Source organism: Pedobacter petrophilus (assembly GCF_009674725.1).
In the GTDB taxonomy this organism is placed as follows: domain Bacteria; phylum Bacteroidota; class Bacteroidia; order Sphingobacteriales; family Sphingobacteriaceae; genus Pedobacter; species Pedobacter petrophilus.
In genome coordinates, this window is record NZ_WKKH01000020.1 from 1 (window position 1) to 57,671 (window position 57,671).

At 39.8% G+C, this 57,671-nt stretch carries 59 protein-coding genes (1 of these 59 running past the window's edge); 39 read left to right on the forward strand and 20 right to left on the reverse strand.

What is annotated here, in order from left to right; translation table 11 throughout:
• Positions 1-945: 945 nt before the first annotated feature.
• The gene (locus tag GJU39_RS13435; RefSeq protein WP_154281313.1) at positions 946-1,473 is read left to right on the forward strand and encodes a bifunctional (p)ppGpp synthetase/guanosine-3',5'-bis(diphosphate) 3'-pyrophosphohydrolase; all 528 of its coding nucleotides are present in this window, start codon (positions 946-948) and stop codon (positions 1,471-1,473) included.
• A 91-nt stretch (positions 1,474-1,564) separates the two neighbouring features.
• On the opposite strand, the gene GJU39_RS13440 is transcribed toward GJU39_RS13435, so the two are convergent.
• The gene (locus GJU39_RS13440) at positions 1,565-1,771 is read right to left on the reverse strand and encodes a hypothetical protein (RefSeq protein WP_154281314.1); all 207 of its coding nucleotides are present in this window, start codon (positions 1,769-1,771) and stop codon (positions 1,565-1,567) included.
• A 287-nt stretch (positions 1,772-2,058) separates the two neighbouring features.
• Here GJU39_RS13440 and GJU39_RS13445 point away from each other — a divergent pair, with 287 nt between their 5' ends.
• Entirely contained in the window at positions 2,059-2,721 is a 663-nt protein-coding gene (locus GJU39_RS13445) for a hypothetical protein (protein WP_209437649.1), read from the forward strand.
• Between the two features lie 4 nt (positions 2,722-2,725).
• Here the strand turns inward: GJU39_RS13445 and GJU39_RS13450 are convergent, their stop codons facing one another.
• Positions 2,726-3,445, reverse strand: a complete 720-nt coding sequence (locus tag GJU39_RS13450; RefSeq protein WP_154281317.1) for a DUF481 domain-containing protein — start codon at positions 3,443-3,445, stop codon at positions 2,726-2,728.
• A gap of 142 nt (positions 3,446-3,587) precedes the next feature.
• On the opposite strand from GJU39_RS13450, the gene GJU39_RS13455 reads away from it, so the two are divergent.
• From GJU39_RS13455 to GJU39_RS13465, 3 genes are all read left to right on the forward strand, one after another.
• The gene (locus GJU39_RS13455) at positions 3,588-4,430 is read left to right on the forward strand and encodes an SDR family oxidoreductase (RefSeq protein WP_154281319.1); all 843 of its coding nucleotides are present in this window, start codon (positions 3,588-3,590) and stop codon (positions 4,428-4,430) included.
• Positions 4,431-4,531: 101 nt separating this feature from the next.
• On the forward strand, positions 4,532-5,371 hold the full coding sequence (locus tag GJU39_RS13460; RefSeq protein ID WP_342448208.1) for an ion transporter: 840 nt from the start codon (positions 4,532-4,534) through the stop codon (positions 5,369-5,371).
• A gap of 123 nt (positions 5,372-5,494) precedes the next feature.
• Positions 5,495-6,175, forward strand: a complete 681-nt coding sequence (locus GJU39_RS13465; RefSeq protein ID WP_154281321.1) for a DUF4142 domain-containing protein — start codon at positions 5,495-5,497, stop codon at positions 6,173-6,175.
• A gap of 139 nt (positions 6,176-6,314) precedes the next feature.
• On the opposite strand, the gene GJU39_RS13470 is transcribed toward GJU39_RS13465, so the two are convergent.
• Positions 6,315-6,539 carry a hypothetical protein gene (locus tag GJU39_RS13470; RefSeq protein ID WP_154281323.1) on the reverse strand — a complete coding sequence of 75 codons (225 nt, stop codon included), beginning with the start codon at positions 6,537-6,539 and terminating at the stop codon, positions 6,315-6,317.
• Between the two features lie 194 nt (positions 6,540-6,733).
• On the opposite strand from GJU39_RS13470, the gene GJU39_RS13475 reads away from it, so the two are divergent.
• Positions 6,734-7,240, forward strand: a complete 507-nt coding sequence (locus GJU39_RS13475; protein WP_154281325.1) for a hypothetical protein — start codon at positions 6,734-6,736, stop codon at positions 7,238-7,240.
• Here the strand turns inward: GJU39_RS13475 and GJU39_RS13480 are convergent.
• Together GJU39_RS13480 and GJU39_RS13485 are read right to left on the reverse strand one after the other, a co-directional pair.
• Positions 7,237-9,360, reverse strand: a complete 2,124-nt coding sequence (locus GJU39_RS13480) for an HRDC domain-containing protein (RefSeq protein WP_154281327.1) — start codon at positions 9,358-9,360, stop codon at positions 7,237-7,239. The genes GJU39_RS13475 and GJU39_RS13480 overlap by 4 nt on opposite strands.
• Positions 9,361-9,472: 112 nt before the next feature.
• On the reverse strand, positions 9,473-9,610 hold the full coding sequence (locus tag GJU39_RS13485; protein WP_154281328.1) for a hypothetical protein: 138 nt from the start codon (positions 9,608-9,610) through the stop codon (positions 9,473-9,475).
• A gap of 190 nt (positions 9,611-9,800) precedes the next feature.
• Between GJU39_RS13485 and GJU39_RS13490 the strand changes: the two genes are divergently transcribed.
• The 6 genes from GJU39_RS13490 (at position 9,801) to glgX (ending at position 16,164) form a co-directional block, all read left to right on the forward strand.
• Positions 9,801-10,154, forward strand: a complete 354-nt coding sequence (locus tag GJU39_RS13490; RefSeq protein ID WP_245227876.1) for a hypothetical protein — start codon at positions 9,801-9,803, stop codon at positions 10,152-10,154.
• A gap of 12 nt (positions 10,155-10,166) precedes the next feature.
• Entirely contained in the window at positions 10,167-10,913 is a 747-nt protein-coding gene (locus GJU39_RS13495; protein ID WP_154281330.1) for a competence protein CoiA, read from the forward strand.
• A gap of 121 nt (positions 10,914-11,034) precedes the next feature.
• Positions 11,035-11,874: an aldo/keto reductase gene (locus GJU39_RS13500; protein ID WP_154281332.1), complete on the forward strand. Its 840-nt coding sequence runs from the start codon at positions 11,035-11,037 to the stop codon at positions 11,872-11,874.
• Positions 11,875-12,164: 290 nt separating this feature from the next.
• The gene (locus GJU39_RS13505) at positions 12,165-12,617 is read left to right on the forward strand and encodes a VOC family protein (RefSeq protein ID WP_245227884.1); all 453 of its coding nucleotides are present in this window, start codon (positions 12,165-12,167) and stop codon (positions 12,615-12,617) included.
• Between the two features lie 59 nt (positions 12,618-12,676).
• Positions 12,677-13,825, forward strand: coding sequence for a serine hydrolase domain-containing protein (locus GJU39_RS13510; RefSeq protein ID WP_154281333.1), 1,149 nt, complete (start codon positions 12,677-12,679; stop codon positions 13,823-13,825).
• Positions 13,826-14,034: 209 nt separating this feature from the next.
• Positions 14,035-16,164 (forward strand): glycogen debranching protein GlgX, encoded by a 2,130-nt coding sequence (gene glgX / locus GJU39_RS13515; protein WP_154281335.1) that lies wholly within the window; start codon positions 14,035-14,037, stop codon positions 16,162-16,164.
• 39 nt (positions 16,165-16,203) lie between these two features.
• Here the strand turns inward: glgX and GJU39_RS13520 are convergent, their stop codons facing one another.
• Together GJU39_RS13520 and GJU39_RS13525 are read right to left on the reverse strand one after the other, a co-directional pair.
• Complete coding sequence (locus GJU39_RS13520) at positions 16,204-16,380, reverse strand: hypothetical protein (protein ID WP_154281337.1); 177 nt, start codon at positions 16,378-16,380, stop codon at positions 16,204-16,206.
• A gap of 30 nt (positions 16,381-16,410) precedes the next feature.
• Positions 16,411-16,632 carry a DUF3606 domain-containing protein gene (locus tag GJU39_RS13525; RefSeq protein ID WP_154281338.1) on the reverse strand — a complete coding sequence of 74 codons (222 nt, stop codon included), beginning with the start codon at positions 16,630-16,632 and terminating at the stop codon, positions 16,411-16,413.
• A gap of 1,115 nt (positions 16,633-17,747) precedes the next feature.
• On the opposite strand from GJU39_RS13525, the gene ligD reads away from it, so the two are divergent.
• From ligD to GJU39_RS13555, 6 genes are all read left to right on the forward strand, one after another.
• A complete protein-coding gene (gene ligD, locus GJU39_RS13530) occupies positions 17,748-20,447 on the forward strand; it encodes a DNA ligase D (RefSeq protein WP_154281339.1) in 2,700 nt (899 codons plus the stop codon).
• 45 nt (positions 20,448-20,492) lie between these two features.
• On the forward strand, positions 20,493-20,789 hold the full coding sequence (locus GJU39_RS13535; protein WP_154281340.1) for a Dabb family protein: 297 nt from the start codon (positions 20,493-20,495) through the stop codon (positions 20,787-20,789).
• Positions 20,790-20,954: 165 nt separating this feature from the next.
• Positions 20,955-21,275 carry a hypothetical protein gene (locus GJU39_RS13540; protein WP_154281342.1) on the forward strand — a complete coding sequence of 107 codons (321 nt, stop codon included), beginning with the start codon at positions 20,955-20,957 and terminating at the stop codon, positions 21,273-21,275.
• 412 nt (positions 21,276-21,687) lie between these two features.
• Positions 21,688-22,848 carry a DUF3095 domain-containing protein gene (locus GJU39_RS13545; RefSeq protein ID WP_154281344.1) on the forward strand — a complete coding sequence of 387 codons (1,161 nt, stop codon included), beginning with the start codon at positions 21,688-21,690 and terminating at the stop codon, positions 22,846-22,848.
• Positions 22,849-22,926: 78 nt separating this feature from the next.
• Positions 22,927-24,300 (forward strand): NAD-dependent succinate-semialdehyde dehydrogenase, encoded by a 1,374-nt coding sequence (locus GJU39_RS13550; protein ID WP_154281346.1) that lies wholly within the window; start codon positions 22,927-22,929, stop codon positions 24,298-24,300.
• 9 nt (positions 24,301-24,309) lie between these two features.
• Positions 24,310-25,239 (forward strand): NADP-dependent oxidoreductase, encoded by a 930-nt coding sequence (locus GJU39_RS13555; protein ID WP_154281347.1) that lies wholly within the window; start codon positions 24,310-24,312, stop codon positions 25,237-25,239.
• 59 nt (positions 25,240-25,298) lie between these two features.
• Here GJU39_RS13555 and GJU39_RS13560 read toward each other — a convergent pair whose 3' ends face one another.
• From GJU39_RS13560 to GJU39_RS13580, 5 genes are all read right to left on the reverse strand, one after another.
• Entirely contained in the window at positions 25,299-26,306 is a 1,008-nt protein-coding gene (locus GJU39_RS13560) for a cation diffusion facilitator family transporter (RefSeq protein WP_245227887.1), read from the reverse strand.
• 48 nt (positions 26,307-26,354) lie between these two features.
• On the reverse strand, positions 26,355-27,344 hold the full coding sequence (gene mgrA, locus GJU39_RS13565; RefSeq protein ID WP_154281349.1) for an L-glyceraldehyde 3-phosphate reductase: 990 nt from the start codon (positions 27,342-27,344) through the stop codon (positions 26,355-26,357).
• A gap of 97 nt (positions 27,345-27,441) precedes the next feature.
• Complete coding sequence (locus tag GJU39_RS13570; RefSeq protein WP_154281410.1) at positions 27,442-28,104, reverse strand: HAD family hydrolase; 663 nt, start codon at positions 28,102-28,104, stop codon at positions 27,442-27,444.
• Positions 28,105-28,205: 101 nt separating this feature from the next.
• On the reverse strand, positions 28,206-28,847 hold the full coding sequence (locus tag GJU39_RS13575) for a phosphatase PAP2 family protein (RefSeq protein ID WP_154281350.1): 642 nt from the start codon (positions 28,845-28,847) through the stop codon (positions 28,206-28,208).
• A 187-nt stretch (positions 28,848-29,034) separates the two neighbouring features.
• Positions 29,035-29,385 carry a hypothetical protein gene (locus GJU39_RS13580; RefSeq protein ID WP_154281352.1) on the reverse strand — a complete coding sequence of 117 codons (351 nt, stop codon included), beginning with the start codon at positions 29,383-29,385 and terminating at the stop codon, positions 29,035-29,037.
• A gap of 228 nt (positions 29,386-29,613) precedes the next feature.
• Here GJU39_RS13580 and GJU39_RS13585 point away from each other — a divergent pair, with 228 nt between their 5' ends.
• Positions 29,614-30,351, forward strand: coding sequence for a dienelactone hydrolase family protein (locus GJU39_RS13585; RefSeq protein WP_154281354.1), 738 nt, complete (start codon positions 29,614-29,616; stop codon positions 30,349-30,351).
• Between the two features lie 257 nt (positions 30,352-30,608).
• On the opposite strand, the gene GJU39_RS13590 is transcribed toward GJU39_RS13585, so the two are convergent.
• The gene (locus tag GJU39_RS13590; RefSeq protein ID WP_154281355.1) at positions 30,609-31,469 is read right to left on the reverse strand and encodes a helix-turn-helix domain-containing protein; all 861 of its coding nucleotides are present in this window, start codon (positions 31,467-31,469) and stop codon (positions 30,609-30,611) included.
• Positions 31,470-31,677: 208 nt separating this feature from the next.
• Between GJU39_RS13590 and hxlB the strand changes: the two genes are divergently transcribed.
• Positions 31,678-32,277: a 6-phospho-3-hexuloisomerase gene (gene hxlB / locus GJU39_RS13595; protein ID WP_245227890.1), complete on the forward strand. Its 600-nt coding sequence runs from the start codon at positions 31,678-31,680 to the stop codon at positions 32,275-32,277.
• A gap of 35 nt (positions 32,278-32,312) precedes the next feature.
• Positions 32,313-32,948 (forward strand): 3-hexulose-6-phosphate synthase, encoded by a 636-nt coding sequence (hxlA, locus tag GJU39_RS13600; RefSeq protein ID WP_154281359.1) that lies wholly within the window; start codon positions 32,313-32,315, stop codon positions 32,946-32,948.
• 106 nt (positions 32,949-33,054) lie between these two features.
• On the opposite strand, the gene GJU39_RS13605 is transcribed toward hxlA, so the two are convergent.
• From GJU39_RS13605 to GJU39_RS13620, 4 genes are all read right to left on the reverse strand, one after another.
• Positions 33,055-34,140, reverse strand: a complete 1,086-nt coding sequence (locus tag GJU39_RS13605) for a fatty acid desaturase family protein (RefSeq protein ID WP_154281361.1) — start codon at positions 34,138-34,140, stop codon at positions 33,055-33,057.
• Between the two features lie 314 nt (positions 34,141-34,454).
• A complete protein-coding gene (locus GJU39_RS13610) occupies positions 34,455-35,426 on the reverse strand; it encodes a Gfo/Idh/MocA family protein (protein WP_154281363.1) in 972 nt (323 codons plus the stop codon).
• A gap of 99 nt (positions 35,427-35,525) precedes the next feature.
• Positions 35,526-36,422 carry a helix-turn-helix domain-containing protein gene (locus GJU39_RS13615; RefSeq protein ID WP_154281365.1) on the reverse strand — a complete coding sequence of 299 codons (897 nt, stop codon included), beginning with the start codon at positions 36,420-36,422 and terminating at the stop codon, positions 35,526-35,528.
• Between the two features lie 70 nt (positions 36,423-36,492).
• Positions 36,493-37,497 carry an aldo/keto reductase gene (locus GJU39_RS13620; RefSeq protein WP_154281366.1) on the reverse strand — a complete coding sequence of 335 codons (1,005 nt, stop codon included), beginning with the start codon at positions 37,495-37,497 and terminating at the stop codon, positions 36,493-36,495.
• Positions 37,498-37,614: 117 nt separating this feature from the next.
• On the opposite strand from GJU39_RS13620, the gene GJU39_RS13625 reads away from it, so the two are divergent.
• From GJU39_RS13625 to GJU39_RS13680, 12 genes are all read left to right on the forward strand, one after another.
• Positions 37,615-37,755 carry a hypothetical protein gene (locus GJU39_RS13625; RefSeq protein ID WP_154281367.1) on the forward strand — a complete coding sequence of 47 codons (141 nt, stop codon included), beginning with the start codon at positions 37,615-37,617 and terminating at the stop codon, positions 37,753-37,755.
• Positions 37,756-38,297: 542 nt separating this feature from the next.
• Positions 38,298-40,181 carry a type VI secretion system Vgr family protein gene (locus tag GJU39_RS13630; protein WP_154281368.1) on the forward strand — a complete coding sequence of 628 codons (1,884 nt, stop codon included), beginning with the start codon at positions 38,298-38,300 and terminating at the stop codon, positions 40,179-40,181.
• Positions 40,182-40,184: 3 nt separating this feature from the next.
• The gene (locus GJU39_RS13635) at positions 40,185-41,045 is read left to right on the forward strand and encodes a hypothetical protein (protein WP_154281369.1); all 861 of its coding nucleotides are present in this window, start codon (positions 40,185-40,187) and stop codon (positions 41,043-41,045) included.
• Between the two features lie 2 nt (positions 41,046-41,047).
• The gene (locus GJU39_RS13640; RefSeq protein ID WP_154281370.1) at positions 41,048-42,556 is read left to right on the forward strand and encodes a DUF4280 domain-containing protein; all 1,509 of its coding nucleotides are present in this window, start codon (positions 41,048-41,050) and stop codon (positions 42,554-42,556) included.
• A gap of 2 nt (positions 42,557-42,558) precedes the next feature.
• On the forward strand, positions 42,559-43,254 hold the full coding sequence (locus tag GJU39_RS13645) for a HEAT repeat domain-containing protein (RefSeq protein WP_154281371.1): 696 nt from the start codon (positions 42,559-42,561) through the stop codon (positions 43,252-43,254).
• Positions 43,255-43,689 carry a hypothetical protein gene (locus tag GJU39_RS13650; protein WP_154281372.1) on the forward strand — a complete coding sequence of 145 codons (435 nt, stop codon included), beginning with the start codon at positions 43,255-43,257 and terminating at the stop codon, positions 43,687-43,689.
• A gap of 163 nt (positions 43,690-43,852) precedes the next feature.
• Entirely contained in the window at positions 43,853-44,209 is a 357-nt protein-coding gene (locus GJU39_RS13655; protein ID WP_154281373.1) for a hypothetical protein, read from the forward strand.
• Positions 44,210-44,231: 22 nt separating this feature from the next.
• Positions 44,232-44,975, forward strand: coding sequence for a PoNe immunity protein domain-containing protein (locus GJU39_RS13660; protein ID WP_167515690.1), 744 nt, complete (start codon positions 44,232-44,234; stop codon positions 44,973-44,975).
• On the forward strand, positions 44,954-45,382 hold the full coding sequence (locus tag GJU39_RS13665; protein WP_154281375.1) for a hypothetical protein: 429 nt from the start codon (positions 44,954-44,956) through the stop codon (positions 45,380-45,382). Before GJU39_RS13660 ends, GJU39_RS13665 begins: the two co-directional genes overlap by 22 nt.
• Positions 45,383-45,533: 151 nt before the next feature.
• Complete coding sequence (locus GJU39_RS13670) at positions 45,534-46,046, forward strand: hypothetical protein (RefSeq protein ID WP_154281376.1); 513 nt, start codon at positions 45,534-45,536, stop codon at positions 46,044-46,046.
• Between the two features lie 39 nt (positions 46,047-46,085).
• Positions 46,086-46,250 carry an Imm70 family immunity protein gene (locus GJU39_RS24300; protein ID WP_154281377.1) on the forward strand — a complete coding sequence of 55 codons (165 nt, stop codon included), beginning with the start codon at positions 46,086-46,088 and terminating at the stop codon, positions 46,248-46,250.
• Position 46,251: 1 nt separating this feature from the next.
• Positions 46,252-46,944 carry a PoNe immunity protein domain-containing protein gene (locus GJU39_RS13680; RefSeq protein WP_167515691.1) on the forward strand — a complete coding sequence of 231 codons (693 nt, stop codon included), beginning with the start codon at positions 46,252-46,254 and terminating at the stop codon, positions 46,942-46,944.
• Between the two features lie 343 nt (positions 46,945-47,287).
• Here GJU39_RS13680 and GJU39_RS13685 read toward each other — a convergent pair whose 3' ends face one another.
• Entirely contained in the window at positions 47,288-48,058 is a 771-nt protein-coding gene (locus GJU39_RS13685; RefSeq protein WP_154281379.1) for an SDR family oxidoreductase, read from the reverse strand.
• Between the two features lie 25 nt (positions 48,059-48,083).
• Positions 48,084-48,839, reverse strand: coding sequence for an SDR family NAD(P)-dependent oxidoreductase (locus GJU39_RS13690; RefSeq protein ID WP_154281380.1), 756 nt, complete (start codon positions 48,837-48,839; stop codon positions 48,084-48,086).
• A gap of 103 nt (positions 48,840-48,942) precedes the next feature.
• On the opposite strand from GJU39_RS13690, the gene GJU39_RS13695 reads away from it, so the two are divergent.
• Entirely contained in the window at positions 48,943-49,299 is a 357-nt protein-coding gene (locus tag GJU39_RS13695; RefSeq protein WP_154281381.1) for a winged helix-turn-helix transcriptional regulator, read from the forward strand.
• A 167-nt stretch (positions 49,300-49,466) separates the two neighbouring features.
• Positions 49,467-50,000 (forward strand): alpha-ketoglutarate-dependent dioxygenase AlkB family protein, encoded by a 534-nt coding sequence (locus GJU39_RS13700; RefSeq protein WP_154281382.1) that lies wholly within the window; start codon positions 49,467-49,469, stop codon positions 49,998-50,000.
• A 39-nt stretch (positions 50,001-50,039) separates the two neighbouring features.
• On the opposite strand, the gene GJU39_RS13705 is transcribed toward GJU39_RS13700, so the two are convergent.
• Positions 50,040-51,035, reverse strand: a complete 996-nt coding sequence (locus tag GJU39_RS13705; protein WP_154281383.1) for an alpha/beta fold hydrolase — start codon at positions 51,033-51,035, stop codon at positions 50,040-50,042.
• Between the two features lie 1,030 nt (positions 51,036-52,065).
• Here GJU39_RS13705 and GJU39_RS13710 point away from each other — a divergent pair.
• The 4 genes in view from GJU39_RS13710 to GJU39_RS13725 are tightly spaced (at most 31 nt apart) and all read left to right on the forward strand, a layout consistent with a single transcriptional unit that may run on beyond the window.
• Complete coding sequence (locus GJU39_RS13710) at positions 52,066-52,407, forward strand: hypothetical protein (RefSeq protein WP_154281384.1); 342 nt, start codon at positions 52,066-52,068, stop codon at positions 52,405-52,407.
• A gap of 17 nt (positions 52,408-52,424) precedes the next feature.
• On the forward strand, positions 52,425-52,829 hold the full coding sequence (locus GJU39_RS13715; protein ID WP_154281386.1) for a hypothetical protein: 405 nt from the start codon (positions 52,425-52,427) through the stop codon (positions 52,827-52,829).
• A 30-nt stretch (positions 52,830-52,859) separates the two neighbouring features.
• Entirely contained in the window at positions 52,860-56,582 is a 3,723-nt protein-coding gene (locus GJU39_RS13720) for a hypothetical protein (RefSeq protein WP_154281387.1), read from the forward strand.
• Positions 56,583-56,613: 31 nt separating this feature from the next.
• Positions 56,614-57,671, forward strand: the 5' portion of a protein-coding gene (locus GJU39_RS13725; RefSeq protein WP_154281389.1) for an endonuclease/exonuclease/phosphatase family protein. 280 nt of this gene lie beyond the right edge of the window; 1,058 of the gene's 1,338 nt are visible here — the first part of the coding sequence; its start codon is at positions 56,614-56,616; its stop codon lies beyond the right edge, outside the window.

Consider the following 57,671-nt stretch of genomic DNA (forward strand, 5'->3'; position numbering starts at 1 on the left):
AATTAGGTGTTGAAATTTAGACTGGTTGGTGAGACACCAAAAAGTAGGTTAAGCCGTAAACTGACGCTGATTGATATTCTAAATCACAGTTTGTTTTATAACTTCTATCTATCTGTTGGTGCTCACCAGCCGAAAACGCATGTGTATAAATTTCAACAATATTAAGAAATTAGGTGTTGAAATTTAGACTGGTTGGTGAGACACCAAAAAGTAGGTTAAGCCGTAAACTGACGCTGATTGATATCCTAAATCACAATTTATTTTGTGTTTTAAATTATTGTTGACACCTTGCTGCAGAACATTAATTAATAAAATCTTTTCACCAAATCAGAGATCAAATAATAAATAACTTTTAACAATATTTCCGGGTGAGCGGCTTAGACCCATATCTTTCAATCTCTGAAAAGAGTTATAACTTCTATCTATCTGTTGGTGCTCACCAGCCGAAAACGCATGTGTATAAATTTCAACAATATTAAGAAATTAGGTGTTGAAATTTAGACTGGTTGGTGAGACACCAAAAAGTAGGTTAAGCCGTAAACTGACGCTGATTGATATCCTAAATCACAGTTTGTTTTGTGTTTTAAATTATTGTTGACACCTTGCTGCAGAACATTAATTAATAAAATCTTTTCACTAAATCAGAGATCAAATTATAAAATAATTTTTAACAATATTTCCGGGTGAGCGGCTTAGACCCATATCTTTCAATCTCTGAAAAGAGTTAATTGTTGTTCTGCAGCACCCGGGAACTTTAATTGCTTTTGCCGAGCGGCCATTGGTACCGATCCCTATCCGCTATACCATAAACCTGCTCGCTAAAGCATAAAAATGAAAAAAAACAATTTATACTATTGATACAAAAAGCTAAAAAATCATTTTACGCGTTTCAGGTATGAGGCGTAAATTGCTTTAGAGCGGTTAAATAATTAATAAATTATCAGAATGAATTATAACGAACAATTAAAGGAAGTTAGATCTTTTGCCATAAAAGCACACGACGGTCAGAAATATGGTGCTTTCCCTTATGAAGTACATTTAATGAGTGTATTGAGTACGCTCTTAAAATTTAATATTTTCCCTACAAATGAAGAACACTATAAAATTTTAGCAGGCGCCTGGTTACATGATGTTCTGGAAGATACTGATATCAGTAAAAATGAATTTATTAACCACTTTGGCGAAGCTATTTTCGATATTGTTTGGTCTGTTACTGATGGCGAAGGGGAGGATAGAAAAGCCAGAAAAAACATTATGTATAGCCGTTTAATTCATAATCAGCAAGCAATAATTGTGAAACTGGCAGATAGAATTGCAAATGTAGAAGCGAGTATCATCCTCGGAAATGAAGCTAAATTAGCCATGTACCAATCAGAAATGGAACAACTCTCTGCAGTTTTAGCCAATAAAATTACCACGAAAGTAGGTAATATGCTGTTCGGTTACCTGAAATTATTAACAGATTACTATTAGCCGCTATGCTAATCATTTTTATTCAATCGTCTGGATGGATCAAACTGTAATCCAGCAACCAATCATCCAGACGATTAAATTTTCCGGTTATTTAAGCTTGCTTAACTTTCTTTGCCCGTCCGCCTTCGGCTTTTTCTGGTTGTTGTATAGATAAGATTAAATCGATGCTTTCGGAATTAACTTCGTATTCAGCTGCAATTTTTTCCCATCTTACTAATTCTGACTGCAGATTTTCAATCTCTTTACTTAAAGATTCTATCTTGGTTTGTATCGATTTTCTCACGTTTAAATTTGCCATAACACAAAATTATCATTTGAATATTAAATGAATAGTGCTTTTATCAACAGCGCTTAAATAAATCTGATTAGCTATTGATTATCAACGGATTAGAAATGTAAAGAATTTTCAACATTTTAAATTTTACAGGTGTGGGTATCTTTATGCCCTGTTACACAGTTAATAACCGCTTTTATAGGGTAAAATCGACTTTGAAATGTTCAATGCATAGCTGTAAAATGCTAAATTTGGGCTGTGCTTTTGGTATTAAACATCAACAGCATCAAAGGGAACCGAACTACTTTAATTTGCAACTTTCTATTTTATCTTTTCAGCAAGCGGAACACACGCCTGCGCTCGATCTCCGTTATTTGGTAACCGAAGCGGCGCATTATGTTATGGCGCTGAATTTTCAGGAAGAGTTTGATCTTTTATATATAGATCTTAACCCTAACGCTGAAGATAAAAAAGGTATCGCGGGTTTAAAATTTAATAGGGATGCCAAAAAGACCATGCTGCCCAAAATCTATGATCATTTGGCTTTAATTGATATTTCTTCTGTTTGTGCTGCCAGTATTTACAAGCATGGGAAAGAAATTATCGGCATGGAAAAGTCGAACTTTCCGGCCGATGCCGCCATGATGGTAACAGAAGGTTGTGGCGAAGATTATGAACGCTTTAGTAAACATTTACTTCCGGTTTCCAGGTATTTTTTACTCCGCCCGCTCCATACCCAATGGAACACCATCTTAAAAGCGTTTGATTTTTTCCTGATGGATGGGGTTTGGGATGCCGTAATTTTTATTGCGGAATTAATCTCCGAAAACAAAAATATGGGCATAATTAGCCATGCCCATATGTTAGAAAGCCTCAGCGAAAGCACCTGCTACCCGGCATTTTGTACCGCTAGGGAAGGTTTCCTGCTGGCGCGATATCCATTAACAAAGAAAAGCCTCGAAATGAATAATTAATTCACTAAAAATACTGATCGATGCTCAATCCATAAGTCAGATTCAGATTCTCGCGCCCGGTGATGTTTAACCGGTTATAGTTCAAAGCTGTTGTAAGGCTAATCCATTTTCTTAATTTTAAACCAACAGATGTAGTCGATCTGATGATGTGATCACCTTTTCTATCAAATGAATTTTGGAGAAAATGGCTGCCATCAATAACGATGATTTCTTTAATCTGGAAATGGTACTGCAGCCGTAAAGAATTGCGGTAGGTGTTATAGCTTTCGCCAACGATGAGGCTACTTTGATCAAATAAAACACCATCACTCAAATTCACGTAAGCATTCGGCCGATCCAGAATACTATATGCAATACCGCCGCCCGCAAGGAGTTGGTTCTTTAATTTTAATGAATAACTCGTATTGTAATTTAATAACCCCCAGTAGTAAAAATGAGGGAACGTTTTATACAGGTTAAAATTTAGGGTGCTGGAAAAATCGTTATTGCTCAGGCTGTTGTTTTGTTTGCCATAAAGCCAGCTGGAAGAAGAATTTAGCACGAAAGCTTTCTTTTTCATTCCTAAATTCAAAGCGTTATTTAACAAATATGCTTTGTCTTCATTGGTTCGGTTAATGGAGCCGGTAGAAGAAAGTACGATATGATATTGTGTAGAATCGCTGTATTGTGCTTTCAATTCGATGTGGAAAAGCATACCTAAGATCAGGAGTAAAGTTAGCCGCATTTAAGGGTAACAGCATTGCGCATGCGATGTTTGGCCTTTTTTGAAAATGATTACCCATAACCAGCAGAATAATTAAAGCCAAAACCATGCTTTAGGTTTCTCTGTTATTCAATCATCAGGATTAAAATAAAAAAACGACAATATGGAAACACCAGAAAAACAAGATAGGCAGCCAGGAATAGAGGCAGAGATGAATCCGGCTCCGGAGGTGATCAGAGATAGCTATAAAGGTTCGGAAAAGTTGCAGGATAAAGTAGCGCTGGTAACCGGTGGTGATAGTGGAATTGGCCGTGCTGTTGCGGTACACTTTGCCCGTGAAGGTGCAGATATTGCCATTGTTTATTTAGATGAGGATATCGACGCTGAAAAAACAAAAGAACTGGTTGAACAGGAAGGACGTAAATGTTTGTTGATTAAGGGCGATGTAAAAAAGTCTGAGTTTTGCAAAGAATCCGTTCAAAAAACTGTTGAGGAGTTTGGCAAGATCAATATTTTAGTTAACAATGCCGGGATGCAGGTTCCGCAAAAAGACCTTAAAAACATAGATGAGCAACAGCTTGAAGATACCTTTAGAACCAATATCTTTGGCTATTTCTATTTCGCACACGAAGTGCTGGAACATTTTAAAGCAGGAGATTGCATCATCAATACCACTTCGGTTACGGCATACCGTTCTTCGCCAAATTTGATTGATTATTCTTCAACAAAAGGGGCAATCACCTCATTCACCCGTTCACTGGCCACCAACTTAGCCAAAACTGGAATCCGCGTTAATGCCGTTGCACCAGGCCCGGTTTGGACACCTTTAATTGTTTCCACTTTTGATGAGGAAAAAATTAAATCTTTCGGTTCGGAAACCGCTATGGAAAGGGCAGGGCAGCCCTCAGAAATTGGACCTGCCTATGTTTTTCTAGCTTGTCAGGATGCCTCATTCATTACCGGCCAGGTAATTCACGTTAACGGTGGCGAAGTAGTAAACGGTTAGGTTTATCCAAAAAAAATAAGTAATATTATAATTAAGGGGAAAATCTGCAAGGTTATTCCCCTTTTTAAATCCTATTAAAAAACATAAATTTTTAACAATAAGTGAGCGACAAGGATATCAAGTCAGATTCAAATACCGACTGGCAGTTTAAACTCCACGGAATCATTTACGAATCCAATACACCTGCAGGCAAGGCTTTTGACATTGGTTTGCTCATCGCCATCTTTACCAGTATTATCGTAGTAATGCTGGATAGCGTGGTGAGTATCCACGCAAAGTATGGCCAAATGTTCAGCACACTGGAATGGGTTTTTACCGCGCTGTTTACTGTTGAATATATTTTGCGATTGGTAAGTATTAGAAAGCCTTTTCGGTTTGTATGGAGCCCGCTGGGAATTATCGACCTGATTTCGCTGCTTCCATCTTACCTGAGCATATTTTTTATTGGTGCACAATCATTACTGGTATTTAGGGCGTTGAGATTGCTGCGGGTTTTCAGGATATTTAAACTCGGCCAATTCCTAACCGAAATTAATTTTTTAACCCATGCACTTAAAAACAGTTTACGGAAAATAAGTATTTTCTTGCTTACCGTACTTACCATTACAGTCATTCTCGGTTCGATTATGTACCTGGTGGAAAAGAAAGAAAATGGTTTCTCTAACATTCCGGAGAGTATTTATTGGGCCATTGTAACCATTACCACTGTTGGTTATGGCGATATTTCTCCAATTACCCCAATGGGAAAATTTGTAGCTTCGGTAGTAATGCTTATTGGTTATGCCATTATTGCGGTACCTACCGGGATTATTACCCATGATATTGCGCTTGCAGCAAGGCAAAAAAAGGAATTGCCGGAATCTTGTCCGAGTTGTAGCCGGGAAGGCCATGATAGCGACGCACTATTCTGCAAGTTCTGCGGCTCCTCTTTATATCGGTAGTGCCAAGAGAAATTATTTCAGTTTAAGGTTTTATTAACGCTGTGCGCATGGATGGATTGATAAATATTGCTGAAACTTTTTTCACCTAAATAGGGTTGTCATTTAAGATTAAAGAAAGCAATTATGAAAAATATCATCTCTACTTTAGCAAAAACTGCTGTCGTTTTCCTTTCCATTTCAAGCTTCGATCAGGTGGCATTGGCCAGCAATCGTTTGCCGGTTAACTTATACAACATAAAGGCCGAGATTTCTCCGGAGGTCTTTATTCGCCAGGCAACCCTGATGGGGATGAAAGAATTACAGTTGAGCGGTGTAGCCAATGAACAATCTACAGATGCAAAGATCAAGGCTTATGCGAAGATGATGATTACCGATCATTCTAAAGCAAATGAAGAGCTGAAAATTCTGGCGAAAGCAAAGGGCGTAAGTTTGCCAATGGGTAAGCTGGAAGTGGGCACGCTTCGATCAGACGGACGGGTAGATTCTGCGCCAGAGAACATGAAAGATACCACCAGAAATGACAATCAGCCAGAAGCAGCAGGAAATGTGAAAACAAATGCTCCATTAACCAGTGGTGAGCTTACAGAAGCTGATATTTTAAAGTCGGTTGACGAGCTTAAAAAGTTAAAAGGAGCTTCATTGGATCAGTCTTATGTGAGCACCATGATCGCAGATCATCAAAAAGCAGTTGCTTTGTTCGAAGAAGGTACCAAATCTACTGACGCAGCAACAAGAAAATTTGCCTCCAAACAACTGCCGAAATTAAAAGCCCATTTAAAACATGTGATGGCGTTGAGCAAATAAATCATAGCCACTTATTTAATGCCTTTAACCATCGGTTGATGGGGTTGGTATTTAATAGCTATAGTTATAAAAATTAACCTTTACGCGAAGATTTAACAGATAAAAAAAAGAGCGAACCGTAATGGTCGCTCTTTTTTGTTTATGCTTCATCTTCCGTTTCTTCATCCTCATCCCCGATCCAGTCATCCAGTTTTGTTCCCGCACCATCAGCATAGGGAATTTCCTCTTCAGTATATTCTGAATCATCCTGCTCTTCTTTAGGAAGATGGCCTTCGCCTGCGTTACCGCCTGCTCTGTGCATTTGGAACTGATCTGAATCTTCAGCTTTTTTATCGTCTTTCGGTGTTTCTTCCTGCTCTATCATAACTTTTTTTTATTTAAAGAACATCCTGATCTTTGCATAAGTTTTCAATTTTCAAAAAAATGAAAGTCATTGGAAAATCTTTTTATACTAAAATCAATCCATTTGGTTCAATATTACGTTGTTATTTTACAGATAAAACTTTCTTGTTAGATATATTTTTGCTTTATTGCCAGATATTACCAACGTTCCAGTAAATGAAAAATCTCTCCATCAGTTTAACTCCAGCTAAATGTGAGCTTTTGGATAATATCCTGAACGAATTTGATGAGGAAGTTTACATCAAATCAGATCGTGTGCTAAAAATATTCAGGGGTAATGGCAGCCTGGCTTCTGATTACTTAGATTTTCTGGTACAGATGAATTTAGTTATCCTGGTTGGTCAGGTAGATGGTATTGCCCTGCCTGCAATGGTTGGAAAACAAGCTGGTGTTGATATGTTTATCAGCGAAGGAGGATTTAAACGCCGGTATGCACTTAAGAAATTAGAAGAAGATACCGGCAAAAGTATTTTCGATCTGCAAAATGAAAATCTGGACCTCAAGGAGAAAACGCAAAAGCAGGATCAGTTACTTAAAAGTTTAGAGGATAGCATTACACAGCAAGGCAAAAATATCTTACACACCTGGTTAATGAGAGTATTGTACTTTTTTGCTGGTATTTTAATGACTTACGCCTACTTCAAATTGTTTGGTACAGCTTAAAAAAGCGTACTTGCGCCCAGAAAATCATTAACAATCCTTAAAATTTCTCTTCCTAAATCTTTAGCATTTCCTATCCCTACACCCTTTATTGCCGCCAGTTGGTCAGCAGATTTTGGTGGTTTGGCTGCAACATTTAACAGTGCAAGATCTGATAAAACGGTGTGCTCCGGAACGTTGCGATCTTCGCTTACCTTCTTTCGCCAGGCCACCAGACTTTGATATAATTTTTGATTGATAATCTCCTTCGGAAGCACCGCTTTCGCTATGCTTGTTTTTTTAGGACGCTGATCGAACTGATTGGTAGCGGCCAGGTAAGTCTTTGTATATTCTTCAAGAGAAAACGGACTCCACGTAAATTTAAAAAGAGAAAATTTAACATTTAATGCATTGGCACAATTGCTCAGCGTAGCCAAAACCCTCTCAGATTGTTCATCGAGATAAATATTCAGTCCAGCAAATTTGCCAATCTCATTAATTACCGTCTCCAGTTTTGGAACAAAATATTTTGAAGCCTTGGCCAGTCGTTCTAAAAATATTTCATCATGATCCAGATTTGTATTTTTATTTATTTTAGCAAGTTCCTGGTCTTTAAACTTTTTGGCAACCCGAATAATGTCTTTTTCTAAAAGTTCCGTAACAGCCGTTTGCAAGTTATTTAAGGCCGCGTTTTCATCATTTGCCCTAAATTTCGAAACCTTTAAAATTTTCCAATATGCTTCGATCGCACTGAAATCAAATAAGTCATCGGCGAGGTTCCACGCATACTGTTTTTGGAAAGATGCTAAATCATCATTAGCTGGTTTTTTGCTTACTGCTGCTGCCGTAAAAGCAATAATCCGCTTATCCGTCATAATGTTTTCCATTTTAACGGGAGATTTTAAAAGCAATCCCTCCAAACTTTTACACCGGCTCAACGCCACGTAAGCCTGGCCATGCGTAAAAGAAGAACTAATGTCTACAATCGCTTTTTCGAAAGTTAAACCCTGACTTTTATGAATCGTAATTGCCCAGGCAAGTTTAAAAGGATATTGAGCGAAGGTGCCGGTATTGGTTTCATTAATTTTATTCTCCTCCTGGTCTAACGCGTATTTAACGTTTTGCCACTCTTCCCGTTCTACCTCAAAAGCCTCACTGTCATCTAAAAACTGCACCCGAACGCTATCATTTTCAATCCCCACTACTTTTGCAGCTTTTCCATTGTAATAAAGTTTTTTCCCTGATGAATCATTTTTGATAAACATCACCTGGGCACCAACTTTTAAGTGGAGCACATCGTCAACCGGATAAGCATCTTTAGGGAAATCGCCGGTGATTTTTGCATGGAAAGCATGGGTTTTTCCGGCCAGTTTTTCCAGGCATTCGGTATTGATCTGGCCAACCAGATGATTATGCGTAGTTAAAGTAATGTAATCTTCTTTCCAGGCATCAGCAAGTGTAGGGTCGTAGTGTTCGTTTAACTGATCGAGAAGGGCAGGAGTGAGTGTATTTTCCCTGATCCTGTTTAAGATATCTAAAAATAACGGATCAGACTGGCGATAAACCTTTTCGAGTTCGAAGGTTACGAGCGAAATCTTTTTCAGAATTAAGCTATCAAAGAAATAAGGGCTGAGGTAATAATCTTTAAGGATATGCCAGGCATCATGCGCAATTGGCGAGAGCTGGTAAAGATCCCCGATCATCAACACCTGTACACCACCAAAGGGCAAGTTTGAGGCTTTCACGTTTCTGAGTGTCTGATCAATAAAATCGAGCATATCTGCCCTTACCATACTAATTTCATCGATAATGAGCAGCTCCAGACATTTCAGTAATTTGATTTTATCCTCAGAATATTTTAAATCCTTTGCCGGTTCGCCAGCCTGCTGCACTGGAATAATCGGCCCGAACGGCATTTGAAAAAACGAATGAATGGTTACCCCGCCGGCATTTATGGCCGCTACTGCAGTAGGTGCAACTACCGCGAAGTTCTTGGCAGTTGTTTCTTTAATTTTACGAAGTAGCGTTGTTTTTCCCGTACCTGCCTTACCCGTTAGAAAAATGGGCTGATTGGTAAATTTGATAAAATCGAGGATGAGCTGGTGGTCTTGATTCGAATTTTCTGAATGATTATTGGTATGCATCTTTACTTACTGATCTCCTTAAAAAAGCCTTCGCTTAGCTTTTGCAAAGATGCATAGAATTGAGCTGATCCAGATGCTGTTTAACGGAGATGTTATTCACAATTGGAAGATTTTAGGGTGCAGATGGAATGGTGAGTTGAATGATTTCTGGATTAGCAGATTTATCAGCCGGTTCCCATCGGGTAATAAAATATGGTACTGACCTGTTAGTCCAGGCAGGGTGTTTTTCCTCATCGGTTCCTGATTTCAATTTAAAAAGGAGCTTTCAGATTTAAAAATCAATTGTTGCCTAAAAAAATCATCCTGTATCTGATTGACTTACAGGATGATTTTTCAAAATGACATTCAGCTAAAAAAAATAACAGATAATATTTTTGTTTGCTAATTATTTTAGTATAAATTTGTTTGTCTCTCATGGAGATTATATTGATTAGTTAGCGATGAAAGCAGATTTTTGCTTTCGAAGAATAGGGAATAATATGACTGTTACGGTTTTAGCGATATTAGAAACAGATTTTCGACCAGATCTTTCACTGGGTAAGATTATGAATGAGCGACTTCGGATAGCTGCAGACGATTTACGCGATATTCATTTACAGGCGTTGGAAACTGTTGGTCAACGTAATGATGATTTAGTGGTCTACATTAGCTATAACCCAAAATATAAAATCAGGTGGCGCATTGTAAATGATGTGCCAGAAGAAATTGAACATTTTGTTGGTCGCGTGTGTGGAGATTTAGGTTATATCCAATGGAAAACCGCTGTAATGAATATTTTTAAAGGAAACGAATAGTAATTCTTTCGAATGCAGTATGCATTATTAAATGGGGATAAAACAGCGGCATTGAAAGGTGCTCATGGCATCTGCATCGGTTGCGGAAAAAAAGTAATTGCCAAATGCGGTGCTGTAAAAATCCATCATTGGGCGCATAGCATTGCTGCCAAATGTGATTCCTGGTGGGAAAATGAAACCATTTGGCACAGGGAGTGGAAAGAGCAATTTCCAGTTGATTTTCGTGAAGTGAACTTTTTTGATGATCACCTTCGGGAATACCACCGTGCAGACGTTCATACAACTGCCGGTATTACCATTGAATTTCAAAATTCTCCAATTACGTTACCCGAACTCCAGGCACGTGAAGCCTTTTATCCTAAATTAATCTGGGTTGTTAATGGCTTAAAGTTTAAAGGCTTTAAGGTCTTAAAAGCACTACCACATCCAAATCATCCGGCTTTAGAAAACTATGAGTTTCGCAATTCTGAACACCTTTCTATGATTCGGAAGATCGATGCACTTCGTCAAAACGCAAATGCTGAAGTGCTTAACTTCTATCATCAGGATTTAAAAACCATTCCAATTACCTCAGAATTTTATGCTTTCAGCTGGCGAAACCCACATCAGGCCTGGCTTAATGTCGTCTGTCCTGTTTTTATTGACTTTGGCGGGCACTTCTTATATCGCCTGCGAACGCGTTATCAGGTTTCTGAAAATTATAGTTATTTGCAGATGGTTTCTAAAAAGTCGTTCCTGGCAAAATATGCTAATTCTTAGCTTTCGTGAACATTGTTTCTGTTTGTAGCCGGATTATCATAATTTTTCGAACTCAAACCATCAGGAATTGCCATCGTTAATTAGCCATAGAATCTTTTCTTTTAAAATAAAAAAAATAGAAATGGCAAGTACAAATTTAACATTCAAAATTGGCGATATCGAGATTAACCGTTTAGGCTATGGTGCGATGCAATTAACCGGGCATGGTGTTTTTGGCGAGGTGGAAGACCGGGAAAATGCCAAAAAAGTTTTACAAACTGCAGTGGAGAACGGTGTCAACTTTATCGATACCGCAGAAGCTTATGGTCCGAAGTTTAATGAATCACTAATTGCAGAAGCCTTACATCCGTATCGTTCAGGTTTATTGATTGCAACCAAAGGTGGCTTTGACAGAACTGGCCCAAATAAATGGGTACCTAACGGGAGCCCGGAAAAAATACGTGCTGATATTGAAGGCAGCCTGGAAAGATTGAAAGTAGAGCAGATCGATCTATGGCAGTTGCACAGAATTGATCCTAATGTTGATGTGGAGAAAACGCTTGAGCCGATAATTGAAGCTGTAAAATCTGGGAAGATTAAACATGTAGGTTTATCGGAAGTTAACATAGAGCAAATTAAAAAAGTGCAGAACATTTTACCAATTGCTTCGGTACAAAATATGTATAACCTGGTAGATCGAAACTGGGAAGAGGTACTTGATTATTCTGCAGAACAAGGTCTGGCATTTATTCCATGGTTTCCTTTGGCTTCAGGACCAGCTAAACTGGAGGAGAAAATCAAATCGATCGCAGCAGCGCATGAAGCAACTACATCTCAAATTGCCTTAGCCTGGTTGCTCAAAAGATCACCAAATATTTTGCTGATCCCGGGTACGAAATCAGTTGCTCACCTGGAAGAAAACCTGAAAGCAGCAACAATTGAATTATCAGATAAAGAGTTTGAAACCCTTTCTCAACAATAATTGGTTATAGAAAAACCGGAATGATTTTTAGAACGTCCAGCTAAATAATAGCTGAGCATATTAGCTAAAGCCTGAGAAATGATCATTTTTCGGGCTTTTTTATGGATTGAGTTTTTGGTTATTCGTGTGTTTACAGTCTAGAAGAATACCAAAATTAAACGCTTTGCTACAATTAGAAAATGGATAACTGTTTGTACTTAGTGGAAAGACCAAATGTAACTTTGTAAGTCAGGTAAATAAAAAGCGAAAACTTTTCGATAAAATTGATCTTTAAAATCTGATCTTTAGTTATGAGAAAAATTATAATTACCTCACTTTTTCTGTTTTCAATTCTTTGCTTTCAAAAATCTATGGCACAGCAAACCCCGGCAGTTTTAAATCACATTGCTGTCTATGTTACCGATTTAGGTAAATCAACCGCATTTTATGGAGGTGTTTTTGGCTTTAAAGAGATTGCGGAACCGTTTAAAGATGGCAAACACACCTGGTTTTCTTTGGGCAATGCAGGTGCATTACACCTGATTCAAGGAGCAAAAAGTACGCAAAAGTTCGATAAGAACGAACACCTTTGTTTCAGCGTTCCATCTATTGAAGCCTTCATTAAAAATCTGACGAGCAAGAATATCCCATTTGAAGATTGGGCAGGCAAGGCCGGCGCGATTACTACACGGGTAGATGGTGTAAAACAGATTTATTTCCAGGATCCAGATGGGCATTGGCTCGAAACTAATGATATGAAATAACCCCTTATGTTGCTTGCTCAATTTAGATTTTTTGATTTTTCAATATTCACATACGCGATATGATTCATCCCAACTTCTCAAAAACGTTCACCATTCTTGTTATTTTTCTTCTACAGTTTTGCGTTGCAAAAGCGCAATATGAAGCAGCAGAAGCAGACTTTAAAAAAGTTATGGAGAAATTTAATGCTGTTGGTGCTTCAGTTGCTGTGGTTAAGGAAGGGAAAATCGTTTACACACATTCTTTCGGATGGAAAGACCTGGAAAATCAAACGCCATTAACAGATGCTGATATTTTTCGCATTGCATCCATTTCTAAATCTTTCTCCGCTACCTCAATTTTGCAGTTGGTTGAATCTGGCAAGTTATCTTTAGAAGATGATTTCGGAGATTTAGTTGGATTCAGAATAAGAAATCCTAAGTTTCCCGATCGGAAAATTACACTGAAAATGGCGCTTTCACATACTTCCAGCCTGAATGATAGTCAGGGCTACCTCAATCTGGATTTGATTAATCCAGATAAAAATCCTGATTATGCGAAGTGTTATAATGATTATGAGCCAGGAAAAGGATATCAGTATTGTAACCTAAATTTCAACCTCATCGGAACAATTATTGAAAAAAAATCCGGTGAACGTTTCGATCGATATGTTGAAAATCATATCCTAAAACCACTTAACCTGTATGGCGGCTATTGTGTCGATTCTTTAGATAGCACCCGGTTTGTGAAGCTATATGAATATCATGCAGATACGAAAAATTTTAGCCCGTCGCCAGCTGCCTATGCGCCACGCCGCGAAGAAATAAAAAATTATGTAATGGGTTATAGTACGCCAATCTTTTCGCCAACCGGCGGCATGAAGATTTCGGCAACAGATCTGGCTAAATACATGATCATGCACATGAATTATGGTGCCGGGAATGGTGTTAAAATCATTTCCAAAAAGCATGCTAAGCTAATGCAAACCAAAATTACTGAGGAAGAAGAATATGGTTTAGCCCTTAGACAAGCCAGTAATTTAATTCCAGATGTAAAGCTTGTCGGCCATACCGGATCAGCTTATGGATTATACAGTACCCTGTTTTTTAACCCCAAAAAAAAGTTTGGTTTTGTGATAATCACCAACGGGATTAATGCAACTTATACCGGCGATTTCCCCGATTTTACCAGAGCAGCCATAAATACTTTGTATGAGCATTTCATGAAATAGACGGCCTTTTCAGTACTTATAGCGCATATTTTCTGTTTAATTCAGGCCACTTAAACTCCGCCTTTCGTTTGCTAATTCATTTTTGTTAAAACTTTTAGTCGCTCATTCCTCTTTTAAATAAGTTGATGATGGAAATTATTTGAAAATTTTAAATAGTTCTGACATCAGTGATACCATTATTTTATACACACCAAACTTAATTAAATATAATGCCCGAACTTTTACAGTTTCCAGGAGAAGCATATCCATTAGGTGCCACATGGGATGGTAAAGGAGTTAATTTTGCAATCTTTGCGGAAAATGCCACAACAGTTGAACTTTGCTTTTACGATAGCGAACACGCAGATAACGAAACACATAGAATAACAATTTTAGAAAGATCTCACGAAATCTGGCACGCCTATATTCCGGATCTTAAACCGGGGCAGCTTTATGGTTACCGTGTACATGGACCCTATGAACCTGAAAATGGCTGTAGGTTTAATGCAAATAAAGTGCTGCTTGATCCTTATGCAAAAGCAATTGCGGGCAATATCAGGTGGGATGATTCCCTTTTTGGATATAAACTTGGCGATCCGCTTATGGATTTGAGTTTTAGCGAAAGTGATAACACCGCATTTATCCCTAAATCGGTAGTGATTGATCCGGAATACGACTGGACTGGTGATGTTCATCCAAAAACTGATTACCACGAGACCGTAATTTATGAAATGCATGTAAAGGGTTTCACTAAAACCCATCCGGATATTCCGGAAAACATACGTGGAACTTACGCAGGGCTTGCCCATCCGGCCGCCATAGATTACCTCAAAAAACTTGGAGTAACCGCAGTAGAATTGATGCCCGTACATCAGTTCATTTCCGATCACCATTTGCAGGAAAAAGGACTGACCAATTATTGGGGTTATAATACCATTGGATTTTTCTCGCCAGATTCTCGTTATGCTTCTTCTGATGTGCGTGGCGGACAAGTGAATGAGTTCAAGGATATGGTTAAAGCCCTGCACGCATCAGGTATTGAAGTGATTTTAGACGTCGTTTATAATCATACCGGGGAGGGAAATGAGTTTGGTCCAACCTTGTCTTTCAAGGGAATTGATAACAGTTCTTATTACCGTTTAGAAGAAAACAAACGGTACTATACAGATTATACAGGCACAGGAAATACCTTAAATTCGATGCTTCCAAATGTGCTTCGCTTTATGATGGACAGCCTGCGCTATTGGATTTTAGAAATGCATGTAGATGGATTTCGTTTCGATCTCGCCTCTACATTGGCCAGGGAGCTCCATGAGGTGAATCGGTTAAGTGCGTTTTTTGATATTATTCATCAGGATCCGGTAATTTCTCAGGTAAAACTGATTGCAGAACCATGGGATGTTGGTGATGGTGGTTATCAGGTCGGTAAATTTCCGGCGGGATGGGCCGAATGGAACGGCATGTACCGTGATGTAATGCGCGATTACTGGCGTGGAAACCCAAATATGCTGGGCGAATTTGCGCAACGCTTTTTAGGAAGCCCAGATCTATATCAGGACGATTACCGCAGACCAACAGCCAGTATAAATTTTATTACTGCTCATGATGGCTTTTCCCTTCAGGATTTAGTTTCTTATAACGAAAAACACAATGAAGCTAATCTGGACGATAACACGGATGGCGAAGACCATAACCGATCTTGGAATTGTGGGGCAGAAGGTGAAACCGATGAGGTAGAGATTCTGAGTCTTCGCCAGCAACAAAAAAGAAATTTTCTTGCCACCCTGTTTTTATCGCAAGGTATTCCCATGCTGGTTTCGGGTGATGAATTGGGTAAAACGCAAAAAGGGAATAACAATACCTATTGTCAGGATAATGAATTATCATGGTTGGATTGGGCTGCGGTGGATGAATCGCTTTTGTATTTCACACAACAGTTGATTCAGCTTCGCTTAAACCACCCAAGTTTAAGAAGAAGAAAATGGTTTAACGGACAGGAAGTTGGCGATGACGGCGTGAAAGATATTGCCTGGTTTACACCTGACGGTAACCCGATGAAAGGTTATAACTGGGAAAGCGACTTTGCCCGTTCTATCGGAATTTATTTCCATGGTGAGGGAATACAAAGTAAAGGCCCAATGGGTGAAGATATTCTGGATAACCACTTCTTCATTATTTTTAACGCACATTATGAGGGCTTGAATTACAAATTGCCTAAAGAAGATTATGCGAAAAAATGGAGAAAGGTATTGGATACGGCCAGTGGAGAGATCTCGGCAAATGATTTATCCCTTTACGAAGCTGCAGAAACGCTAATTGTTGGTGGAAGATCGATATTGGTACTGAAATCAGAGGAATAAAAAAAAACAGGTTTTCAAAAACCTGTTTTTTTAAAGCAATTAAAGCAAATTGGCTAATCCGTTTTTTGGGTACGAAAAAGTTAGTATTCTAATCATAGCTTTTGGATGCGTGATGGCATCGGCCTTAGTTTTGTTATTAAAAGCTGTACCCTGAACAGGTAAGTCGATTAATTGGTTATCACTGGCAATTTTAATGGTCTCGTTTTCACCGCTCATATTATTCTCTTCAACGATTGTGATTTATTTTTAGGCATTTAAAAAGCGCTGGTAGGTACTTGCCGACTTAATTTTTTCCATTCTCAGATAGTCTTTCAATTTTGAAAATTCCATGCTTTGAACGGCTTTTATAGTCGATTTTAATTTTTCGCAACTTACACCAAGGCGTGTTGCCCAGTAATTGCGATCTTGTTCATCAGAAATGTCGATTAACTCTTTGCGAGCTGTGGTCGAAATGTTTTTAGTTTCCATAGGTCTATAATTTGGCTAATTGATAATTGTGAAACACCAAATCAGCACCTTTGGTTTTAGGGTTGTTTGGTTTTGTTTTAATTTTTTAAAAATTTAGTTTTTAAGTCGACAATGAGTTTTTTTCTGATTCTTAGGATTTACTTCTTAATGATGTTTAAATGCTGATTATTTTTGTAAATCAGTATTTTGTGATGATTTAGGTAAGTGCTGGTTGAAATATTTGTAATGTAAAATTTACAAATGGAATACTTTAAAAGGGATGGCTATTAATAAGGGGTTTGAAATGTTACCATCTAAGAAATATAATTCCATTTAAGCTGCAACGCCGGAGAAGTTAATACATGGTTAATCCTATCAAGCCAGGTGAAATAATACGCTTCGGCTTAGATCTTCTTAGATTTCTTATATGGTAGATTCTATTGTGTTTATTTGGTAGTTACAATCTGCGGTAATCGTTTACCATCTAAGAAATATAAGATCATTGAAGTTCCAACGCCAGGGAAGTTAATAACTGGTTAATCCTATCAAGCCAGGTGAAATAACTTATATTTCCTTACAGTCCTTATATGGTAGATTGTATTGTATTTATTTGGGAGTTACAATTTGCGGTAATCGTTTACCATCTAAGAAATATAAGGTCATGAAGCTCCCGCGACAGGGAATTAATAACTGGTTAATCCGATCAAGCCAGTTGAAATAATACGCTTCGGCTTATATCCCTTACAGTCCTTATATGGTAGATTGTATTGTATTTATTTGATAGTTACAATCTGCGGTAATCGTTTACCATCTAAGAAATATAAGATTATTGAAGCTCCCGCGCCAGGGAAATTAATAACTGGTTAAATCCTATCAAGCCAGGTGAAATAATATGCTTCGGCTTATATTTTCTTACAGTCCTTATAAGGTAGATTTTACCATTTAAGAAATATAAGGTCATTAAAGCTGTAACGCAAAAAAAAACTATATCGTCGTCATCCCTAAACCCCAAAGACGGGTCAATAAAACCTTTTGCGTTTCAGAGGTGTTTTTATGGCAATACACAGAGGAAGCGCCAACAACCAAATGGCTAGAATCTATGCTACAACAATAGTAATCTTAAAAAGCAAATCACCATGAGCCTGAAAAAATACGAAGAGAAACGGGATTTTTCCAAAACTGCCGAGCCGAAAGCCGGAGAAAGTAAGGATAAGAATAAATTACAATTCGTTATTCAGAAGCATGATGCCACACGTTTACATTACGATTTCAGGTTAGAAATGGATGGTGTGCTGAAGAGTTGGGCCGTACCCAAAGGTCCATCTACCGATCCGCAAAATAAACGTCTCGCCATGATGGTTGAAGATCATCCATTCGACTATAAAGATTTTGAAGGTACCATTCCCAAGGGTGAATATGGCGGAGGTACTGTGATTGTTTGGGATGAAGGAACTTACGAACCCATTGAAGAAATTAAAGGGAAAAAAGCACAAGAGAAACACCTGCTGAAACAACTTGCAGATGGATCGGTAAAAATTAAACTCAATGGCGAAAAACTTAAAGGAGAGTTCGCTTTGGTAAAAACAAAAGGCATGGGCGAGAATGGCTGGCTCCTAATCAAACACAAAGACGACTTCGCTTCTACAAAAGATATTACCAAGCAAGATAAATCTGTGCTTTCTGGTAAAACCATTGGTGCGATGGAAAAAAACGCTGAAATGGTATGGAAGGATGGAAAGGAGCAAAAAGTTTCGAACACAAAGAAAACGAATGCGAAAGAACCAGGGCCCGACGAAGCTATAATTGGTGAACAGGAAGAGGTAGACGTGAAAAGTATCTTGAAGAAAGCACCAAAATCAGAAATTCCAGAGGCGATCAAACCCATGCTGGCCACTTTAGTTGATGAGCCATTTGATGATGATGCCTGGCAATATGAGGTTAAATGGGATGGCTATAGGGCATTGGCATTTGTAAATAAAGGGAATGTAGAATTATCATCCAGGAATAATAAATCCTTCAATGATAAATTCTACCCGATTTATGATTTGCTGTCAGAATGGAAAATCAATGCTGTACTCGATGGTGAAATCCTGGTATTAAATGATAAAGGCATTTCGCAGTTTGGTACGTTACAAAACTGGAGAAGTGAGGCTGATGGTGAACTGGTTTTTTATGTGTTTGATTTGCTCTGGTACGATGGAAAAAACCTGATGGATTTACCGCTCTATCAACGCCAGGCTGTTTTAAACGAGATATTGCCAGGCGACGATGACCGGGTTAGGCTGGGAAAAGTTTTTAAGGCAAGCGGGATTGATTTCTTCGCGGCAGCAGAAAAAATGGGACTGGAAGGCATTATCGCCAAAAAAATAAATAGCACTTATACACCAGACCGAAGATCAAAAGATTGGCTGAAAATCAAAGTAAGTAAACGCCAGGAAGTTGTTATTGCAGGCTTTACAAAAAATGAAGATACCTCCAAAGCCTTTAGTTCGTTATTGCTCGGCGTTTACGAAAAAGGAAAACTGCAGTATGTAGGGAAGGTTGGAACCGGCTTTTCAGACAAGTTACAGAAAACCATGATTAAGCAATTTGAACCATTAATTACTGGCGAAAGTCCGTTTGAAGAACTTCCTGATGTAAATAAACCTTCGCGGTTTCGGCCAAACCCGCCAAAAGCGAAGGCCACCTGGTTAAAGCCAGAGCTGGTTTGTGAAGTGGCATTTACCGAAATTACAGAAGATGGTGTGTTCAGGCATCCGTCTTTTCAGGGTATGCGGGAAGATAAAAAAGCAAAAGAAGTGATTCGCGAAGAAGAAATTGCAACCGCAGAAGTGGTTCCTCAACAGGAGGCAGAATCGGAGAAACATAGTGAGGCAATTAAAGCACCAAAGCACAGTGAACGCAAAACTTTACTTAACCCGAAAGATCAAACCCAGGTACGCAAAATCAAGGGGCACGAGCTCAAGTTTACAAATCTGAGTAAGATTTATTGGCCTGAGGATGAGGTAACCAAGCGTGAGATGTTCAACTTCTATTACCAGATAGCAGATTATATTTTACCTTACCTGAAAGACCGGCCGCAGTCTCTAAATCGTTTCCCCGGAGGCATTCACGGAAAAAGTTTTTATCAGAAAGATGTAAAGGGTAAAGCGCCTGAGTGGGCAAAAACATTTCCCTATGAAAATGGAGATGGTGAAAAAAAGGAATATTTAGTTGGAACAGATGAAGCTTCATTGCTTTGGATGGCAAGCCTGGGGTGTATTGAAATGAATCCCTGGTTTAGCAGGATCCAAAGTCCGGATCATCCTGATTATTGTGTGATCGATCTTGATCCCGACAAAAATACTTTCGATCAGGTAATAGAGGCCGCCCTGGAAACCAAAAAGATTCTGGATGCGATCGATGTTCCCGCTTATTGTAAAACATCCGGCTCTACAGGCATGCACATTTACATTCCCTTAAACGCGAAGTATACCTACGAACAAAGCCAGATGTTTGCCAAACTGGTGGTAAACCTGGTGCATAATCAAATCCCTGAATACACTTCACTGGAGCGGATGATTTCTGCCAGGAAAGGGAAAATGTATTTAGATTTCTTACAAAACAGACCCGGGGCAACCATTGCAGGTCCATATTCACTCCGGCCGAAAATAGGTGCCACAGTTTCTATGCCTTTACACTGGGATGAAGTGAAGAAGGGATTGAAAATGAAAGATTTTAATATTTTTAATGCAATGGATCGCCTAAAGGTAGAGGGCGACTTATTCAAAGGCGTTTTAGGCAAGGGCATAGACCTGATGAAGGCAGTGAATAAGGCGAAAACTGTTTTCGGATAGGCTGAAATGATCTTATGCTTCTTATATTTGAAAAAAATTAAATAAATGATAGCACACCACGTTTTATTTTGGCTTAAAGCCGATACTACTGAAGCGCAAAAAGCAGCTTTCCGTAAAAGTTTAGGAACCCTTGAGCAAATTGAAGTTGTAAAAACTTTTCACCTGGGAATACCTGCGCCAATTGAGCGCGCGGTAGTAGATGTGACTTACACCTTCAGTTTGCTTTTACTTTTTGAAGATCTGGCTGCTCATGATGTATATCAGGTTCACCCTTTGCACAAAGCCTTCTTAGATGACTTTAAAATCTATTTCGAAAAAGTAATCATCTATGATGCTAACTAAATAGAATTAGAAAGTTGAAATGCCGGATCTTCTCCGGCATTTTTTTTGCTTAAATTTTTACCTCTGGCTTTAATCACCCTAACGAGATAAAGTTTTTTAGATATTATTTGGAATTATTCTAAATAATATGCTATTTGCTTTTGTAAAAATCAAATCAGATAAGCCATGTGTAACACCAGCATCCTTGCTCAAAATCAAAACATCACCATTTCGCAATGTAAAAACTGTAAGGTATTAAACATCTGGCGTGCCGGTGTTTTGATGAATTTCTCTTTTGAGCAGTTTGATGCATTCCATCTGGCAACTAAAAAATTGAATTTTGAGGATTTTGTTGAACGCCATCCAAATGGGGAAGAAGTGGTGATTTTATCTACGCCATTTGCAGATATCAGCCTGGTATTTACGCGGGATGAATGGCAGGAGTTTTTTGTCAAGATCGATGAAGCACTATATATGAAACGGGTTTATGAACTGGTCCATTTTTAATTTTTGAGCAGATTCACGTACTCATTTATTGGTATATTTTGTTGCTTAAAAACCAGATACTTTTACATTTCGTATGTTTTTCCAAAGCGCAATCGTGGAAAATTCTACTACACAAATTAAAAGGTCATCGGCTAACAGGCTTCTTTTAGAGAAAATAAAAGTAGGCGATTTCGTGGAGGATGAATTTGGAAAATCGGGGAGGGTATCTGACATCGAAAAAATCCGCTGCAGCAGAGAATTCCATTATTATTTCTACCTCGGTAAATCGGGAACAATCCTTGTTATCATCTAATGGCAAACCATTCTTATTAAAAAGGGTCATTTAAATAAGGCTTAGGTTGTGAGAAATAATTTAATTCATTTACTTACACATTGGTCATTGTGTATATTGTAGCAGAATTAATTATTCCCTATGCCTTCAAGTCAGGATCATTTTTATTCAAATCTGATCGTTAGTAAGTTAAATTTAAGCAGGCTATTGCTTAAGAAAAATCTTTTTTCAGATGTTCCGGAAGACTGGTTCGTAATTATTACCGATATTAAAAGCTCTACAAGTGCTGTTGATGCCGGCTTGCACGAAGATGTAAACCTTATCGCAACAGGGAGTATCGTAACTGTGCTCAATATTGCATTCAAAGCGGGTATTCTGGTGCCGTTTTTCTTCGGTGGCGATGGCGCTACCTTTATTGTTCCGTCAAGCATTGTAGATAATACCATGCAGGCATTATTAAAATACCGGGTCAATTCGTTGGCAAATTTCAATCTGGACTTACGTGCAGGCATTGTATCGGTTAAGGAAATTTATGCTCATGGCTGTTCGCTTAAAATCAGCAGATTTAGCAGTGGCGAAACCTTTTCCATTCCAATTGTTTTGGGCGATGGATTGGACTATGCGGAAAAGATAATTAAAGGCGACGATTACCTGCTTTCCGGGCATGACAGTACCGAAGATGAAATTGATTTAACCGGAATGCAATGTAGGTGGGATAAAATTCAACCACCCGAAAATAGTGAGGAAGTGGTTACACTCATCGCAATTGCACAGGATAGTCAAAAGCAGGCTGAAGTTTTTAGCAAAATTATTCATCATCTTGATCAGATTTACGGCGCGGCAGAAATCAGAAAGCCAATCTCAATTCCAAAATTAATCTTCCGAACCAGTTTTAACAACCTTGGCAAGGAGATGAGGCATCGTTTAGGCAAGATAAAAACCTTTGAACTGATTAAAAACTGGTTTGTAAACATGTATGCCTTTGTTTATTTCAGAACCGATAGCGGCAAAAAATACTTACAACAATTGGTTGAAATGTCTGATACACTGGTGATTGATGGCCGGATAAATACAGTAATTACAGGAACAGAAAAGCAACGCCTGGCGCTGCAAGAGGCGCTTAACCGCTTAGAAACCAACGGAGAAGTTTCTTATGGAATTTATGTGAGCGGTGAATCCGTGATGTCTTGTTACGTTCGCGATTTTGAAGATGAACACATTCATTTTGTTGATGGAGCCGATGGTGGCTACACCAAAGCGGCAGGTGTTTTAAAACAAAAACTGAAAGCAATGCAGGTTTAGGCTATTCTATTTTGTAATTTAAGATTCATGATTGCGAAATAAAGAACACAAAATTTTAAACTTAAGTGTTCCTAATTTATGAGTATCTCATCAATCAATCCTGTTAACGGGGAAATTATTAAAGAATATCAGGAAGACCATCCTGAAACCGTAAATCAAAAAATTAATCAGGCACATGAAGCCTGGCAATCTTACCGGGAAACCGATTTCGGATACCGGGCGCAATTTCTTCTCAAAATAGTTGATTTATTAAACGAACGCAAAAACGAGCTGGCTAAACTCATGTCACTGGAGATGGGTAAACCATTAAAAGCCGGAGTAGCCGAAGTGGTAAAGTGTGCATCAGTTTGCGAATATTATGCAAAAAATGGGGCAACCTTTTTAGCCGACCAAAAGGTAGAAACTGATGCTGGTAAAAGCTTTATTAGTTTTCAGCCAATTGGCGTAGTACTTGCTATTATGCCATGGAATTTCCCTTTCTGGCAAGTGTTCCGGTTTCTTGCGCCGGCAATCATGGCTGGTAATGTGGGGGTGTTGAAACACGCTTCTGGCGTAATGGGTTGCGCCCTTGCTATTGAAAAGATAGTAGAAGATGCGGGTTTTCATTCCAATGTATTCAAGACATTAGTAAGCGGAAGCAAAGCGATTGCAGAGGTAATAGCGCATCCGTTTGTAAAAGCAGTTACCCTTACAGGCAGTACTGAAGCAGGTAAAAAAGTTGCAGAACAGGCTGGTCGCCTAATCAAAAAGACGGTTTTAGAACTTGGTGGCAGCGGTCCTTATATTATTCTTGCCGATGCCGATCTGGCAGCAGCTGCTAAAACTTGCGCTGAAGCAAGGTTAATTAATAATGGTCAAAGCTGCATTGCTGCCAAACGTTTTATCGTTGTTAAAGAAGTTGAAGAAGAATTTACCCGTTATTTTAAGGCGGCAATGGCAGCAAAGAAAACCGGTAATCCACTGGATAACGACACCGAACTTGGTCCTATGGCCCGGGTAGAACTTCGGGATGAATTGCATGAGCAGGTTTTGAAAACCATTGCTCAAGGCGCAACCTGTATTCTTGGTGGTAAAATCCCGGCATTTGGTGGCCATCATGCCTTTTATCAGCCCACAATTCTAACCAATGTTAAAAAAGGAATGCTGGCTTATGATGAAGAGATATTTGGTCCGGTAGCGGCAGTGATCTCGGCTAAAGATGCTGATGATGCGATCAACATTGCTAATGATACGCCATTTGGTTTAGGCGCAGCTGTTTTCACGCAAGACCTCATTTTGGCTGAAGATATTGCCAGAAACAAATTGCAGGCCGGATCTTGCTTTGTTAATGAAGGGGTTAAATCAGACCCTGCATTACCATTTGGCGGCATCAATCAATCTGGATATGGCCGTGAACTGGGCATGTTCGGAATCCATGAATTTGTAAATATTAAAACAGTTTATATCAAATAATCATTGCCTATGAAAGCGATAAGAATCCACGAATTTGGTGGGCCAGACGTATTATCAATTGATGAAATTCCTGTTCCACAGCCAGGGAAAGATGAAGTGTTAATCAGAGTGCATGCTACGAGTGTAAACCCTGTTGACTGGAAAATAAGAGCAGGATTGCGTAAAGAAAAGTTTCCGTCAAAATTACCTTTAACTTTAGGTTGGGATGTTTCTGGTGTAATTGAGGAACTTGGCGAAAAGGCAGGCAATTTCAGAAAAGGAGATGAAGTTTACGGACGTCCGGATCCTACAAAAAATGGTGCCTATGCAGAATATATAGTGGTAAAAGCTAATTTATTGGCAATTAAACCAATCAGCATTGGCCATACCGAGGCAGCTGCTGTTCCGCTTGCAGGCCTAACAGCATGGCAAGGGCTTTTTGATAAAGGCTTGTTAAAAGAAGGACAAAAAGTTTTAATTCATGCGGCTGCGGGTGGTGTTGGCACTTATGCTGTACAATTTGCAAAAAGCAAAGGCGCGTATGTTATTGGAACGGCTTCCGATCAGAATATAGATTTTCTCAAACGTTTAGGTGCTGATGAAGTGATCGATTATAACATGGAAAATTTTGAAACCGTAGTCAGTGATGTCGATTTGGTTCTCGACACCATCGGCGGAGATACCCAGTTAAAATCTATTGAGGTATTAAAAACCGGCGGGAGGCTGATCAGTACCCTGGCAGCAGATTATGTGAAAGAAGCGAAAGAAAAAGGTGTGGTGTTGATTAACTACATGGTGCAATCGGTTCCTGATCAGCTGGATGAAATTGCACAGCTGATCGATTCAGGAAAAGTTAAACCGATTATTGATCAGGTATTGCCATTTACCGATGCAAGGAAAGCCCACATAACCAATGAGGAAGGACATACCAGGGGAAAAATTGTACTTCAGGTAATTTAGTTTTCTTCACCCTGAACCTTTTGAAGCATTTGTTGAATGAAGTTCAGTAATTTTTTAGGCTAACTGGCGAAATCATCGCTTTTTAGCGTCACCGATTGAGGCTGAATGATCACGAACCGGATGATCGAATATTCAGCCTTAATCTTATCTCTCAACCGGTCTATTGCCGTCGTTAAATCTTCGGTATCCAACTCTGGCTGGAAGGTTAAAATTAAAACCAGCAGCACTTCTTTTGGAGATTGATACGTAGAAAGGATGCTTTTTACTTCAATTACATCGTTATCACTTTCGACTAAAACCTTAAGCTTCTGTTGCGTTTCAGGGCTTAATCCTTCACCCATTAACAAACTTCTGCTTTCCCTGGCTAAAATAAAGGAAACAAGAATAAGCAGAACCCCTACTAAAACAGAGGCTAAACCGTCCAGAAAAGGCATCTTTAAACTGTGACTTAATACCATTAGTACAAATACGATGAGCAAGCCCATTACAGCTGCCCCATCTTCAAAAAGCACCAGAAACCCGGACGGATCCTTACTCTTAATGATCGCTTTCCACCACGTTAGTCCGTTTCTGGTTTTGTTAAACTCTTTAATGGCAACCATCAGCGATGCGCCTTCAAATACAAATGATAAGGCTAGAACGGCATAGTTCCAGCCCGGATCTACCAGTTCTTCCGGATGGCGAATATGCGTGATGCCTTGTGAAACGGATAATACACCGCCAAGTCCAAAAATCATGATGGAAACAATGAACGACCAGAAGTAGAGTTCTTTCCCGTAACCAAACGGGCGGTATTGATCAGCTGGTTTGGCACTTCGTTTTAAGCCATAAAGGAGCAATAATTGGTTGCTGGTATCCACCGTAGAGTGTATTCCTTCGGCAATCATGGAGGAACTATTGGTAAATGCTCCGGCTATAAATTTGGTAACCGCAATAAGCAGATTGGCTGCGAGTGCACTATAAATGGATTTGTTGGCTTTAGCCATAGGGAATTTCGTATTAATATACCTTAAACCAATTACCGCATTTTTAGTTTGCCTGATCTTACCGATTTCAAAAAAATGCATACCAGTAGAAAACAAAGTGCTTGCTACTGGTATGATATAAGTGATTATTTAAGCCAGGATCTGGTCGATATTTTTAATCTCCTCTTCGCTGAAAATGGTATTGTCTAAAGCCAGTAAAGCATCTGTAATTTGTGCTGGTTTACTGGCACCGATCAGCACGGTAGTAATGCGATGATCTTTTAAAATCCAGGAAAGCGCCATGTGGGATAACTTTTGTCGGCGTGATTTTGCTAATTCATTCAGCCTGGTAATCACTTCAATTTTTTCCGGGGTGATGCTGCTTTCTTTTAAAAAGACGCCACTGGTTGCTATGCGTGAATCTGCCGGAATCCCATGCAAGTATTTATCGGTTAACAAACCTTGTGCAAGGGGGGAGAAGGGGATGCAACCCACACCATTGGTTTCCAATACATCAAGCAAGCCACCTTCTACCCAACGCTCAAACATAGAGTATTTAGGTTGATGGATTAAACAAGGCGTACCGTTTTCCTTTAAAATTTGAATTGCTTTTTCGGCTTCCTCGGCTTTATAGTTGGAAATGCCAACATATAATGCTTTGCCTTGCTGTACCATCAAACTCAAGGTATCCATAGTCTCTTTAAGCGGCGTTTCCGGATCCGGACGGTGGTGATAAAAGATATCAACGTAATCCAGTTTCATCCGTTTTAAGCTTTGATCGAGGCTGGAAACCAGGTATTTTTTTGATCCCCAGTCGCCGTATGGTCCATCCCACATCGTATATCCGGCTTTGCTGGAAATAATCATTTCATCGCGGTAACCCTGAAAGTCTTCTCTCAGTATTCTTCCGAAAACCTCTTCTGCAGATCCCGGAGGCGGACCATAATTGTTGGCTAAATCGAAATGGGTAATGCCGTTATTAAAAGCCGTATGGATGAGTTCCTTACTGTTTTCATAGTCATTCACATGGCCGAAATTATGCCAGAGGCCAAGTGAAATTGCTGGTAATTTTAAGCCACTGTTGCCACAGCGGTTATACTTCATTTTTTGATATCGATCAGCGGAAATATTATTGTTCATTTTGGTTAGGTTTGATCTGCAAATTAGGGAGATTTTGGCATATTTCGCTTTGAATTTAATTCAAAACGAAATATTAGCGATTCAAAACGCTTAGCACTTAAAATAACTGATCTAAAGCCGGATCGTTATAATCCTCAATGAATGCAATGATGTTATTATAGGCAGAAAACTCATCAGCGGTATGCATGGTTGTTAAAGCCACGCACCTCATTCCTGCATGTTGTGCTGCTTCCACACCTTTTGGTGCGTCTTCAAATACGATGCAATCTTCAGGAGAAATGCCCAGAATGCTTGCGCCTTTCGTAAAAGTTTCTGGATCAGGTTTGCTCTTTTCTACATCCTCGGCGCTTACAACCGTTTCAAAATAAGAACGTATAGCTAAGTTATCCAACACGAAATTGATATTAAAAGGAATGGCTGCAGAGCCAATTGCCATTAAGATATTTGCGTTTTTTGCTTTATCCAAAAACTTATCTAATCCGTGAATCAGGGTTAAATGAGCTTTATAGGCGGCCTGGTAACGGTGTTCCTTTTCTATTGAAATTTGGTCTATTTTTTCCTGAGAAAAATGGCCAACGCCAAAAACACGTTCTAAAAGGTCTTGGTTTTTGCCGTACATTTCTTTTTTTACACCTTCGAAGCTAATGTTTGCACCCAAATCTTTTGTTAAAATATCATGCCATGCGTGATTGTGAAATTCCATATCATTGATCATGGTGCCATTTAGATCAAAGAGAAATGCTTTCGGTTTTTTGTCCATCATGGTCGCAAAAATATCAGATTTTTTTGAGCAATAGGTCAGTTTCTTCTCATACTTTAATTCCCTGATGAAGCCTGGTAACAATAAGAAATAGCAAACTATTAATTTTCTCCTGCCGGTTTATTCCGAAAATAGAAATAGCATAAAGGGAATAAACAAATGAGGCCCAGGAGCAAGCCGCCTACCGTATCGGTAAACCAATGGGCACCCAGGTAGATTCTGGAAGGTGCAATCATCACCACTAAAAAAGCAGAGAAAGCAGTGATGAGGTTTCTGGCGGTATTTGGAATGTGTTTTAATGTGCGCATCAAAATAATCAGGAAGCCAAAGAATAAAACATAAGAAAGCACATGGCCGCTCGGATAACTTTGAAACCTGTTCACTTGGACCAATCGCACATAAAATGCCGTTGGTCTGGGCCTATCGATAACGTTTTTTATGCCTAATATAATTAAGCCTGAAAAAACGATTAAAGAGATAAAAAGGGCTTCTCTTTTAAACTTTTGCCAGTAAAATATACCTGCAACCAATAAAACGGAAAGCAGGGAAAAAGGGAGTTCGCCAAAGAAGCTCACGGCCAGCATCAATTTATCCAACCATTCTGTTTGATATTTCTGAACGGCTAAAGAGACTTTAACATCAAAGGGTAAGATTGGATGTTTTGCGATAAACACGCTTAAAGTGGTAAAAGCGAGGATCAGAAGAACAAGTATAGATAGAAGAATATTAGGCTTTAACCTCATTTGGGTATACTATTGAATTCTTCAAAACTATTAAATTATCAGATAGGTCTGTAATCTTTGTTTAAATTTCTATGCTTAGTAATCTATTTAGCTGTGATTAATCATCCAATGAACCTGATTCAGCATCTGTTGTTAAAGACCCTGAACTAAATTCAGGGTGACGACTAGGTTAAGAAGCAGGGGTAAACTATTTTACAACAATTTGTTTAGGTTCAGTAACCACAATTTGTTTTTTGCCTTTAAAATCTGTTACAATTCCGGTTACACAGATATTGTTACCTAGAAACATGCTTTCAGGATTAGATGGAAATTTGGCTTCATCCGCTTTATTGATTACAATGGTGATTAACTCTTTGGGATAAGCGCCGCCAAGGTTGATTAAGGTTAGTTTATCTAACGATTTTGCAGAGAAAACCGAATCGCAAATGGTAACCGTTTTGCCTACATATTGTCCTGCATCTTTGGCTAAAACCAGCGTCTGGCTTTTTGCAAAGTAGAAAGAAAAGATCATGGCAGCTAAGAGTGCGTATTTTTTCATATTGGATGTTGTCAATTAAACGAATAAGGATGATTTATCGTTTTAGTACCAGCAAAGATATCAATCAGCTAAATATAAATCAACATTATTTTTCGTAACTACGCAGATGGATTTCCTTTCCTCTGAAATTTGTTTAGCTGCCACCAGGGTAACTGGTCCGGCTAAACAATTCGTGCCTTCAATTGTATGTTATAAAACGCTATTGATCACCTCATAACCAAGAACCAAATGAACAAATTATTTTTAGGCATTTTCTTATTTTCAGCAACCGTTGCAAATGCACAATTAAAGCCAGTTAGCTATGCCGATGGTTCCCAGAAACTAAATGGATTAGTTACTTCAAACGCCGGGAAAAAATTACCGGGAGTATTAATTCTTCCCGCATGGAAAGGCATAGATGAGGAAGCGAAAATGGCTGCACTCGAACTTCAGAAGCAAGGATATATTGCTTTTGTAGCCGATATTTATGGAGAAGGAAATATCCCTAAAGATAATGCGGCAGCGGCCCAAATTGCCGGAAAGTATAAGAAAGATTATCAGGCTTACCAGAAAAGAATTTCACTGGCTTTAGCAGAATTGAAGAAAGCAGGTGCATCGGCAGATAAATTGGCCGTTATGGGTTACTGCTTCGGTGGGGCAGGTGCCCTGGAAACTGCCCGGGCCGGTTTCCCTGTCTTAGGGGTAGTATCTATTCACGGGAGTTTAGGTAAGGCCACAGACAGACCAAATGTTGTGCTTGGTACAAAGATGCTGATTGAAAATCCGGCCGATGATCAAAGCGTAACCCCAGAAGACATGGGCAATTTAATTAAGGAGATGAATGAAGGAAAAGCAGATTGGCAAATTATTACCTATGCAAACAGTAAACATACCTTCACCGATCCTAAATCTGCCGATTATAATGAAGTAATGGCGAAGAGGGCCTGGAAGCATACTTTATTGTTTTTAAGTGAAATTTTAAAATAAGCGAAAAGAAAATAAATACTCCTTTTCTGTTTATGTCTTTGAAATGTCATCCAAAAGCTTTAGCTTGGATTTACTAAACTATATGAACCTATGGATGACAGAATCAATTTAATCATGGGAGTATTTTTAATACTCAGCTCATTGGGCGTATTTATTCAGATTTTTAGAGCAAAAAAAACCGACAGGCGATTCTAAAAAGATAAAAAAGCTGATTATAACCATAATCAGCTTTTTTATGCACTCAGATTTTAGATCACTTATATTAAGGTATTGAATTTAGATTCAATGTGTGCCTTTGCTTTCTTCTGAAATTCATCCGGCGTTTCTCCGGTTTGCTTTTTAAAGAAGCGGCTAAAGTAAGGCCGGTCAGAGAAGCCTAAATCGTAAGCAATTTCTTTAATGGTTACATCACTATGAATCATCCTTCTTTTGGCTTCCAGAATGATCCTGTCGTGGATAATTTGCGTACCTGTTTTATCCAGCTTTTCCTTTAAAATTTGATTTAGTCGTTTAGAGCTGATGCCTAACTTTCCGGCATAAAAATCGATATTGGTTACCGTTAAGAAGTTGCTTTCCAGAAGCATTAAAAACTCATATACCCGTTTCTGATGAACATCATGGCTGGTAAACTCATGTTCCTTCACACTGATCAGCTTTAATAAAAACACTTTCAGTAAAGCTTTGAGCATAATAAAGTGGTTGCCTTCCCGGTGATATTCATTCTCCATGATCTGATAAATGGCACCCAGTTCTTTTGACGATGCCTCATCCAGTCTCAGGCATGAAAATTCGCCCTGCACATTGAAAATCCTAAACAGATCGAGCAAAAAGTCTTTGTCTTCTTCTTCCAGCATGGATCTTTTAAATGAAATTAATTCACCATTTTTCCCTGCTTTATTTAACTGATGTACCCGGTAAGGCGGAATCAGGTAAATCCAGTCGCCTTTAATATTGAAAGTCGGATCGGAAATGTTATGCAGCGGATCTTCGTTCTTTAACCACACCACTTCAAAGAAATCTTTCCGCCCCGGATCGTTCAGGTAACTCGGCGGACAATTGTTAAGATTCCGGATATAAAGAAGGGATTGTTCGAGATTGGTTGATGTTGCTGCATTCATGTGATACAAAGATAGTCTCCTTGATTTTAATGCTTAGGATAATCGTCGCATTTTGGTGGACTATTCGGAAATGCATTGATTTTAATGTCAGAAGTATGACTTTATCGAGACGGTTTTAGCTGATTGTCCCATATTATGTGCCGATTGTATAACCGCTTAGCAATGCCGCCCGGCTACCTTTGACGCATTCGGATACAAGGATATGAAAATGCAGGATACAATAGAAGAATCATTAGATAATCAACAATTGGTTTGGGGTTTACAGCTGAATTTGGAGCTGGTATTAAATGAAAATGTAAAGCTGGCCAAGAAAATGGATATGGAAAACCTGATTCCATTGATCAGTCACATTCAGCAATCAAAGCGCATTTTCATGATTTCGGCAGGCAGATCTGGCTTCGCAATGCGTTCTGCAGCTATGCGATTTATGCATTTAGGCTTGCAGGTATATGTAGTAGGCGATACGACTACGCCAGCTATTGGTAAAGATGATTTATTAATTGCAGCTTCCGGATCAGGAACCACCAGCGGCATTGTAAGAGCGGCAGAAAAGGCAAGTGCCGTAGGGGCGAAGCTGGTTGCTTTAACGGCTGATGCAGATTCTGCGCTGGCAAAACTGGCAGATCATGTGGTTTATATTCCGGCTGCGGGAAAAGAAGAGCATGGAAGTGGAAAATCAGCACAATATGCCGGGAGTTTATTTGAGCAGTTTCTATTGCTTTTGATGGATGCCGTTTTTCAATCGCTTTGGAAGCTTGATGGTACACCTGCCGATGAATTATATAAACGACACGCAAACCTGGAATAATCACATTTAACAATTAAATATAAATAAATACAATCATGGCAAAATTACAAGTAGCAATAGATTTATTAACCACAGAAGAGGCATTAGCATTGGCCGCAAAAGTGGCTCCATATGTAGATATCATTGAGTTAGGAACACCATTAATTAAAAATGTAGGTTCGTCGGTAATCACTGCGATGAAAAATGCTCACCCTGATAAACTGGTTTTCGCAGATTTGAAAACTGCTGATGCCGGTGAACTGGAAGCAGATATCGCCTTCAAAGCAGGTGCAGATTTAGTAACGGTAATGGGTGCTGCAGGGAATGCCACAATCATTGGTGCGGTTAAAGCAGCAAAAGCACATGGTAAAGGTATTGTGGTAGATACGATTGGTTATCCTGATCGTGTTAAGAGGGCACAGGAAGTTACTGAACTGGGTGTTAAATTCGTAGAATTACATGCAGGGTTGGATGAGCAGTGGACAGATGGATATTCGATCCAGGTGTTAATTGATGAAGCTGCAAGAGTTGGCGTACCCGTATCTATTGCCGGTGGTGTAAATATTGATAACGTAGCTGCTGTAGTAAAATCAGGCGTGGAAGTGGTAGTGGCTGGTGCAGCTATTTATGGTGCAGAAGATCCTGCAGCTGCTGCAAAAGCACTATGCGAAGCAATTGACGCTGCGGTTTAAATTGATTTGGGCCTGTCGAAATACTGGTAATGTCCTTCGACGGGCTCAGGATGACACATGGATATAATAGGCTTAGGATGACAAGTTATAATTGATCAATCAAGTATTAAACAACTGCTGGTCGTCCTAATTTCTTTAACATGCGGTAATGAGATACCAGTGCAGAAGTGAAAGTAGTATTTTCATGATAAGGAATCCCATATTCTAACGCCGTCTGTTTCACAATTACGGCAATTCTTCCATAATGAACATGGCAGATTTTTGGGAACAGATGATGTTCAATCTGTCTGTTTAAACCGCCCAGGAAAAAAGCAGCCATCGGACTTTGCGTAGCGAAATTAGCTGTGGTCCGCATTTGGTGTTCTGCCCATGCTTCTTCCATATTTCCACTTGCATTCGGGCTTGGAAAAGTTGTTCCTTCTACCACGTGCGCCAGCTGAAAAACCAAACCCATCGTTACGCCCTGCGCTAAGTGCAACAAAACAAAACCAATTAATACCTGCCACCATTGTAGATCCATCACCACCATTGGCAAAGCGATGAACAGGCCATAATATAAAAATTTATAAAAGAACAGGTTAAAATATTCAATTTTAGGATGAATATTTGCTCTCGAACCAATATTTTGCTGAAAGAATTTTTTAAAATCTTTTCGCAATACCCATGATAAAGAGGCCAGGCCATACAAAGGAAAAGCATACCAATGCTGAAAACGCTGATGGGATTCCAGCTTATCTTCCGGACAAATGCGGATTAATCCCGGCGCAATTTCGATGTCTTCATCATGCCCCGGAATATTGGTATAGGTATGGTGCACAATATTATGGGTAATATTCCAAACATAAGGGCTCGCGCCAACCAGGTGAAACAACAGGCTTAAGGCTTTATTGGTCTGTTTATTAGCAGAAAATGAACCATGAATGGCATCATGACAGATATTGAAACCAATAAAAGCGCAAACTACGCCAAGCATCAGGGTGAGGATTGTCAGTGTAATTCCGTTGAAACCAGAAAGAATGATGGTGAGATAAAGGGTTGCAAAGAGGCTTAAGAAAATAAAGGTTTTAAACCACATCAGGCCGTTTGCATGAACACTTAAATTTCGGGAATCAAAATCGGCATTTACCCGTTGCCTTACTTCTGCATAAAAATGGACACCTGTCGGCGCCGGGAACTTGGTCTTAACTTTCATATCTCTTTCTCTATCCACCCTATGTACAGGGGCGATACTCCGAGTTCATCAAGCTATGTAGCTGCCAGTTTGTTGGCAGGTAAAGGTATGAACGTAATATGACATGTTTTGGTTTGTGACTAACTATTTAAATATTAAGTAACAAAAGCTTATAAAATGAGAAAGCCCCATATTTCTATGAGGCTGAATTATTTTAGCTTTAAAGACATCCATCGTTTAAAGCATAAACCAAACAAACTAAATAATAGACAAATTAAAAGTTGAATTGTTTTAATGTTTTTGAAAAAAAATGATAATCTTTTAAAAAGATTTAGCTAACGGGTAAATCCATCCAGCAATTCCATGGTTTTCACTGCTTCTTCACCACTGCAGGGGTTTTTACCTTCATTTAAAAAATACGCCACTACTTTTTCTATCATCGGTTGTTCTACATGCATAAGTGGAAGAAAGTCTAACCTTTCTTCCGTTCCATCTACAAACACTTTAATTTGGTGGCCAAACATAGGGAAACTGATCTTGCCTTTACTGCCGTAGATTTCGCAATGATCTATCTGGTCTTCTTCTGCTACGGTGAAACACCAGGTACCGTTAAATACCACTCCGTTTTTAAATAAAATGTGTCCGGTTACTAAATCATCTACCTGGTTTTGCCCGGTTTGGTTCAATGCCATACCATCAAACTTTTCAATTTCACCAAAATAATAGCCCATTAAATCGAGCTGGTGTGGTGCCAGATCATGGAAAAGGCCTCCGCCGGCAATCTCCGGATTGGTTCTCCAGTTTTCTTCTGACCTGGCAATAAGGTCGCTTTGCTGAGGCTGCAACATTTGTAAGTTTACAAAACGAATATCACCGATTGCCTTTTCTTCGAGCAGTGTTTTTATTTTCAGAAAAAGCGGTTGTTCTCTTCTGTAATGCGCTACAGATAGTTTAACGCCGTATTGATGAGCGGCCGCAACCATTCTTTTTGCGGCTTCACTATTTAAAGCCATTGGTTTTTCTACATAAACCGGCTTGCCGGCAGCCAATGCTTTAATTGTAAATTCTTCATGCTGTAGGGGGGGTGTTGCAATATAAATGGCATTCACTTCCGGATCGTTAATTAATTGATCGGCATCACTATACCATCTCGGAACCTGATGTCGCTTTGCATAATCTTCCGCCTTTGCGGCATTTCTCCGCATTACGGCAACCAGTGATGAATTTGGTGCCTTATTAAAAGCGGGTCCGCTTTTTACTTCAGTTACATCACCACAGCCAATTATTCCCCATTTAATTTCACTCATAAGCATTCTTTATTTCGCTGTTAAGTTAAGTATAGCGATTTAAGATAAAAGCCGGAAATGGTGTTTTTTGTTTGAACCAGATGATGAAGATCTGTTTTTTTAGTTTAAAGCGTTTCTAAAAGCGCCTGGCGCCAAATTTGTTTTCTTTTTAAATAACGTGCTGAAAGATTGTGCATGTTCGAAACCCAGGGCATAGGCAATCTCATTTATGGATAGCGTAGTAGTAGAGAGTTTTTCTTTCGCCTTCTCTATTAACCTTTCATGAATGTGTTGCTGCGTATTCTGTCCGGTATGAATTCTGAGTAAATCGCTCAGGTAATTGGGGGAGATATTTAACTTATTGGCCAGGTATTGCACGGTAAGTAAACCGAGGTCGGCAGTATGGTTTCCATTAAAATAATCATCAATTACCTGTTCAAATTTTACCAGCAACTGGTTATTGTTGTTTTTCCGGGTAATAAACTGCCGCTCGTAAAAACGGTTGGAGTAATTAAGCAGCAATTCTATCTGCGCTAAAATGATTTCTTGTGTATGCCTGTCGATATGCAAACATTCTTTATGGATTTTATGGAGGATGGTAATTAAATTTTCTTCCTCTTCTGCAGAAAGGTGCAAAGCTTCATTAACTGCGTAAGAGAAAAATCCATATTGATTAATGGTGTTTGCCAGTGAATGTTTAAGCAGGAAGTCCGGATGGAAGATGAGCAGTTCGCCAGAACCACACTCCATGTTTTGGATATCCAGACGCTGAACCTGATTGGGTGCGGTAAAGCTCAGCACGCCTGTATCATAATCGTAATGTTGTTGGCCGTACTTAATTTTGCCTGTGGCTTCGCGTTTTAAGGCTATGCAATAAAACTGGTTGATGAATCCTTTCCACACCTCATCTTCAATAAAGATACTTTCGGCCAGATTGATTATACTCACCAATGGGTGGCGCGGCTCGGGAAGAGATAGTAAGCGGTGAAAAGTGGAAATAGAAGGAATGGTGTTCATGGTGCAATTTAAAGATAAAGAATAAATATAGGGCACAACTGCATTTATATGATGCAGTTGTGCCGGTTAATTAATCAATAAGGCCCATACTAAATTCATCGTAGGCACTGCCGGTATCTGTTCCCAATGGGATAATGCTTTCTAGTTTCTGTACATCAGCCTCGGTTAAGGCAATACTTAGAGCAGCGATGTTTTGCTCCAGGTATTTTCTGCGTTTGGTGCCAGGGATGGGAACAATCCCTTTGTTCATCATCCAGACTAAACCAAGTTGCGAAGCGGTGATGTTTTTCTCGGCTGCCATCGCTTCTATAGCTTCAACCAGTTCTATATTTTTATGAAAATGCGCTTCCTGGAAGCGGGGGATTGAACGGCGGAAATCGTTGGCTGGTAAATCATCGATGGTACGAATCTGGCCTGTTAAAAAACCTCTTCCAAGCGGAGAATAAGCAACGAAACTAATCTCCAGTGCGGCAAGGGTGTCTAAAATTCCTCTTTCTTCTACTGTGCGCTCAAATAACGAGTATTCGCTTTGTACGGCAGTAACCGGGTGGATGGCATGTGCTCTTTTAATTGTTTCTGAAGATACTTCAGATAGACCAATATAGCCGATTTTCCCTTCCTTTACCAGGTCGCTCATGGCTTCAGCAGTTTCTTCGATAGGCGTGTTTTTATCCAGGCGATGCAAATAATATAAATCGATATAATCGGTTTTTAAATTTTGAAGTGATCGCTCCAGCGCTTTCTTTACATACTTTTTCTGCCCGTTTATTGCCCAGGTTACCTTATTATTGTCATCAATCTCCCAACCGAATTTGGTGGCAATGATGTAATCATTTCTATTGCCCGCAATGGCTTTGGCAATTAGCTGTTCGTTTTTCAGCGGTCCGTATAAATCGGCTGTATCCAGTAGGTTTACACCCAGTTCCCGCGACCGGTGAATGGTGGCGATGGCTTCTTTCTCATCTGCTTCTCCATACATGTGGGCATCTTCAAAGCCCGTCATCCCCATACAGCCTAATCCCATTGCCGGAACTATGAGTCCCTGGTTTCCTAAATTTATTTTTTTGATTTCCATGGTGTTTAATTTATGAATCAAAGGTGCGGAAGATGAAGGCTTCGGTTGTATGCAAAGCCCCGAAACTTGTTTGCAAATCAATGAAAGTACCATCGAAAGGTTAAAGTTTATTATTGCTTGAGCACGAGGTTACAGTGTTTGCAGTTTGCAGTTGAGGGTTTGCAGTTTGCAGTTGAGGGTTTGCAGTTGGCAGTTGAGGATTTGCAGTTTGCAGTTGAAGGTTTGCAGTTGGTAGTGCAGTTTTTCGCTCCTGATTAATAGCGTTATTCACCGCATGTACTTTAAAGCTCTGGTATCCATCCAGTTTTCGAAGACCATTCTGAGCCGCCTGTCTGGCTTCATTAAGCTGAAGCTAAGAATTTAGAAAAGAGTAACATAGTGGTCTATAATTCTTACTTTATTTTCCGAATAACCGGATAGTATAAGTAATACGAAAATTATTTTAAAAAAATTACAAGTTTTTTGTGCTTAAAATCTGCGTTCAACTACACGTAAAACATTTTTTTTAAAAACCTGCCACCTATAACCCGATATTTATCAGTAACATAGCGTGCAAATGGCTTAATATTTGATGTACGCTTCCCGTAGCGGAGCTACGATAACTCATTTTAACTTTAAATTAAAATATCCGTTAAGCCATTAGCTCTCAAATCAATATACCTCTAATTGGTTCGGCCTTTACGCACAATAATATACTTTAGGTAAGCTACCATACTTAATCGGATGCATTTTATTGGATTGAAATTGCCTATAAGCTTACAAACTAGTTAGCAGTTAATTTATGAATAAGAATACCTAATATGGAAAACAAACTCATCACCGAAATCAACATAGAAGATAAGGCAATCCTTCACTTCGCCAGCTTCAGCCTGCAACAGGCTTTTAACAGCCATCATTATTTCGAATTGCGGTTTAACCACGACCAGATGGGTGCGCCGGGCTTAATTAACCTGGATGAAAGTCGTGATTTTGTAGGAAAAACCTTAACCGCATCTTTTGGCTATTCTCAGGAGCAGCTTCAAAATTTTATGGGTTTGGTAACCAGAGTGGAACTGGCACAAAGCCATGGCTATCATGGCGTATTAATAGTGAGCGGCTATAGTCCGACGATTTTAATAGATCGTGGCGAAGACCTGGGTTCTTATCTGGATAAAGATTTAAATGAAATTGCCAAACTGGCCACCATTGATACCCCTGCCAACGATTTAAAAATTGTAGCGAATGCCAGCCGTCAGGCCAACATAGATTACCTGATCCAGTACAAGGAAAGCGATTGGGAATTTTTAAACCGACTTTCTGGCGAATACCACGAATGGCTGTACTATGATGGTAAGCAGCTAAATTTTGGTAAGCCCGATACCCAAAAGGACATTGCCTTATTTTATGGCAGGGATGTGCATAACCTGCAATATGCCATGGAATTGACTCCATTAAAAAACAAACGTTTTGCCTATAACCCCAAACAGGATGAAATGCTGCAAAGCGAAAGTAGCGGCAAGGCAGATGGAAACCCTGATCTGGCGCATGCGATCAAAGCATCAAACTTAATGTACAGCAAAACATTTAATCAGCCCTCCATGATTAGGGTAGATAATAGCGGCGACATTAAAAGCCATGTAGATAATGAAGAAAAAGCCCACATCAGCGAGTTGCTAAAGGTGAATGCCAGCGGAGATCATGCCGGGTTAGGCATTGGCACGATTGCCGAAATTACGATGAGCATCCGGCAGGAAATCGCCTTTGTGACAGAAAGCCTGGGTCGGTTTTTAATTACCAGCATCACCCATAACCTGGATGGAACGCGGAAATACTACAACACTTTCGAAGGGGTAGTAGCCAATACCGAACGGTTACTGGTAACGAATTATGATAAACCTAATCCGGATATGCAGTTGGCTGATGTGATCGACAATGATGACCCTCAAGGCCAGGGCCGGATTAAAGTGAAATTTAAATGGGAATGCCACACCAATGATGTAACCGAATGGCTGCGGGTGGTAAGCCCGAATGCGGGAAGCGGTGATACCGGTAAAAACCGTGGCTTCCATGTGATCCCTGAAAAGGGCGACCAGGTGGTGATTGCCTTTGAAGAAGGAAACGTAGCCCGCCCCGTGGTGATGGGCAGTGTGTACCATGGTAAGAGTGGCGACAGTTCTGGCTTTAAGAACAGTAATACGAAGGGTCTGACTTCCAGAAAAGGCAGTGCCTTAACTTTTGATGACCTAAACCACGCCCTGAATATGGGTACCAGTGCGGCTAACTTTATCAATATTAAAAACGGGCAGGCTTTGCTTACCGCGCAGGCGGGAAATAAAATTGTGATCCATACCGGTTTAAGTACGTTTACCATGGATAAGGAGGGGAATATTGCTGTAACAGGGAAAAACATCAGTATCAACGGAACAGAAAGCATCGATATCCAATCGCCCAAGATTACCATGGGTAATTTGGCTCCTGCGGAAGGTGCTACACCAGAGCAAACAGCAGCTGCTACCAAAACTTTAGATATTAAAGGCGAAGCGATTACGGTGGAAGGGAAAGACCTGGTAGATGCCAAAGCCAAGGCCATGAATCTTGCTGCTACCGAAAATGATTTTATCATAGACGGGCAAAAGAACTTAACCATAGGGGTTACCGCAACAGCTTCTTTAAGTGGTGGCAAGGTAGAAATTAACAAAAGCTAAGTTATGTTATACAAAGATAACTATCCGATCAATTTTGGATTAACAGAAGGTGCATCCCGGCTTTATCAGATTGAACAGCAGATCAGCTATACGGTTGAAGGTTACCAATACCATAATGAGATTAAAACAGAAGTAAGGATTAAAGTAGAGCAGAAAACAGCCTTAAACGATGTGTTTTCCATCCAGTTGTTAAAGCAGTGGCAACTCAAAAATGATGGGGCTGATGCTGTAGATCTGAGCATGGCCGAGTTGCGGAAGAAACTCCTGATTGAAACAGATTTGCAGGGCAAGATTAAACAGGTAACTAACCTGCCCGAAATTAAAGACCATTGGCTTGAAATCAGACCCGCAATTGCCAAAAAATATGCAGGTGATGAGTCGGCTAAAGAACTGATTAATGATGCGATAGTGCTGCTTTATACCGATGGCGGATTAAACAGTGCTATACAATCATCCTATCTGTACCACGCCATATTGCCCGGACTACTGGAACAAAATTTCAGCAAAGAGGGTGGTTATACTTTTAACAGCCACCGCGAAATACCTAATGCCCTTGGTCAAACCGCATTACCCTTTAAAATAAAGGTTTCGTTGGCGGATTATGATGAAGTACAAAATAGCTGTTTGATCAAAATAGATGGGGAGATAGACCGGGATAATTTTGATCAGGATAGCGTAACCGAAATGTTCAGCGAGTTGCTGGATGAGTATAACCTCAATGCCCATGTAGATGGTTTTCATTTAGAAAGCCATGAATACGGCAGCGATGGCATGCCGTTGCAGTCTTCGCAATTAACGCAATATGCCATTGAAGGTGTGTTGATGTACCGCAATAGTTGTATCCTAACACTTTTAACCCATTAGCCATGGCCAAGAAATATGTTCCAAATGGTGCCTACCTGGTTTGCGATAAAGGGCTTGGCTATGGAAAACTCAAAGTAACCAACCATAAAAATGTTCGCCTGTATGGCAAACAAATGGCTACCGAGGGCGATAAAGTGCCCATGGTAAACATCCCCTGCCTGGGGATCTGTTCCATCACCAAAACCAAGTGCCAGCCCATTCCTTTGTTATGGCAAGGCGTACAACAGGGCATAACCATTGGCCCTTACCGCAAACTGCTTGAAGATTCGAAACTGCCCTGCAGCCTGGGCGGTAAAATTGGTATCCATTTTAGTATGCCAGCTGCCCTGGCAACTATTGAGGCTAATGTTACGGCGATGAGGCAGCGTGAAATGAAAAGCCTTGGCGCAAAAGTTGATGACTGGTTTCAGAAGGGATTTGACGAACAGGAAAAAGCCAATAACAAAATAGGTGGCCTTTACGGTAAATACGCCAACTTTAAACTGGGTGTAAATGAAGGGATCTATGGCGGCGTAAAAGGGATTGGCGAAGGGCTGGTGTTTTTAAAAGAGATGGGCGATAAGGCCACGGGAGCCGCTTTACATGCGGTAACCCACCCAACGGAAACTGCGGGCAAGGTAAAAGATGCTGCTGTAGCGACCAAAAATGCTGTAAGTGGTGCTGCAAATTGGGTAAGCACACCCGGAAATGTAAAAAAAGTAGTCAGTGATGTTCGGCAGGCGCATGTAAATGCTTATAATTGGGCAACCACGCCCGGTAACCTGGAAAGTGCAGGTAAGGCTGCTTTAAATAAAACAGGTGAAGGGCTGAAACAAGCCAAAGATTGGGCGTCAAAGCAAAGCCCACGCGATTGGGGCAGGTATACAGGGCGTACCGGGTTTGAAGTGGGTTTAATGTTTACAGGCGTTGGCGAAGCCAAAGCTGTAGTTAGTGGTGCGGAAGGAGCTAACGTACTTGCGAAAACCGCAGAAGGTGCAAATGTACTGGCGAAAACAAGCGAAGCGGCAAGGGTTGCAAAAATAGCAAAAGAAGCAAATGCCACGGCAAAAGCTTTAGAGGTTGCCGAAGCGGCTGAGAAGGCTAAAAAGGCGAGGACGCTTGGGGAGGTGGTATCTGAAGGTGCTGATGATTTGGCAGAAACTACCTTTCGAGATAAAAATGGAGTTTTAAGAAAAAAAAATGGACAGTTTGCAAAAGACCCAAAAACTGTAGCATTTAAGCGAAGTATTTCTGAAAGAAAAAAAGCATTAATAAGGGATGCGAAAGATCCTAATAGTGGGCTATCAGATAAGGCAAGGAAGGAAATACTGCAATCAAAAGGAGATAATGTCCCGAAAGGTCATGAAGTAGATCATACTGAGCCTCTTTATACAGGAAGAAGTATAGCCGAAAAGCAAGCATTGGACAAGGAATATAACATGAAGACTATGAGAAAAAGTGAACATAAAAAATTACATACACGTTGCAATAAAGTTAAATTTCACAAATATCCACCTGAAAATTACAGATAAGTATGGAATTAAGTAATTTAAAACAAATATATTATAAACTACTCGAAGAATATGACGGTGTAGTCGCAATAGAATTTGTTCGAGATCTCAGTCAATTAAACGATTATGAGTCAATTGATTTTCATTATAAAATATTAAAGAATAGTGAAAATATATATTTATTTCATAGAATACGAGCGGGTTTTGAAAAACATGGCGAAGAGGGCAAAACATTTCTATTAGATAAGATAAACATTGAAACAGACCCAGATCTAAAAGCAGAAGCTCTTTTTATATTGGGCACAATGGATTGTGTAGAGGTGAAGCCCATTGCCATTAGTTTCTTACAAAGTAAAAATTATAAAGAACAATACTATGGCATAATCGTGATTGGATGGCTTGGTAAGAGCGAAGACATTGTTATACTTGAAAATGAATTAACTAATAACAAAAATTTGGAATTAAGGGCTTATGCTGCAACAGCACTAAGGCAGATCGCTTTCAGTAATTCCAGGCTAAATAAGAAAATAGCAGGTGCCTATTCTCGGGCATATCAAAGTGAAGCTGACGAAATAGTCCGAAAAACAATCATTGTCTGTTTTCAAGATTTGATTAAAGTGAAGTTTGGATTAAGGGAGTTACAAACAGGTGAAATAACTGGTGACTTAAATTTAGCAGAACCAAAATTTAAAAAAGCGTTGACAAATTATTTAGCTTAAATGAAAATATTTTTATTTGATCCAGAGTACGATTATGAATTGGAAGATTACGAGGCCAATTTGGAAGAAGCAATAGAAGCTTTTTATGATTTGCCGGATGTAGAAGGAGCATTCTTTGGAATATTTGATCATAATAATCGGTTCGTTCAATTTGCTTGGAATGCTCAAGACGAATGGTTAATTGATATACCATCCGATTCATTTGAAACTACAGGAAAAGCCTTTCAACTATATGGATCTTATGATAAATGTATCAAAATAATTAATACACTTTTCGATGATACTACTGTAAGTCAGTTACAAGTACAAATAGAAAATAAAACCCTGTTTAAAGATACTGATGAGCCTTTATTAAATCCAGATGGATTCCTCACGCAAGATAAACCCAAAGAAAATAAAAACAGATGGAATTTATTAGACGATTCTGAAGATTAATCAAAAGCAGCGCCAGCTGCTTTTTTCATTTATCTTATTTTATAAAAGTGATAAAGCCTACAAAGCCTATCGTAAAAGAAGAGGTATAGATGCCCGGAGCAAAGAAGAATGGTTCAGGGGTAATAACGGTAAGGGTAGCTATGAGAGTGTATTAAAAGGCCAAATGGGTGAATACCAGGCTGATCAGTTTATGGCCAGCAAAGGGTATACGAAATTAAATCATAATGGCGAACTGATAGATCCACTCACCAAAGCAAAAGGTAAGGGAATTGATGGCATTTGGCATGATCCCGGGCCACCACCAAAGTATATTATTAGCGAAACCAAGTATGGCTCTAGTAAATTGGGTAAAGAACAGCTGACGGGAGATTGGATAAATAAAAATCTAGACTCAGCAATCAGTGATGAAAAACATTTAGATGCGATCCAAAAAGCATTAGATAAAGGTACATTAGAAAAGCAATTATTAAGAGTAGATGATAAGGGTAAAGTTATCACAGAAATAATAACAAAAAAATAAGATGCAAAAGCGTGAGCCATTAATGACTACAGTACATTTTGAAAACAGAATTTCAAGTCGAACAAATCATATTAAAGAATATGAAGCTGAACTCAAAGATTTTGATGATTTAAGTCGGCCATATTATACTTTATATATGGATAATTTAAAACTTCTAACTTCGAAATATTCGGCAGGCTATAATATACAAGAATTAAAAGACAATGTAGCACAAGCTATAAATTGGTTAATCAAAAATATAGAACACCCGGAACATGATAAATTCTATTTAGATAATTTGGAAGATTATTTAAATCTTTTACAACTATTATCATTGGGGTTTTTGTTTAACATTAATAAAACAGTATTAAAAAACCTGTTAAATCTTTTTGAAGCCGATGATAAGAAAGATGGAGATGCGTTATTAGATAAAATAGTAATTTTTATAGAACCAGATAGGCCACAAGATAACAAACTACAACATCCAAAAGCCTACCAGTCACTTTTTGATGCTATTAATGCCGCAAAAAAAGAACAGCCCAAGCTGATGCAGAATTTTTTAAAAGGTTGGTATAAGAGTATGCGTAAATGCGGTTGGCACGATATTCACACTAGTCAAGGCAAAAGTAATTTTAATGGCTATTGGTGCTGGGAGTCTGCCATGGTTACCATACTATGTGATATAGATGATAGCAGCTATCGAGACATGCCTTTTTACCCAAAGGACATAGTTGATTATGCGAGGCAAAATAAACAATATTTGAAATGGCAGATTTTGATCAAGTAAAGCGATTAGCTTATTTAAAGGAAAGGATAAATAATCTCAACGCAACCCTATCTCCTTTAATGGAAATGGCAGAAACTTTGAGTGTTCAATTCGATTTTAGTCTCGATAGCCTGGATTACCTGGAGCTAATTTTGGTGAAGATCAACCCTGATTTTAATGATCCGGAACACAGCGGACTCTATGAAGACAGCTGGATTTACCTGGGCGAAACTTATCGAAGAATCCTGAATGGCAAGTGGAGCATCGCTGATGATGAAGAATATTATAAGGAAAGCCACAACTGTTTGCCGATGATTACCGATTTTGATCCCTATAATTCGGAACTTTTCCCGATGATAATTATTGATGTTTTTATGGAGCAGAGAATGCCACAATTCATGCGGCAACAGGTAGCGCAATACTTATAAAAAAAGGTTTTCTAATTTATCAAACTAATCGTGATGGTTAAATTTAAGTCATATATCCTTTAGAAAAAGGGTCTCATAACCATCTCAAAAATTTTAAATAAAACAGGTAAAAATTATTACATAGGCTCAAAAACATCTTTATTATATCATTATGAGTTTAGAAGATTTTACAAAAGTCGAATTAGAAGAAAAATTTGAAATGTTTATTTTTAACATGGATGATTATTTAGAAAGTTTTATAGATAAAGTTGAAAAACAAGGTTACAATCTAGATTATTCAATCAAGAGTCTAACTGATTTAGAAAACTACTTAACTCAAAATAAAGTTGATAAGGATAGTGATGATGTTAATGATGCTGCTGCCTATTTTGGGGAAGTGGTAAGAAAAAATATTGGTGGAAGATGGGATTGTGATCTAGAAGATGAATCCGACTTATACTACGGAAAGCCAGTAATTGTTGGTCATACAACGCCAGATGATTTAATGTTATCACCATTTGACTCAGTAATGATTTATATACTTCGACCTGCTAAAGATTTTTTCTTATCCGTAATAAGAAGCCATATTAATGATGAACCTATTAATTTAGATGAATTTCCAACTGAAGAAGAACCTAAAGAAAACAAAAACAGATGGAATTTATTAGATGATTCTGAAGATTAGTTAAAGAGCAGCATTAGCAATAATTCAAAATTATACATTATGGCAGTTGGTTTATTTATAGATCCGGTATTTTATAAAATTGGATCTGGTAGTTTCTTAAATAGTTTTTTTTCTACGATATATATTAAGTTAGAAAATAACAATTGGGGAAACAAATACCCACTTATTATGAATGACTTATACAATGGTTGTGTTAACAATTAATATGAGAGACATACTAAATACAGAAGAAGGATATAAAGAAATTATCTGTAAAAATAATGAATACATAAAACTGGAATTTGAAGATTTAAATTCATACGTAGTGTCAGATGATAATGATAAAATTAAAGAAACGTATTGGAATCTACTTAATTATACTTTAGATGTTTTAAAAGCTGAATATTCTTTAGGCAGTGATGTTGGCAACTTATTAGATTTTTATAAAAAAACTAGCCAATACATATTGAAATCCTGGATACCTGAAAGTGGTTACGTACAAATGATAGATATGCTTTCTCTGGGAATAATATTGGATATAGAAGACGAAGAATTCAATAAACTGGTTGCTCTGGTAGAAAAGGAAAATGTAAAAGATTACCTTATAGATTTCTTAATAAGATCAAGAAATTCTTCTTGGCCACAAACAGAAGGCTTCATATGGAAGAAGCCCTATAAAGGAATTTCTGAAATTGTTTCGTGTGCTGCTGAAGATAAAGAAAAGGCAATGGCACATTTAAAAAAATATTTAAATGAATGGTATAGGTCAATTGAAATCAAAACCCACAATAGTAAGTGGAATATCCATACTGGCTATTGGTGCTGGGAGGCTGGTGCGTTAGCTAAAATTCTGAAATTAGAAGACGCCGCTCTAAAAAATCAACAATATTATCCTTATGATTTAGTGCATTGGAAATAAGCGATTGGATTATGGAAAAATACATCAAAATAATGTACATCTTGGCTCAAAACAGTAGGGATGCGGATTTTATCAAATCTAAACTAGAAAAATAATTATTAGGTACTTGAGGTAAATCCTTGATAACGGGTTGCTTTCGTTTCATAAATTACAGAAAAACCCTGCATTACTGCAAGGCTTTCTGTAATCGATACGTGCAAAACGGATCATTTACCGGGTATAAGGGCTTCAGGCAAAATATTGTAGCATGATAAGCCTAAATAAGGTTAGTTCTGTTTTGCCCGGACAGATTGAGGTACGAATGGAAACTATAAAGCACTGTTGATTAATGAGCTGTTTTTTTTTATTTCATCAGACTGATATTGGTCAGCCCGCCATCTGAAAGGATTTCGGTGCCCACTATAAAAGCAGAATCATCCGAAGCTAAAAAAACAGCAGCGTGTCCGATATCGGCCGGAAGCCCTTGTCTGCCCACAGGTGTAATGTCTACCCAACTTTGTTTAACCTGTTCCAGCATTTCCTGTGGTACCAGCTTGCCAAAAACAGGCGTATCGATAGAGCCAGGCGAGAGGGTATTCACCCTTATTTTTCTGGCAAGAAGATCTAAAGACAGGCCTTTTGCCAAAGAGATGATTGCGGCCTTTGCTGCGGCATAGATCGTCATTCCGGGTGCGGCACGGTGGGCGGCGCTGGAGCCGATGAGGATGATGGAAGCGCCATCATTTAAAAAAGGAAGTGATTTTTGCACGGTAAAGTAGGCGCTTTTCAAATTCAGGTCCATGTAGCGGTCATAGTTTTCTTCGGTTATATCCTCAACAGAAGCCATAGGCATACCATCTACAATGCCACCGGCGTTCACCACCAGTACATCAATCTTCCCAAATTTTCCGGCAGTTGTTTTAAATATATTTTCCAGGTCGCTACTGTTGGTTACATCGCCTTTTACGGCCATAAACCCTGCACCCAGTTCAGTCACGGACTGGTTTAATGTAGCTTCATTTCTTCCGGTAATGGTACCAACGGCGCCTGCATTTTTAAATGCGTCTGCAATACCCCATCCAATACCACTGTTGCCGCCTGTAATTACGGCTACCTTGTTTTTTAATTTTGTCATTTTGTTTTTGCTATTTATTTGATCTTTAAATTCCGTAGATACCGCCAGAAACGACTATTTTTTCTCCGGTAATCCACGCGGCATCCTCACTGGCCAGGAATACGGCAACTTTTGCAATATCATCAGGTTGTCCGGTTCGCCCAAGTGGGGTATTGGCTACTAATTTGGCTTCAAAATCACTGCCTATAAAACCTGCGCTATGGGAACCTTCTGTTTCAACTACGCCGGGTAAAATAGAGTTGATGCGGATGTTTCTTCCGCCGAATTCTTTAGACAGGGCAATGGTGATGGCATCTAAGGCTGCTTTGGTTGCAGAATACACGGAGCCCGTTGGCAGCGGCGTATTGCTGGCACCAGAACTGATGTTTATGATATTGCCGCCTTTATCTCCGAATAACTTAATTGCCGCCTGTATGGCTAGTATAGACCCCAGCACATTGATGTTGAAATGTTGATGGAATGTAGAAGGAGATACTGTTTCGATTGATTCGTATAAATAAACCCCGGCGTTATTTACCAGGATATCCAGCGTACCAAAGGCCTGTTGTGTTTCTTCGAATAACCTGTTGATATCTGCCTCTTGAGATACATCTGCCTGTACAGCAATGGCAATGCCACCCTTATTAGTGATCTCGTTCACTACCTGATCTGCATCTGCTTTGCTGGAAGCATAATTCACCACCACTTTTGCGCCAGCTGCTGCATAATATTTAGCGATAGCAGCACCTATACCTTTAGATGCGCCGGTTACTACGGCTACTTTGTTTTCTAATTTATTCATGATTCTTTTTATTTTAATTATGCAGCAAAGCTAAATGGTATTTATATAATTTAGTAACTTTGTATCTAAAAGTAACAGTAACCTAGAGGGAACAAAGTAACATATGGAGTGCATACCACAATCTCAGCAGGATAGAAAAAAAGAAATGATGGCCGTTCATGATGCCATGGATGTGCTGAACGGAAAATGGAAGATTAACATCATTTCCTCTATTTGCTATTACAACAAAAGAAGGTTTTCTGATATCCTGAATGATGTAACCGGGATCTCAAACAAGATGCTGAGTAAAGAATTAAAGGAGCTGGAAGTGAATAAGCTGGTTGCAAGGACAGTGTTAAATACGCATCCGGTAACGATTCAGTACGAATTAACCGAACATGGCAAAACCTTAAAAACCATTATTAACAATTTAACCGATTGGGGAATCCAGCACCGAAAGGAAGTTACCGGGAGAAATTAGTATTGGTGGTTATGGGTGTAATCCTGTAAGCCTTCCCGTAAAGGAATGGTTAATAAGGATAGCAGTTTAGTGGGTTTTCAAACCGGAAAACGGCCGGAGCACTTTGCGTGTATCGCATATTGCCTCCGTAAGGTTAACTAACCTGATTTTTTAACTATGGCACCACAATGCAGACACTTTTCCCCCTGGCGCCCATTTTACCAGATGGATTTTTATACCTTGAAGATTTTATTTCTTTAGCGCAAGAGCAGCAATTGCTGGCGGCAGTTAAAGCACTTCCGCTTCATACGATGATTTTCCAGGGATTTGAAACCAAAAGATTGGTAGAAAATTTCGGCTACGATTACCATTTCGATAGCCGCAAGATTAGTGCAGGCAAACCCATTCCAGCTGCGTTTTCTTTCCTGATCGAATTGGTAGCTGATTTCCTTTCCTGCAAGCTGGAAGACTTTCAGGAGTTGCTGGTTACGGCTTATCCGCCCGGCGCTGTAATTAACCGGCGCCGGGATGCACCTTTTGAAATGATTGCAGGAATTTCCCTGTCAGCAGATTTTGTATTCCGCTTACGTCCGTACGCCAGGGCCAAACAGGGGAGGAAATCCACCCGGTCGCTCTACCTGTTGAGCGGCGTTGCCCGGGAAGAATGGGAGCACAGTACCATGCCTGTACTGCTACCCGGTATTCAATCCCCCTTACCTTAAGGGAAACCTGATTACTCCGGGGGATGTGATAACGCGTTGCTACGCAATACCGTATTTGATCATGAAATTTTGCACGGCCTTAATGGTGGTCTCGGGGTATTCGATCAGGCTTTGGTGCCCGCCCTTAACCATTGCGAGTTCGCTGCGGTTGAGGTGTTGATGGAGGTACAAACCAGCGGCGGGAGCAATCAGGCGGTCTTCAGTAGCCGCTATCACCAGGCAGGGCATGTCTATTTTATCAAGGTCTTTGCTCATGTCGAACCGGAAGGTTGCCATTAAACTCCTGGCAGCGGTTTGTGCAGTGGTGTTCGCTGCTGATCTGGCCATCTGCCGGAGCGTAGCGCTGCTTTGGTTTCCTTTAAATAACAGCAGGCGGTAAAACAGGCAACTCAAACCAGAACTGTATGCCAGGTAACCCATTGCGGTAAAGAATTTATTGTGCCGGGCAATATAACTTAGCGTTGGGTCAATCAGCCGCCACTGGATCAGGGAAGGGATAGGACCAAACGGCATTGTTTCTAACGGGTTGGTATAACCGCAATGCTGCAGGATGATGGCTTTTGGCGCAGGCAGGTAGTTTTGTTTGCAATATTCCTGGCAAATCATTCCACCGAGGCTGTGGCCATGTAATACCGGCTGTTGGATGTTCAATTGAGTCAGGATATGGTTCAGGTCTAATGCCAGTGCCTTGATGGAGAAATCACGGCCATCTGGTGATGATCCATGTCCCGGCAAATCAATGCTGATCAGCCAGTAGTCGTTACTGAAATTTTGCTCCAGGTATTGCCATTGCTGCTTATTGGCATTTATGCCGTGGATAAATACCAGTGGCTGCGCTTCACGCCGACCAGTACTTTTTACGAAAAGCACATTACCTGTAGAACTTTTGATGTATTGCCCCTGAGTGTTGTTTTCTTCTTCTGGCACCGGTTTATTTCGGTTCCGGCTGGATAACAGCCAGGAAACAGGGTATCTGCCGAAGAGTAAGATCAGGGCTGCAATGCCGTAACTTGTTTTTTTAAGGTTAAGTTTCATAAATAATCAATCGATAGGCATCACCTGGAAAATGAAATTGGTTCACATGATTTCTGCTCCATGCAGGTTATCAGAGTGCCTGCTATCTAAACATAGCCCATCAGCCGGTTGTTTTGAGATTGTAGAAGAAAGGGGAAAGGTTAACTCCCATCGCCTGATGTATGATTCAGTTTTAAATGGTATCATATTCACCTAATATCGAAACCAGGGAAATACAGTGAAGGAAAGCTGTACAGCTTTTCGCTTAATTTGTTATGATGAGTAGGGAAAGGCAATCCGCGAACAAAATGTTTTGATTGCTGTACTGAGGGAAATCTTAAAAATGGAGTCAGCGGATTGCTTTTGACTGTTCCGAACAAGTTGTACTACCATTAAGAATTTAACAGGAATTCCGCTTGTGTATTATGGTTCGTTAATGAACACCGTCGAGTTGACAGTTCTTTTTATAAGATGCCTCGAGCACCTAACATGCTTTAGACCTGACACCAGGGGGAATAATGTGCCATTGAAATAAGGTTCACCATCTATTTGATTGGCAATACCTTATTCAAGTAACAATAATTTGATATGGTAGGTAATTAATTAGATCATCAGATAATAACTTATTATAAGGATAGGCATCAGCTACTGAATACTGAGCTAATTCTTAATCATACGCAGATATGGGTAAAAACACCTGTTAGAAAAGGGTGTTTTTACCCTAAAAGTTCTTTTTTATTGCCATAACTTTATCATAGATATCAATCATCCTAATGGGCTTAATCACTTCATTAGGAGGTATTAACGTATAAATTTTAAAAAAATGAAAACGCCTCTCTCAATCATTAATCTGCTGATTCTATTTTCTCTTTTTCTCAGGCAGCAATTAAAGCAGGTGATCTGGTTTTTTCCAGATTGTTACACGTCTTTTCAATTCGCAATAGTCTGTCGGGTTTTTATTTTTCATTTGTTTTTAGTGGCTTTTTAATGCAGCCGAATGTGCCTATTCAAATAAAACCAATTATAAAATTTTAATTTAAAACAAAAAATCATGGCAAATCCAACAATCAACCAGAATGGTACTGCAACCATTACACCTTCACAGAATTGTACCATCACCACTTCAAGTGGCGTTGCAAGTACCATTAACACGGTGAACACTTCCACTTCAAATAACCTGATGGTGGTTATTTCCGGTGTGCCAACCGGCGCATCTGTATTTGTGAATGGTCAACCCTCTACTTATTTAAATGGCCTATTTACGGTACCTGCGAATTCACCTTCATTCGCTATTGTGGTATACGGAACCCTGATGGGGGCTGTTATCACCATCCAGAACAACACCAGTTCAGCCGTGCCTGCCAGCGCTTTAATTACTTGTGTAACGGCTTAAGTTTTAAACTTTAGCAGTTGAAAATTTTAAGAAAGACAGTAAAAGGAGGAGTATGTATCCTTGTTTTCTTTCTGATGATGTTGAGTTGGACCCTGGTATTAAGTCAGAGTCCAGCAAAACAACATCAGAAAACAATTACACTATTGCCCTTTGAATACACCCAACTGAAGACTAATAATGGTACATTTTGTGTGTATTATATGCGAAATGCAAGCCTTTCCAATATTGCAGTCGCCGTGAATACCGGAGCACCAGATTCCATTAAATACGATAATGGGTCACTTTTTAACGGTATCCATACTTTAGCACCGGGGCAACAAATTATTGTAGTTGGGGACTTTAAAGGGGAGCAGCTTTCTACCATTAACCTGTCTGTGCAAAATGTAGCAATTACCACGATGCTCTTTTGTCCTGGTCATTGATTTTTATTATACCTATTAAATCAACCTATTTTGAGCCAGATCACCAGTGGCGTTACTTTTAGTAATGCAAAATTCGGAGGCGGAAGTTTATATGTTGCTGAAGCGCAAGGCAGCGAATTTGCCGCAGTATTATTACCTGCTGGCTCAGCATATACAGAAACGCTCATTGATTTACCCACTGCTTTTCAGCAGCAGGTTTATTTTCTTTTTAGCAGAGTTGAACTGTCGAATACCGTCACCGACGACTATCAGAAGTATCTATCGTCGTTTAGAACGGGGACGGGCATTGCAGGTTTTCTCGGCCTAGCCTGGATTCTGGATATTGCTTTACCACTTTCTACCAGCAATACCACGGTCATCAACCTGGTTCAATACAACTCAGGAGGCAATTTTGTGGTGGCCAAAACCACCAATCTTGATATTGGAAATAACTTCGCTACCCTAAACATTGATAATAACACGGTGGTGGCCTACACTCCGCTGGATGCACCAACAAACATAGAATTCTCCTACAACAGCAGGTATCCGAACTTAAGTTTTGCGAATAAGACCATTGGTACACAATCGCTTTTCAATAGCAATATAACCATCCCATTTGGTATGGTTGGGACAGGAAGTTTCAGGTTTTCTCATGGATTGAATCTGAAGATGGATTTTCAGGGATATGGACTTCAAAATAATTATTACTACCTCAGCAGCAGCGTATTGAACGTTTTTACGTATCCAATACTTCAGCAAGGGGTGAATGTGAGCGAATATGCCATGACACAGACGCAGATAGATTTGCTGGACATCGGCAATGTTGCTCAACTCAACACTTATTTTGCCCTTACCGGTAAAATATACAACACCAATTCAGGCAATAACAGGGATGCGAATTTCCTAAGTTACCATGCAATCAACACCGGATATCCCATTGGATTGGTGCCTTTTATAGATTTAGAAACTACAACTGAACTGATCAATAATATATATCCGACCACCTACACGGCCAGGTTTGTCATTTCTCCATCGCCTCGTAATGCAACGAATCTCGTGTATTACATGGTTCCTGAAGGGGATTTCTACCTCAATATGAGCGCCAGTCCAACTGCTATTCCCGATGAGAACGGACAGTTTGATTTTCTGCCAGGGCTATCAGGTACGGAAGTGATCACTTTTACTCCTTATAATAATAGCGGAGAAAGCCCCGTTGGAGATAGGATGCGGTTTATTAGTCGCCAGCCCGCATATGCACCCAATTTTCCCAGTGAGCCGGTTTCCCTGGCACAGCCTGGTACAGACAACCCTGTGCTGACTTCAGAATACCTGACGTCCTGGGCCAATATTGTTTCTTCCAGCGCTGCAAATGTCCAATATGCCTGTCAGCCGCAAGGCGCCTCTTTATATGCAAAAGGGCATGGGATTGCTTCAGAAAACAGCAATTCAAGCTTCCTTGGTTTCTTTGAGCCTTCAGTGGAAATGCCTCAAACGGATGGTTTTTATGTGCCTATGGTTCCTTATCTCGGGATTCCGGCAAATTTACCGCCTGGAACAGGCGATATTAAGTCTTTTGAATCGAAAGTGCTGAGTGCCGAAAGGAAAGCTAAAATTACAAACAGCTTTTCAACGCCTAATGCCAGTAAAAGCAGGGCTAAAAGAGCGATGCTTTCCGCAAGGGCAAATGGTTCAGGTTATACACCATCAACCACCCCTCAGGGTCTCGTGGCTAATGTAATGGATACAGGGAGCTGGAGCTTGCTCAACCTTGCCCAGAATACTGTAAACGAAGACTCAAACGCACACTGGTATGTGAGTCCTGTTGATCAGGTACCTGATCCTGCTCCGGAATATCAGCTGAGTTTTATCAACCTGAGTTCGGAACTGCAGTCGGCCTTTCTCACCAATCAGCAATTTGTGGTGATGACGAATAATCAATACATGGGTACTTTGTTTTCTACGATACAGGATCAGGCGGGAGGCACAAGCGCTGAAGCGATCTTCAATAACAAAATGTCGATTGAAGACTGGCCATTCGATTTCAATGTAGGGACCAACAATACTTACGCAGATTACAATAACGTACTGATTTTTAAATTTTGTCAGGGGACGGTTTTGGATAGGGTGAAGAACCCGAAAGACTGGACGCAGGCAGATGCTTTCAATATTGCTCCGGATGCTTTAGATGGCTCCTATACTCAGCTGGTCGCCATTTCTTCCTGGCTGCAAAGTTACCTGCAGTCTGCCGAAACCGCTTACTATAATGCTGCAAATGCAGCACAAAGCGCTGATGAGGTAAATTATTATGAAAAATTTCACCGGATCATTAACGATCCTAACTGGAATGGTATCCTTGCCCTTAAAGCGGACATCAATTTACAGGAATTCCCACAGCAGTTAAAAGGACTGATCAGCGGGATCAATCTTAAAAATTTCAATGCACACCATGTGGGCATAGAAGTAAACCGGGTAGATGCAACCGGTATAATTACCATGGGACCAGTCAGCTCTATTTTCGGGTTGATCAATTACGTCGATCCGGCTTATGGCGTACAGGTGGCACAGGGATTAAGTGCAGACAAGCCGATCCCGCCTTTGGCGAATGCCACCTATGATTTTAAAGTACTTTCCTTACAGGTATTATTCGAGAATACGGCCATTAAAAGCTTCTCCAGCAAGATCCAGCTCACGATGAACAACCTGTTTTCAGATCACGTATCCCATACCAATAATAAATACGGTGCAGCAAAACTCAATACGGTGGTGCTGAATGGTACTTATCAGGATCATAATGGTACTGCTGTATATGTATTTGACAATAAAGACGATAACCTGTTCTACTTTGACAGTAACTTACTGCAAAATGTAGAGATTACCAAAATACAATTCAATACCCTGACCACTGATTCTTTAGCGGTTGATATTGAAACACGCTTCCTGATGTGGGGATTTTTGAATTTTGAGGTCATCAGCTGTGTGCCACCACAACCACCGCCACCACCGGAAGTGGATCCGGGTACTTTAACGCCATATATTTTCGATGCCTGGTCTTTCGGAATAGAAACCGGAGAAGATGAGAACCAGAAGCCTATTTATCAAAAAGGCCTGAGTTATTCGGATCTGTATATTGAAATGGGCTTTAATCTGGACAATCCGTCGGTAGTGAGTTATGCTTTTGATGCGGGTCAGATCTCTTTTAACTCTTCTCAAAGTACTACCCGTAACAGTAGTTTATATCCAAATTTCGCTTTGTCGATAGCGAAACTTATGAGCGGTAACGATGAGTCTGCACCTTCCAGTCAGGGTTTTCTTACACTTGGACTTCCCCGGGTAAATGCGAATGGACTTTCCGGCGATTGGTTTGGCTTGCAGATGAACCTGAACCTGGGGAGTCCGGGGGAACTGGCAGGCAACCTGGGATTCAATGCCAGTCTTTTACTGGCCTGGAGCCCCGGGGAACAAAATGACTCGAACAAATACAATATCCTCATCGGCATAAAATTACCGGGCACTTCCAGCAATGCGAAATTGCTCAGTATTCAGGGCCTGTTAAAATTAACCATCGACAAGCTGCGCCTGCAATACATCCCATCTACGACTGAAGAGACCCAGGGTTCTTACCTGCTTACTTTATCGAACATCGCCTTGAAATTCCTGGGCATATTGAAGCTTCCACCAGGTGGAAGCACAAATTTCCTGCTTTTTGGGAACCCCAATAAGGGCGCTACCTCCAGCAGTCTGGGATGGTATGCCGCCTACAATAAAACGCCTTAATCAATCAGAATGTAGCCAAAAGAAATACTTTATGACAAAAATACTGTATTGGAACATAGAAAATTTTTCGATAAATAAGATCAACGATCCTAATGCGAAAAGAAAAAGAAAAAGTAAAGCACCCACTGGTGTGGTTGCCTCAGGGAACCGTAGTGATTTGATTTTAAACGCGATGAAGGCAAATACACCGGATATTTTTGTGATCGTTGAGACTACAACCGGTGCGGGTGCAGAGGGTACTTTAATCAACGCAGGAGGCAGTCAGGCAGCATTGGATTTGTTGCAAAAAATACGAAGCAAATTTGGAGTAACCTGGATGTTGGTTCCTCCTTTAATTGTTGGTCAAGGTACTTTAATGGAAGGGGTTTGCGTATTTTTCAACAGTAACAGCAAGCTGTTTTTTACAGGTCCTTTTGGCTGGCAGGGCGGAGTGAACCCTGCAAATCCTGTAGCTGGCGTGACAGTAGCCTATGCCAATCCATGGGATACAGCATTACCGGCTACAAATACGCCAACCACTGCCGGGATTATTAACGGTGGTTTGGCACAAAATCAACTTGCCGGACAATGGTTATACGATGATGGGGCTACTCCGCCGATAAAACTGGAATTTCCGAGCGTTGGTGAACGCCCACCTTACCTCACCACATTCTGGGATGCCGGCAGCAACAGAAATATAAAATTAGTGGCTTATCATGCCCCTCCGCCAGATACGAAAATTTCCGCTGCAGGGGTCGATTCCTTAAGCCAGATCAGAGAAATCACCACGCTGCTCCAGGCGCAGGATGATGTGATCATCATGGGCGATTTTAATGTCGATCTATCAGACGAAGATTCGGCGGATGAGGCTTATGATAGCCTTATTGCGGATAGTTATACCAGGCAGATTAACCCGACTACAGATTCCGATTTTCCTGATGTAGGGTATATCTGTACCACTATGTATGGTACTTCAGGAAAGAATAAAGCAGAACCTACCAATACCAGGGGCTATCCCGCATATGGATATATGACGCCAAACAGTTACGACAATATGCTGACCCGTTATGGGAATATAACCAGGGTACCGGTTTCAAGCAAGATCACGAT

Bases quoted from the DNA above. Each gene is read 5' to 3' on its own strand.
- GJU39_RS13575 (WP_154281350.1), bottom strand. From the start codon at position 28,847: ATGAGGTTAAAGCCTAATATTCTTCTATCTATACTTGTTCTTCTGATC.
- GJU39_RS24300 (WP_154281377.1), top strand. From the start codon at position 46,086: ATGGCAGTTGGTTTATTTATAGATCCGGTATTTTATAAAATTGGATCT.
- GJU39_RS13590 (WP_154281355.1), bottom strand. From the start codon at position 31,469: ATGAATGCAGCAACATCAACCAATCTCGAACAATCCCTTCTTTATATC.
- GJU39_RS13655 (WP_154281373.1), top strand. From the start codon at position 43,853: ATGGGTGAATACCAGGCTGATCAGTTTATGGCCAGCAAAGGGTATACG.
- GJU39_RS13660 (WP_167515690.1), top strand. From the start codon at position 44,232: ATGACTACAGTACATTTTGAAAACAGAATTTCAAGTCGAACAAATCAT.
- GJU39_RS13480 (WP_154281327.1), bottom strand. From the start codon at position 9,360: ATGCATACCAATAATCATTCAGAAAATTCGAATCAAGACCACCAGCTC.
- GJU39_RS13545 (WP_154281344.1), top strand. From the start codon at position 21,688: ATGCCTTCAAGTCAGGATCATTTTTATTCAAATCTGATCGTTAGTAAG.
- GJU39_RS13580 (WP_154281352.1), bottom strand. From the start codon at position 29,385: ATGAAAAAATACGCACTCTTAGCTGCCATGATCTTTTCTTTCTACTTT.
- GJU39_RS13465 (WP_154281321.1), top strand. From the start codon at position 5,495: ATGAAAAATATCATCTCTACTTTAGCAAAAACTGCTGTCGTTTTCCTT.
- GJU39_RS13455 (WP_154281319.1), top strand. From the start codon at position 3,588: ATGGAAACACCAGAAAAACAAGATAGGCAGCCAGGAATAGAGGCAGAG.
- GJU39_RS13450 (WP_154281317.1), bottom strand. From the start codon at position 3,445: ATGCGGCTAACTTTACTCCTGATCTTAGGTATGCTTTTCCACATCGAA.
- GJU39_RS13500 (WP_154281332.1), top strand. From the start codon at position 11,035: ATGGCAAGTACAAATTTAACATTCAAAATTGGCGATATCGAGATTAAC.
- GJU39_RS13615 (WP_154281365.1), bottom strand. From the start codon at position 36,422: ATGAACACCATTCCTTCTATTTCCACTTTTCACCGCTTACTATCTCTT.
- GJU39_RS13540 (WP_154281342.1), top strand. From the start codon at position 20,955: ATGTGTAACACCAGCATCCTTGCTCAAAATCAAAACATCACCATTTCG.
- hxlB (WP_245227890.1), top strand. From the start codon at position 31,678: ATGCAGGATACAATAGAAGAATCATTAGATAATCAACAATTGGTTTGG.
- GJU39_RS13700 (WP_154281382.1), top strand. From the start codon at position 49,467: ATGCAGACACTTTTCCCCCTGGCGCCCATTTTACCAGATGGATTTTTA.
- GJU39_RS13505 (WP_245227884.1), top strand. From the start codon at position 12,165: ATGAGAAAAATTATAATTACCTCACTTTTTCTGTTTTCAATTCTTTGC.
- GJU39_RS13635 (WP_154281369.1), top strand. From the start codon at position 40,185: ATGTTATACAAAGATAACTATCCGATCAATTTTGGATTAACAGAAGGT.
- GJU39_RS13535 (WP_154281340.1), top strand. From the start codon at position 20,493: ATGATAGCACACCACGTTTTATTTTGGCTTAAAGCCGATACTACTGAA.
- GJU39_RS13680 (WP_167515691.1), top strand. From the start codon at position 46,252: ATGAGAGACATACTAAATACAGAAGAAGGATATAAAGAAATTATCTGT.
- GJU39_RS13525 (WP_154281338.1), bottom strand. From the start codon at position 16,632: ATGGAAACTAAAAACATTTCGACCACAGCTCGCAAAGAGTTAATCGAC.
- GJU39_RS13690 (WP_154281380.1), bottom strand. From the start codon at position 48,839: ATGAATAAATTAGAAAACAAAGTAGCCGTAGTAACCGGCGCATCTAAA.
- GJU39_RS13440 (WP_154281314.1), bottom strand. From the start codon at position 1,771: ATGGCAAATTTAAACGTGAGAAAATCGATACAAACCAAGATAGAATCT.
- GJU39_RS13490 (WP_245227876.1), top strand. From the start codon at position 9,801: ATGAAAGCAGATTTTTGCTTTCGAAGAATAGGGAATAATATGACTGTT.
- GJU39_RS13695 (WP_154281381.1), top strand. From the start codon at position 48,943: ATGGAGTGCATACCACAATCTCAGCAGGATAGAAAAAAAGAAATGATG.
- GJU39_RS13685 (WP_154281379.1), bottom strand. From the start codon at position 48,058: ATGACAAAATTAAAAAACAAGGTAGCCGTAATTACAGGCGGCAACAGT.
- GJU39_RS13560 (WP_245227887.1), bottom strand. From the start codon at position 26,306: ATGCATTTTTTTGAAATCGGTAAGATCAGGCAAACTAAAAATGCGGTA.
- GJU39_RS13585 (WP_154281354.1), top strand. From the start codon at position 29,614: ATGAACAAATTATTTTTAGGCATTTTCTTATTTTCAGCAACCGTTGCA.
- GJU39_RS13710 (WP_154281384.1), top strand. From the start codon at position 52,066: ATGGCAAATCCAACAATCAACCAGAATGGTACTGCAACCATTACACCT.
- GJU39_RS13630 (WP_154281368.1), top strand. From the start codon at position 38,298: ATGGAAAACAAACTCATCACCGAAATCAACATAGAAGATAAGGCAATC.
- GJU39_RS13650 (WP_154281372.1), top strand. From the start codon at position 43,255: ATGAAAATATTTTTATTTGATCCAGAGTACGATTATGAATTGGAAGAT.
- GJU39_RS13670 (WP_154281376.1), top strand. From the start codon at position 45,534: ATGAGTTTAGAAGATTTTACAAAAGTCGAATTAGAAGAAAAATTTGAA.
- GJU39_RS13495 (WP_154281330.1), top strand. From the start codon at position 10,167: ATGCAGTATGCATTATTAAATGGGGATAAAACAGCGGCATTGAAAGGT.
- GJU39_RS13555 (WP_154281347.1), top strand. From the start codon at position 24,310: ATGAAAGCGATAAGAATCCACGAATTTGGTGGGCCAGACGTATTATCA.
- GJU39_RS13475 (WP_154281325.1), top strand. From the start codon at position 6,734: ATGAAAAATCTCTCCATCAGTTTAACTCCAGCTAAATGTGAGCTTTTG.
- GJU39_RS13620 (WP_154281366.1), bottom strand. From the start codon at position 37,497: ATGGAAATCAAAAAAATAAATTTAGGAAACCAGGGACTCATAGTTCCG.
- GJU39_RS13665 (WP_154281375.1), top strand. From the start codon at position 44,954: ATGGCAGATTTTGATCAAGTAAAGCGATTAGCTTATTTAAAGGAAAGG.
- GJU39_RS13705 (WP_154281383.1), bottom strand. From the start codon at position 51,035: ATGAAACTTAACCTTAAAAAAACAAGTTACGGCATTGCAGCCCTGATC.
- GJU39_RS13435 (WP_154281313.1), top strand. From the start codon at position 946: ATGAATTATAACGAACAATTAAAGGAAGTTAGATCTTTTGCCATAAAA.
- GJU39_RS13570 (WP_154281410.1), bottom strand. From the start codon at position 28,104: ATGGACAAAAAACCGAAAGCATTTCTCTTTGATCTAAATGGCACCATG.
- glgX (WP_154281335.1), top strand. From the start codon at position 14,035: ATGCCCGAACTTTTACAGTTTCCAGGAGAAGCATATCCATTAGGTGCC.
- GJU39_RS13645 (WP_154281371.1), top strand. From the start codon at position 42,559: ATGGAATTAAGTAATTTAAAACAAATATATTATAAACTACTCGAAGAA.
- GJU39_RS13640 (WP_154281370.1), top strand. From the start codon at position 41,048: ATGGCCAAGAAATATGTTCCAAATGGTGCCTACCTGGTTTGCGATAAA.
- GJU39_RS13610 (WP_154281363.1), bottom strand. From the start codon at position 35,426: ATGAGTGAAATTAAATGGGGAATAATTGGCTGTGGTGATGTAACTGAA.
- ligD (WP_154281339.1), top strand. From the start codon at position 17,748: ATGAGCCTGAAAAAATACGAAGAGAAACGGGATTTTTCCAAAACTGCC.
- GJU39_RS13510 (WP_154281333.1), top strand. From the start codon at position 12,677: ATGATTCATCCCAACTTCTCAAAAACGTTCACCATTCTTGTTATTTTT.
- GJU39_RS13470 (WP_154281323.1), bottom strand. From the start codon at position 6,539: ATGATAGAGCAGGAAGAAACACCGAAAGACGATAAAAAAGCTGAAGAT.
- GJU39_RS13550 (WP_154281346.1), top strand. From the start codon at position 22,927: ATGAGTATCTCATCAATCAATCCTGTTAACGGGGAAATTATTAAAGAA.
- GJU39_RS13605 (WP_154281361.1), bottom strand. From the start codon at position 34,140: ATGAAAGTTAAGACCAAGTTCCCGGCGCCGACAGGTGTCCATTTTTAT.
- GJU39_RS13520 (WP_154281337.1), bottom strand. From the start codon at position 16,380: ATGAGCGGTGAAAACGAGACCATTAAAATTGCCAGTGATAACCAATTA.
- mgrA (WP_154281349.1), bottom strand. From the start codon at position 27,344: ATGAACAATAATATTTCCGCTGATCGATATCAAAAAATGAAGTATAAC.
- hxlA (WP_154281359.1), top strand. From the start codon at position 32,313: ATGGCAAAATTACAAGTAGCAATAGATTTATTAACCACAGAAGAGGCA.